General features: G+C 67.1%; 46 protein-coding genes, 1 tRNA gene and 1 pseudogene (1 of these 48 running past the window's edge). 24 read left to right on the forward strand and 24 right to left on the reverse strand.

What is annotated here, in order from left to right; translation table 11 throughout:
* The 4 genes from AC1DIN_RS00005 to AC1DIN_RS00020 all read right to left on the reverse strand — a co-directional run.
* Positions 1–151, reverse strand: a 151-nt coding sequence (locus AC1DIN_RS00005; protein ID WP_476808705.1) for a GTP-binding protein, incomplete at its 3' end; no start/stop codon positions are given.
* Positions 152–297: 146 nt separating this feature from the next.
* On the reverse strand, positions 298–1,083 hold the full coding sequence (locus tag AC1DIN_RS00010) for a DUF1444 domain-containing protein (protein WP_476808229.1): 786 nt from the start codon (positions 1,081–1,083) through the stop codon (positions 298–300).
* Positions 1,084–1,278: 195 nt separating this feature from the next.
* Positions 1,279–2,556 carry a nicotinate phosphoribosyltransferase gene (gene pncB / locus AC1DIN_RS00015; RefSeq protein WP_441471799.1) on the reverse strand — a complete coding sequence of 426 codons (1,278 nt, stop codon included), beginning with the start codon at positions 2,554–2,556 and terminating at the stop codon, positions 1,279–1,281.
* A 74-nt stretch (positions 2,557–2,630) separates the two neighbouring features.
* Positions 2,631–4,478 carry a TRAP transporter large permease gene (locus AC1DIN_RS00020; RefSeq protein ID WP_476808230.1) on the reverse strand — a complete coding sequence of 616 codons (1,848 nt, stop codon included), beginning with the start codon at positions 4,476–4,478 and terminating at the stop codon, positions 2,631–2,633.
* Positions 4,479–4,652: 174 nt separating this feature from the next.
* Between AC1DIN_RS00020 and glpD the strand changes: the two genes are divergently transcribed.
* On the forward strand, positions 4,653–6,203 hold the full coding sequence (gene glpD, locus AC1DIN_RS00025) for a glycerol-3-phosphate dehydrogenase (protein ID WP_476808231.1): 1,551 nt from the start codon (positions 4,653–4,655) through the stop codon (positions 6,201–6,203).
* A 211-nt stretch (positions 6,204–6,414) separates the two neighbouring features.
* Here glpD and AC1DIN_RS00030 read toward each other — a convergent pair whose 3' ends face one another.
* From AC1DIN_RS00030 to AC1DIN_RS00075, 10 genes are all read right to left on the reverse strand, one after another.
* Positions 6,415–7,680, reverse strand: coding sequence for a peptidoglycan-binding domain-containing protein (locus AC1DIN_RS00030; RefSeq protein ID WP_476808232.1), 1,266 nt, complete (start codon positions 7,678–7,680; stop codon positions 6,415–6,417).
* A gap of 58 nt (positions 7,681–7,738) precedes the next feature.
* The gene (gene tssH / locus AC1DIN_RS00035) at positions 7,739–10,474 is read right to left on the reverse strand and encodes a type VI secretion system ATPase TssH (protein ID WP_476808233.1); all 2,736 of its coding nucleotides are present in this window, start codon (positions 10,472–10,474) and stop codon (positions 7,739–7,741) included.
* Positions 10,475–10,496: 22 nt separating this feature from the next.
* Positions 10,497–11,549: a type VI secretion system baseplate subunit TssG gene (gene tssG, locus AC1DIN_RS00040; protein WP_476808234.1), complete on the reverse strand. Its 1,053-nt coding sequence runs from the start codon at positions 11,547–11,549 to the stop codon at positions 10,497–10,499.
* A complete protein-coding gene (gene tssF / locus AC1DIN_RS00045) occupies positions 11,546–13,507 on the reverse strand; it encodes a type VI secretion system baseplate subunit TssF (RefSeq protein WP_476808235.1) in 1,962 nt (653 codons plus the stop codon). The genes tssG and tssF overlap by 4 nt, the downstream gene beginning before the upstream one ends.
* A 4-nt stretch (positions 13,508–13,511) precedes the next feature.
* On the reverse strand, positions 13,512–14,060 hold the full coding sequence (locus AC1DIN_RS00050; RefSeq protein WP_476808236.1) for a GPW/gp25 family protein: 549 nt from the start codon (positions 14,058–14,060) through the stop codon (positions 13,512–13,514).
* 160 nt (positions 14,061–14,220) lie between these two features.
* Positions 14,221–14,703, reverse strand: coding sequence for an Hcp family type VI secretion system effector (locus AC1DIN_RS00055; RefSeq protein ID WP_441471791.1), 483 nt, complete (start codon positions 14,701–14,703; stop codon positions 14,221–14,223).
* A gap of 139 nt (positions 14,704–14,842) precedes the next feature.
* Complete coding sequence (tssC, locus tag AC1DIN_RS00060) at positions 14,843–16,348, reverse strand: type VI secretion system contractile sheath large subunit (protein ID WP_441471790.1); 1,506 nt, start codon at positions 16,346–16,348, stop codon at positions 14,843–14,845.
* 119 nt (positions 16,349–16,467) lie between these two features.
* A complete protein-coding gene (tssB, locus tag AC1DIN_RS00065) occupies positions 16,468–16,998 on the reverse strand; it encodes a type VI secretion system contractile sheath small subunit (RefSeq protein WP_441471789.1) in 531 nt (176 codons plus the stop codon).
* A 119-nt stretch (positions 16,999–17,117) separates the two neighbouring features.
* The gene (locus tag AC1DIN_RS00070; RefSeq protein ID WP_476808237.1) at positions 17,118–18,560 is read right to left on the reverse strand and encodes a type VI secretion system protein TssA; all 1,443 of its coding nucleotides are present in this window, start codon (positions 18,558–18,560) and stop codon (positions 17,118–17,120) included.
* A 70-nt stretch (positions 18,561–18,630) separates the two neighbouring features.
* The gene (locus tag AC1DIN_RS00075) at positions 18,631–19,188 is read right to left on the reverse strand and encodes an OmpA family protein (protein WP_441471787.1); all 558 of its coding nucleotides are present in this window, start codon (positions 19,186–19,188) and stop codon (positions 18,631–18,633) included.
* Between the two features lie 118 nt (positions 19,189–19,306).
* On the opposite strand from AC1DIN_RS00075, the gene AC1DIN_RS00080 reads away from it, so the two are divergent.
* Genes AC1DIN_RS00080 through tagH form a run of 3 tightly spaced genes read left to right on the forward strand, consistent with a single transcriptional unit; the run spans position 19,307 to position 23,121 of the window.
* The gene (locus tag AC1DIN_RS00080; protein ID WP_476808238.1) at positions 19,307–21,166 is read left to right on the forward strand and encodes a type VI secretion system Vgr family protein; all 1,860 of its coding nucleotides are present in this window, start codon (positions 19,307–19,309) and stop codon (positions 21,164–21,166) included.
* Positions 21,167–21,180: 14 nt separating this feature from the next.
* Positions 21,181–21,729 (forward strand): DUF6931 family protein, encoded by a 549-nt coding sequence (locus AC1DIN_RS00085; RefSeq protein ID WP_476808239.1) that lies wholly within the window; start codon positions 21,181–21,183, stop codon positions 21,727–21,729.
* A 15-nt stretch (positions 21,730–21,744) separates the two neighbouring features.
* Positions 21,745–23,121 carry a type VI secretion system-associated FHA domain protein TagH gene (gene tagH, locus AC1DIN_RS00090; RefSeq protein ID WP_476808240.1) on the forward strand — a complete coding sequence of 459 codons (1,377 nt, stop codon included), beginning with the start codon at positions 21,745–21,747 and terminating at the stop codon, positions 23,119–23,121.
* Positions 23,122–23,248: 127 nt separating this feature from the next.
* Here tagH and AC1DIN_RS00095 read toward each other — a convergent pair whose 3' ends face one another.
* From AC1DIN_RS00095 to AC1DIN_RS00105, 3 genes are all read right to left on the reverse strand, one after another.
* Positions 23,249–23,602, reverse strand: coding sequence for a RidA family protein (locus tag AC1DIN_RS00095; RefSeq protein ID WP_476808241.1), 354 nt, complete (start codon positions 23,600–23,602; stop codon positions 23,249–23,251).
* 62 nt (positions 23,603–23,664) lie between these two features.
* On the reverse strand, positions 23,665–24,453 hold the full coding sequence (locus AC1DIN_RS00100; protein ID WP_476808242.1) for a hypothetical protein: 789 nt from the start codon (positions 24,451–24,453) through the stop codon (positions 23,665–23,667).
* A gap of 67 nt (positions 24,454–24,520) precedes the next feature.
* Positions 24,521–25,021, reverse strand: a complete 501-nt coding sequence (locus tag AC1DIN_RS00105; RefSeq protein WP_476808243.1) for a PAAR domain-containing protein — start codon at positions 25,019–25,021, stop codon at positions 24,521–24,523.
* Between the two features lie 193 nt (positions 25,022–25,214).
* On the opposite strand from AC1DIN_RS00105, the gene tssK reads away from it, so the two are divergent.
* From tssK to AC1DIN_RS00135, 6 genes are read left to right on the forward strand one after another with little or no spacing between them, the layout of a single operon-like run.
* Complete coding sequence (gene tssK / locus AC1DIN_RS00110; protein WP_476808244.1) at positions 25,215–26,552, forward strand: type VI secretion system baseplate subunit TssK; 1,338 nt, start codon at positions 25,215–25,217, stop codon at positions 26,550–26,552.
* The gene (tssL, locus tag AC1DIN_RS00115; RefSeq protein ID WP_476808245.1) at positions 26,549–27,994 is read left to right on the forward strand and encodes a type VI secretion system protein TssL, long form; all 1,446 of its coding nucleotides are present in this window, start codon (positions 26,549–26,551) and stop codon (positions 27,992–27,994) included. Before tssK ends, tssL begins: the two co-directional genes overlap by 4 nt.
* 12 nt (positions 27,995–28,006) lie before the next feature.
* The gene (tssM, locus tag AC1DIN_RS00120; protein ID WP_476808246.1) at positions 28,007–31,645 is read left to right on the forward strand and encodes a type VI secretion system membrane subunit TssM; all 3,639 of its coding nucleotides are present in this window, start codon (positions 28,007–28,009) and stop codon (positions 31,643–31,645) included.
* A gap of 3 nt (positions 31,646–31,648) precedes the next feature.
* Positions 31,649–32,356 (forward strand): type VI secretion system-associated protein TagF, encoded by a 708-nt coding sequence (gene tagF, locus AC1DIN_RS00125; protein ID WP_476808247.1) that lies wholly within the window; start codon positions 31,649–31,651, stop codon positions 32,354–32,356.
* 10 nt (positions 32,357–32,366) lie between these two features.
* Complete coding sequence (locus AC1DIN_RS00130) at positions 32,367–33,176, forward strand: PP2C family protein-serine/threonine phosphatase (protein WP_441471776.1); 810 nt, start codon at positions 32,367–32,369, stop codon at positions 33,174–33,176.
* Entirely contained in the window at positions 33,173–35,167 is a 1,995-nt protein-coding gene (locus AC1DIN_RS00135; protein ID WP_476808248.1) for a serine/threonine-protein kinase, read from the forward strand. The genes AC1DIN_RS00130 and AC1DIN_RS00135 overlap by 4 nt, the downstream gene beginning before the upstream one ends.
* Before the next feature lie 104 nt (positions 35,168–35,271).
* On the opposite strand, the gene AC1DIN_RS00140 is transcribed toward AC1DIN_RS00135, so the two are convergent.
* The 3 genes from AC1DIN_RS00140 to AC1DIN_RS00150 form a co-directional block, all read right to left on the reverse strand.
* Positions 35,272–35,550 carry a hypothetical protein gene (locus tag AC1DIN_RS00140; RefSeq protein ID WP_476808249.1) on the reverse strand — a complete coding sequence of 93 codons (279 nt, stop codon included), beginning with the start codon at positions 35,548–35,550 and terminating at the stop codon, positions 35,272–35,274.
* A 73-nt stretch (positions 35,551–35,623) separates the two neighbouring features.
* On the reverse strand, positions 35,624–37,381 hold the full coding sequence (locus AC1DIN_RS00145) for a transglycosylase SLT domain-containing protein (RefSeq protein WP_476808250.1): 1,758 nt from the start codon (positions 37,379–37,381) through the stop codon (positions 35,624–35,626).
* A 65-nt stretch (positions 37,382–37,446) separates the two neighbouring features.
* Positions 37,447–39,003 (reverse strand): methyltransferase regulatory domain-containing protein, encoded by a 1,557-nt coding sequence (locus AC1DIN_RS00150; protein WP_476808251.1) that lies wholly within the window; start codon positions 39,001–39,003, stop codon positions 37,447–37,449.
* A 270-nt stretch (positions 39,004–39,273) separates the two neighbouring features.
* Here AC1DIN_RS00150 and AC1DIN_RS00155 point away from each other — a divergent pair, with 270 nt between their 5' ends.
* The 10 genes from AC1DIN_RS00155 to AC1DIN_RS00200 all read left to right on the forward strand — a co-directional run bounded on the left by AC1DIN_RS00155 (position 39,274) and on the right by AC1DIN_RS00200 (position 49,694).
* Positions 39,274–40,302, forward strand: coding sequence for a trans-3-hydroxy-L-proline dehydratase (locus tag AC1DIN_RS00155; protein WP_476808252.1), 1,029 nt, complete (start codon positions 39,274–39,276; stop codon positions 40,300–40,302).
* A gap of 77 nt (positions 40,303–40,379) precedes the next feature.
* Positions 40,380–40,453: transfer RNA gene (locus AC1DIN_RS00160), tRNA-Gly, on the forward strand.
* Positions 40,454–41,127: 674 nt separating this feature from the next.
* Entirely contained in the window at positions 41,128–41,730 is a 603-nt protein-coding gene (locus tag AC1DIN_RS00165) for a flavin reductase family protein (RefSeq protein ID WP_476808253.1), read from the forward strand.
* Between the two features lie 23 nt (positions 41,731–41,753).
* A complete protein-coding gene (locus AC1DIN_RS00170; protein WP_476808254.1) occupies positions 41,754–42,758 on the forward strand; it encodes an MsnO8 family LLM class oxidoreductase in 1,005 nt (334 codons plus the stop codon).
* A gap of 26 nt (positions 42,759–42,784) precedes the next feature.
* Positions 42,785–44,128, forward strand: a complete 1,344-nt coding sequence (locus AC1DIN_RS00175) for an LLM class flavin-dependent oxidoreductase (RefSeq protein ID WP_476808255.1) — start codon at positions 42,785–42,787, stop codon at positions 44,126–44,128.
* Between the two features lie 36 nt (positions 44,129–44,164).
* Positions 44,165–44,701 carry a GNAT family N-acetyltransferase gene (locus AC1DIN_RS00180; RefSeq protein ID WP_476808256.1) on the forward strand — a complete coding sequence of 179 codons (537 nt, stop codon included), beginning with the start codon at positions 44,165–44,167 and terminating at the stop codon, positions 44,699–44,701.
* Positions 44,702–44,738: 37 nt separating this feature from the next.
* Positions 44,739–46,541 (forward strand): amino acid ABC transporter permease/ATP-binding protein, encoded by a 1,803-nt coding sequence (locus tag AC1DIN_RS00185; RefSeq protein WP_476808257.1) that lies wholly within the window; start codon positions 44,739–44,741, stop codon positions 46,539–46,541.
* Between the two features lie 26 nt (positions 46,542–46,567).
* A complete protein-coding gene (locus tag AC1DIN_RS00190; protein WP_441471765.1) occupies positions 46,568–47,500 on the forward strand; it encodes an ABC transporter substrate-binding protein in 933 nt (310 codons plus the stop codon).
* A gap of 205 nt (positions 47,501–47,705) precedes the next feature.
* Positions 47,706–48,638, forward strand: coding sequence for an ABC transporter substrate-binding protein (locus tag AC1DIN_RS00195; protein WP_441471764.1), 933 nt, complete (start codon positions 47,706–47,708; stop codon positions 48,636–48,638).
* Positions 48,639–48,656: 18 nt separating this feature from the next.
* The gene (locus AC1DIN_RS00200) at positions 48,657–49,694 is read left to right on the forward strand and encodes an LLM class flavin-dependent oxidoreductase (RefSeq protein ID WP_476808258.1); all 1,038 of its coding nucleotides are present in this window, start codon (positions 48,657–48,659) and stop codon (positions 49,692–49,694) included.
* A 4-nt stretch (positions 49,695–49,698) separates the two neighbouring features.
* On the opposite strand, the gene AC1DIN_RS00205 is transcribed toward AC1DIN_RS00200, so the two are convergent.
* A complete protein-coding gene (locus AC1DIN_RS00205; RefSeq protein ID WP_476808259.1) occupies positions 49,699–50,709 on the reverse strand; it encodes a DUF2891 domain-containing protein in 1,011 nt (336 codons plus the stop codon).
* On the opposite strand from AC1DIN_RS00205, the gene AC1DIN_RS00210 reads away from it, so the two are divergent.
* Positions 50,708–51,343 carry a LysR substrate-binding domain-containing protein gene (locus AC1DIN_RS00210; RefSeq protein ID WP_476808260.1) on the forward strand — a complete coding sequence of 212 codons (636 nt, stop codon included), beginning with the start codon at positions 50,708–50,710 and terminating at the stop codon, positions 51,341–51,343. The two genes, AC1DIN_RS00205 and AC1DIN_RS00210, sit on opposite strands and share 2 nt — an antisense overlap.
* 34 nt (positions 51,344–51,377) lie before the next feature.
* Here AC1DIN_RS00210 and AC1DIN_RS00215 read toward each other — a convergent pair whose 3' ends face one another.
* On the reverse strand, positions 51,378–52,352 hold the full coding sequence (locus AC1DIN_RS00215) for a Bug family tripartite tricarboxylate transporter substrate binding protein (RefSeq protein WP_476808261.1): 975 nt from the start codon (positions 52,350–52,352) through the stop codon (positions 51,378–51,380).
* Between the two features lie 200 nt (positions 52,353–52,552).
* Between AC1DIN_RS00215 and AC1DIN_RS00220 the strand changes: the two genes are divergently transcribed.
* The 3 genes from AC1DIN_RS00220 (at position 52,553) to araD (ending at position 56,032) form a co-directional block, all read left to right on the forward strand.
* Positions 52,553–53,254, forward strand: coding sequence for a GntR family transcriptional regulator (locus AC1DIN_RS00220; protein ID WP_441471758.1), 702 nt, complete (start codon positions 52,553–52,555; stop codon positions 53,252–53,254).
* Positions 53,244–54,161, forward strand: a complete 918-nt coding sequence (locus AC1DIN_RS00225) for a dihydrodipicolinate synthase family protein (protein ID WP_476808262.1) — start codon at positions 53,244–53,246, stop codon at positions 54,159–54,161. The genes AC1DIN_RS00220 and AC1DIN_RS00225 overlap by 11 nt, the downstream gene beginning before the upstream one ends.
* A gap of 140 nt (positions 54,162–54,301) precedes the next feature.
* Positions 54,302–56,032, forward strand: coding sequence for an L-arabinonate dehydratase (gene araD / locus AC1DIN_RS00230; protein WP_476808263.1), 1,731 nt, complete (start codon positions 54,302–54,304; stop codon positions 56,030–56,032).
* Between the two features lie 124 nt (positions 56,033–56,156).
* On the opposite strand, the gene AC1DIN_RS00235 is transcribed toward araD, so the two are convergent.
* Together AC1DIN_RS00235 and AC1DIN_RS00240 are read right to left on the reverse strand one after the other, a co-directional pair.
* Complete coding sequence (locus tag AC1DIN_RS00235; RefSeq protein WP_476808264.1) at positions 56,157–57,551, reverse strand: DUF2793 domain-containing protein; 1,395 nt, start codon at positions 57,549–57,551, stop codon at positions 56,157–56,159.
* A gap of 94 nt (positions 57,552–57,645) precedes the next feature.
* Positions 57,646–57,671, reverse strand: a pseudogene (locus tag AC1DIN_RS00240) (aspartate/glutamate racemase family protein) (its annotated part continues 108 nt past the right edge of the window); the annotation flags it as partial.

Raw genomic sequence — 57,671 nt, forward strand, 5'->3', positions numbered from 1 at the left:
ATATCTGGTCATACGCCGTGAACGACGCCCCGCCGGACTCTGCCAGAACCTTCGTGATCGCAGCCGTCAACGACGTCTTGCCATGGTCGACGTGACCAATCGTGCCAATGTTGCAGTGCGGCTTCGTACGAGCGAATTTCTCTTTGGCCATGACACCCTTGTCCTCGAAGGCGGCCCTCCGGGGCCTTGAAACGGGGTCGCATTAGGGGGTTTTGCGCGGGGATGCAAGGTTGTGCTCATTCACTTCCGCCGGTAGGTCACCGCGGCCTTCCGCGCGACTCAAAAATCCCGCTGCGACTAGGGCATGACGCGGAAGCCCTCCGGACCTAGCCTGTAGAGCTGCTTGCTGACAGGAAAGCCGCCATCGGGGGCTTTCGTCAGCGACCGCAGCGCGGCGACCACCTCGGCATCATCGGCGTCTMCGAAGGCGAGGATGTCGCGTGAGGGCACGGCGATCGCGACATTGCGTGGCAGATTCGGAATGTCCTTCCAAGGATTCTCCAGCAGCAAGATCGAGGCGTTGTAGTCGCCCTCGCCGAAATGGAACCTCCGCAGCTTTCCGAAATCATGGATCTCGAACCGGTCGACGCGCCGGACCCAGTTGTCCAGAACCGTGCGCAGCACGTCCTTGTCGCTCATCCCGTACTGGCCGCCCTCCCCAACGGAGACGAAGCGCGTGATCTTTGGAAGATCGAGTGCCGCTGCGACGATGATGTCGCCCTCCAGCGGAACATATAGCAACCGCGCGTTGGGGTCCCCCTTCTTGCGAGCCATGGCGGCGAACTGCTCGACATGGGATCGGTTCTTCATGACAGGGATCAGAGCCGCGATGAACCGTGCGCGCTCCGCTTCCGTCTTAAGGGCCGACTGGCCCGCGACCGCCTCGGTGACGCGCTGCGTCAGCTTGTCGAAAGCGCCCTGTCGGCTCTTCGCGTCTGGTAAAGCATTGAATTGCGCGCTGAGCGGAGCCAACCCCATCCGGACATCGTGACCGGCTGTCCTGAAAACCACATCGCCGGCTTCGACGCGCACGGCGCTGACGCCCGCACGACCTTTGAGCATGGTCGTGATCAGCCCTGCCATCTCGGTCTCGCTGAGAGGCCGAGCCTCGTTCAGCCGTTCACGCCCTATCGTTTGAGCGATTGAAGCCGCCGTAGCGGCAAGCACGGCTATGGCCGCAAACAGCACAACCAGTAAGCGCAGCATGTCGAGTTCCCCAACCCGCGAGCAGTATCGCGCGCCAGGAACATAATGGCAACATATTTTAATGACGCTACGTCATACGCCGCCGAACACCCGCCGATAGCGCTCGATCGCCCTGGGGGCGCCGGAAACCTTCTCCGGGTTGTCGGAGAGCTTCACCGCCGGCCGGCCGTTCGCCTTGGTGACCTTGCAGACCAGCGACATCGGATCGAGCGCGCGCGAACCGTCGGGCGAGCAGCCGACGAGGTCGTTGGTGAGGTCCGTGCCCCAGCCGAAGGCCATGCGGACCCTGCCGTCGAAGTGGTGGTAGACGCGCTCGATCGCGTCGACGTCGAGGCCGTCGGAGAAGACCAGCATCTTGTCGCGCGGATCGCGCCCGCGCTCGCGCCACCAGGCCATGATCGTCTCCCCGGCCGGTATCGGCGGGGCGCTGTCGGGGCGAAAGCCCGTCCAGTCCGCCACCCAGTCCGGCGCATGGTGCAGGAAGCTCTGCGTACCGAAGGCGTCGGGCAGCGCGATCAGCAGGTTGCCGCCATAGACCTGGCGCCATTCGTCGAGCACGCGATAGGGCGCGCGCAGCAGCTCCTCGTCCGAATCGGCGAGCGCGGCCAGCACCATCGGCAGCTCATGCGCGTTGGTGCCGATCGCCTCGAGATCGGCATCCATGGCGAGCAGCACGTTGGAGGTGCCGGTGAAGGCCGACCCCAGCCCTTCCTTCAGTGCCTCGACGCACCAGCGCTGCCAGAGATGGCCGTGGCGCCGGCGCGTGCCGAAATCCGAGAGCTTGAGATTCGGCAGCTTCTGCAGCCGCTCGACCTTGCCCCACATCTTGGCCTTGGCGCGGGCGTAGAGCACGTCGAGCGAGAAGCGCTTCTGGCCGAGCATCACGCGCCGGGCACGCAGTTCGTTGATGATGGCAAGCGCCGGCACCTCCCACATCGTCGTGTGGGTCCAGGGTCCTTCGAAATGCAGCTCGTACTGCCCGTCCACCCGGCGCAGGTCGTATTCGGGCAGCTGGAAATCGGCGAGCCAGCCCATGAAGTCCGGCGAGAACATCTGCGTCTTGCCGTAGAAGCTGTTGCCCGCCAGCCAGATCAGCTCGTTCTTGGTGAAGCGCAGCGAACGGGCGTGGTCGAGCTGCGCCCGGAGCTCGCCCTCGTCGACGATATCCGCGAGGCGGATGTGCTTCGAGCGGTTGATCAGCGAGAAGGTGACCTGCACGTCCGGGTGGAAGGCCCGGATCATCTGCAGCATCAGGAGCTTGTAGAAATCGGTATCGAGCAGGCTGCGGATGATCGGGTCGAGCCGCCAGCCATGGTTATAGGTCCGCGTCGCGATGTCGGTGAAGATCATGACGGCATCAGGTCCGGGGCAGGCTCACGGCGGAGGCAACAGGATGGCGCAGGCGCCGGGCGAAGAACGGCGCATCAGAACAGCGCCTTGAGCGCCGGCGCAAGCGCGGGCCACGCAGCCATGCCCAGCGACAGGACCATGAGTGCCGCCAGCAGCACGCCGAGCAGCGGCAGCACGGCCCGGAATACCGCGGCCGCCGGCACCCGCATGATGCCGCTGACGACATAGACGAGGATGCCGAGCGGCGGCGTCAGCCCGTGGATCATCAGATTGACCACGAGGATCACACCGAACTGGATCGGGTCGAGCCCTGCCGTCACCGCGACGGGCAGGAGGAGGGGCGCCAGCAGCAGGATAGCGGCACCGATATCGAGGAAGAGCCCGGCCACCAGCAGTACGAGGTTCGCGAGCAGCATCACCGCGTACGGGCCCGCCCCGAACACCGTGACGAGGCCGGCCATCTGTTCGGAGATGCGATCCACCGCGAGCAGGAAGGCGAAGGGCGCCGAGGCCCCGATCAGCAGGCCGATCGCTGCCGCCTCCGCCGCGGATTTGCGCAGAGCCGCCAGCACGCCGCGCCAATTCAGGCTGCGCAGCGCCAGACAGGCGATCGCGGCATAGGCGACGGCGAGCGCCGAGGCCTCCGTCACCGTCACCACGCCGAAGCGGATGCCGACCACGACGACGACACCGAGCCCGATGGCGGGAATGGCACTGAGGAGCGCCCTGCTCCGCTCGGCCGCGCTCGCCTTCGGCGCGGCATCGACCACGCCGCGCACGCTGAGATGGATGCCGATGGCAAGCGACAGCGCCAGCACCCCGCCGGCGACGAAGCCACCGAGCAGGAGCGAGCCGACCGAGAGATTCGTCGCGCTCGCCAGGATGAGGAAGGCGATCGAGGGCGGGATGATGTTGTCGAGCATCGAGACGCCGGCGACGATCGCCGCAGCGTTCGCCGGCGGGTAGCCGCGCGCGACCAGCGTCGGCGCCATCACCTTGGCGCCGAAGGCGGCGTTCGCCACCGAGGAACCGGAGGCCCCGGAGAACAGCACGCTGGCGACCAGCGCCGTCTGCGCCAGCCCCGCCTGCCAATGCCCGACCAGCGTCGCCGCGAAGCGGATCAGCCGTTCGGCGAGTCCGCCTTCCGTCAACAATTCGCCAGCGAGCAGGAAGAAGGGAATGGCCAGCAGCAGAAACTTGCCGACGCCGCCGACCATCGTCTGCACGATCGCCGGCTCCGGCAGCAGCCCACCGAAAGGCCCCGTCAGCGAGACGCCGGCCAACAGGGCGAAAGGCAACGGCGCGCCGAGCAGCAGCCCCAGCCCGGCGACAAGCGCGGCAACGAGGCTCGGCGTCGGGAAAAAGTCGAAGGAAAGCTGCGCGAGCCCGTAGAGGCCCAAACCCAGCAGCAGTGAGGCAATCGCGCCGGCCCAGCCCCGTTCGAGCCCGCCGCGCAGGAACAGCGCCAGAATCGTCAGCCCGCCCCCGCAGGCGAAGACGGCGAAGCGCAGCGCCTCCGGCAGGCCGAGCACGGTGGACTGGCCACCGACCAGCAACGCGACGTTGACCCCGCCGCCCGCCAGCACAAGCGCTCCATGGATCGCGATCGCATCGGCGGCAATCGCGGCGGCCTTGCGGAACCCGTCGGGCAGCAGCCGGACCAGCACGTCGAGCCGCATCGCCAGCGTCCCCGTCACCGCGAGCGGAGCGCCGACAGCGATCAGCGCCAGATGCAGCCAGATCGCAAGCTCGTCCGACCAGACGAAGCCGCCGCCGAACAGGTAGCGCCGCAGCACAGCCGCCATGACCACCGCGAACAACAGGGCGAGGATGGCCGCGCCGGTCAGTTCCAGCACATGGCGCAAGGCCGCTTCCGCCCGTGCCGCCGGCCTCCCGCCGCGGTTTCGCTCTGTCTCGGTCATCCTGCCGCCATGCCCAGCCTCGCTGCCCAGTTCCGGCCTCCGACGGCCTGCGTCAAGCCATCCGAATTGACATCGCCCATGATTTGGCGACAGGAGCGGGTTCATCGCATCGATGCGGCAGGGCCCGGATGGCGCCATTGCCGATCAGCGTCCAGGTCTGCCAGAAGACGAGCTATGGCTTCCGAAATCACCTCGCCCGCCGCCGGCTTCGGCACGGACCCCGGCGCCCCCTACGACCTCGCCGTCGTCGGCGGCGGCATCAATGGCTGCGGCATCGCCCGCGATGCGGCCGGGCGCGGCGCCTCGGTCGCGCTGTTCGAGAAGGACGATCTCGCCAGCGCCACCTCCTCGCGCTCGACCAAGCTGATCCATGGTGGGTTGCGCTATCTCGAATATTACGAATTCCGGCTGGTGCGCGAAGCGCTGATGGAGCGCGAGCGGCTCTGGGCCATCGCCCCGCACATCATCCGCCCGCTGCGTTTCGTGCTGCCGCATCACAAGGGGCTTCGCCCGGCCTGGCTGCTGCGCCTGGGCCTGTTCCTCTACGACCATATCGGCGGCCGCAAGCTCCTGCCGGCCACGCGCACGCTCGATCTCGCGCACGACGTCGTCGGCAAGCCGCTCAAGGACAACCAGGCGAAGGCTTTCGAATACTCCGACTGCTGGGTCGAGGACGCCCGGCTCGTCGTATTGAACGCGATGGACGCCGCCGTGCGCGGCACCGCGATCCACACGCGCACGCGCGTGGTCTCGGCGCACCGTCAGAACGGCCTCTGGCAGCTCGAAACCGACGGCCCGGAAGGCAGGCGGACGGTCTGGGCAAAAGCGCTCGTCAACGCCGCCGGGCCCTGGGTCGCCGAGGTGCTGAGCGGCGTGATCCACACCAATGCCCGGGCCGGCGTCCGCATGGTTCAGGGCAGCCATATCGTCGTGCCCAGGCTCTACGATCACGACCGCTGCTACATCTTCCAGAACGCCGATGGCCGCATCGTCTTCGCGATCCCCTACGAGCAGGACTTCACCCTGATCGGCACCACCGATCGCGACTACAAGGGCGATCCGGCCGAAGTGGCCGCCACGCCCGAGGAGATCACCTATCTCTGCGCCGCAGCGAGCGAGTATTTCCGCCAGCCGGTCACGCCGGATTCGGTGGTCTGGACCTATTCCGGCGTGCGCCCGCTCTACGATGACGGCGCCTCGAAGGCGCAGGAGGCGACCCGCGACTATGTGCTGACGCTCGACGCTCCCCAGGGCGAGGCGCCGCTGCTTTCCGTCTTCGGCGGCAAGATCACGACCTATCGCCGCCTGGCGGAAGCCGCGATCGCCAAGCTGGCGCCACATGCGCCTTGGGCGGCCCGCGCCAACTGGACGATGACCGGCGCGCTGCCCGGCGGCGATTTCCCGGTCGGCGGCTTCGACAAGCTGGTCGCCGAGATCGCCGGCGCGTACCCTTGGCTTGAGCGCAAGACCGTGGCGCGGCTCGCCCGCTGCTATGGCACCCGCACCCGCGAAATCCTTGCCAGCGCGAAGAGCCCCGCCGATCTCGGGCGCCATTTCGGCGCTGATCTGTATGCAAGCGAAGTCCGCTATCTCATGCGCGCCGAATGGGCGCGTAGGGCCGCAGACGTGCTCTGGCGCCGCGGCAAGCTGGGGCTGCGGCTCTCCGCCGACGAGCGCGAGGCGCTCGACGACTTCATGCAGCGGGAAGTCACTGCGGCTGCCTGATCCGTTTTCCCTATAAGAGCAATTGCTTGCGAGCCGATGCGGAATCAGTACCGGAAGTTCAGCGTTGGAGCTTGAGTTACTTCCACGGAACCACGTCGTCATCCCGGCTTGAACCGGGATCCATGCCAGAGCGCTTCCGAGGCAGGTTCGGGCATGAACCCCAGCTCTCCGCAGCGCTGCGGCGAGCGTTTCCGTAAAAATCGGCACGGCGTCAGAAGCCGCAGATCTCCACGAGCCTGTCCTGCGTCTTCGAGCCGGGAACGCCGTCAACCTTGAGCGGCGGATAGGTCTTCTGGAAGGCCTTGACCGCTTTCGTCGTCTTCGGCCCCTTGATCCCGTCAACGGGCCCTGCTCCGAAGCCCAGCGCGTTCAGTCGGAACTGGACTCCGGTCAACAACACGGCCTTCGGCGCAGCCTTTTCGCCCGCCTTGATCACCATTTCGGGCAGCTGGATGACGGTCTTGCCCTGCTTGCGTTGCTTGAAGGCATCGAAGCTCGCCTTCACGACCTCGGGCGGCGCGGGGTCGGATTTCGTGGGCGCGGAGGTGGCCGCCACGACCACCGGCGCTGCGAAATCGACTCCCTCGAGCGTCTCGATCGCGGTCATGCCTTCGATGACGAAGGCGACGCCCTTGAACAGCGTGATCCCTTGCTCCATCAGCCCGGTGACGCCCAGCGTTTTGACCGCCCCGATCGCCTGCCCCTCCATGAGATTGATGCCGGCCTTGTTGACCGCCCCGTAGTTCAGGCTTTCGACGAGGCTCTCGAGCGTGGCGTGATACCGACCGCCATAATCGGCGAAACGTACCCGCCCCAGCGCATCGCGCACCGCGATGACGGTATGGTTGATCGGCTCGCCTCGGGTGGTCGTGCAGCGGATTGCGAAGACCGTGACGCCGTCCTGGGACTTGGCGAGCTGGGTGACGCCCTGGATCGACCTCGCCTGCAGCTGCCTGACCTTGACGCCCTGGGCGATCATGAAATCCATCGCCTGCTTCACATGCGCGCCAAGTTCGTCGACACCGAACTGGTCTTTCGTGATCGACTTCAACGGCCTGCCGACGGCCTTGGCCATCTCCTTCAGGGTGACGAAGTAGCTCCTCCCCCGCGCGATCGACATGGCGTTGTTGACCGCCTGGAAGGTGCATGGTCCGGTCACGCCCTGGACCTGCACCGCAAACCGGATCCGTTGCATATGGATCAGCCGCGAGAACATCCCGCCCGCCTTCCCCATCGGGCCGAGCAGGGCAAGCAGGCGCAGGCCGTCCTTGCCGACCCCTGCCAGGCCGCCCTCCGCCATGCCCTGACCGAAGCGCAGCACATCGACATAGCCCGCTCCGAGGTCCATGGAGGTCTGCACGGTGGTGGCAACCGCGACCGCCCACCATTGCGGGTTGTCCTGGACCCATTCGCCCAGTATTTTTTCGGTTTCCCGCTTCTGCTTGTCCCACCAGTCGGCATATTCGGAGAAGGCCATCGTCGCTTCCTTGTCGTGACGGTCTGCTCCTCTTTGTCGATGTCGGACGCCGATCGGTTCACGCCACCTGATAGGCGAAGGCGCCGCCCTCGACGGAAACCCTCGCCTCGGTCAGCGGCTTCTTCTCGAGCTGCAGGTTGAGGATGGCGCGCGAGAGCGCGGGAAGCATCGAGTTGGTGATGATGTTGTCGATCATGCGCCCGCCTGAATCCGGGTCGTTGCACTGGCCGACGATGTGCTCGACCACCGCGCCGTCATAGACGAAGCTCGCCTTGTGGTTCTCCGCCAGCCGCTTGCCGATGCGCCCGAGTTGCAGCCGCACGATGCCGGCCAGCATGTCCGACGACAGCGGATAATAGGGAATGGTCACGAGCCGCCCGATCAGCGCCGGCGGGAAGACCTTGAGCAGCGCGGGCCTGAGGCTCACCGCCATCTGCTCGGGATCGGGCTTGGCCGCGCCGTTCGCCGACATGCTCATGATCTCGTCGGTCCCGACATTCGAGGTCAGGATGATCAGCGTGTTCTTGAAATCGATGCGCCGGCCGGTGCCGTCCTCCATCTGGCCCTTGTCGAAGACCTGGAAGAACAGCTCGTGCACGTCGGGATGTGCCTTCTCGACCTCGTCGAGCAGCACCACCGAATAGGGCTTGCGCCGCACGGCCTCGGTCAGCCGTCCACCCTCGCCATAGCCGACATAGCCGGGAGGCGCGCCCTTCAGCGTCGAGACGGTATGCGCCTCCTGGAACTCGCTCATGTTGATCGTGATGACGTTCTGCTCGCCGCCGTAGAGCGCCTCCGCCAGCGCTAGCGCCGTCTCGGTCTTGCCGACGCCGGAGGGGCCGCAGAGCATGAACACGCCGATCGGCTTGTTCGGGTTGTCGAGCCTGGCGCGATTGGTCTCGATGCGCTTGGCGATCATGCCGATGCCGTGCCCCTGCCCGACCACGCGCTTGTTCAGCGTCTCCGCAAGGTTGAGCACCGTTTCGATCTCGTCCTTGACCATCCGGCCGACCGGGATGCCGGTCCAGTCCGAGACGACCGAGGCGACCGACTGCTCGTCGACATGGGCGTAGATCATGCGCTGCGCCGGATCGATCTCGCCGAGTATGGCGAACTTGGCGTTGAGCGCGGCGCGAGCCTCGGCCGTATCGGCCGCGGGCTCGGCGGCCGGAGCGACTGCCTCAGGCGCGGGTGTGCCGGCATCCTCGCTCGCCTCCTGCTTGGTGGCTTCGGCCTTCGGATCCGCGCCCGGTGCCCTCTCGCCGAGCTTGGCGCGCAGCGCCTTGATCTCCTCGACGATGGCAAGCTCGCTCGCCCAGGCCGCTTCGAGGCCGTTCAGCTTTTCCTGCTTGTCCGCGATCTCCGCCTCGATCTCACCAAGCCGCTTGGCGCTGTCGGTGCCGAGATCGGCATCCGCGGTCAGCGCCGCCTTCTCCTGTTCCAGCGAGGAGATCGCGACGCGCGCATCCTCGATCGCGGCCGGCGTCGCGCTCTGGCTGATGGCGACGCGGGCGCAGGCGGTATCGAGCAGGCTCACCGCCTTGTCGGGGAGCTGGCGCGCCGGGATATAGCGCGAGGAGAGCTGGACAGCTGCGACGATGGCAGCATCGGAAATGCGGACCTTATGGTGCTTCTCCATCGGGCCGATCAGCCCGCGCAGCATCGTGCAGCAGCGCAGCACGTCGGGCTCGTCGACCTGCACGGGCTGGAAGCGCCGGGTCAACGCCGGGTCCTTCTCGAAATACTGGCGGTATTCCGACCATGTCGTCGCCGCGATGGTGCGCAGGGTGCCGCGCGCCAAAGCCGGCTTGAGCAGGTTGGCGGCGTCGCCCGTGCCGGCCTGTCCGCCCGCGCCGATCAGCGTATGCGCCTCGTCGATGAACAGGATCACCGGTGTCGGCGAGGACTGCACCTCGTCGATCACGGAACGCAGCCGCTGCTCGAACTCGCCCTTCATCGAGGCGCCGGCCTGCATCAGGCCGATATCGAGCGCGCAGACCTTGACGCCTCGGAGCGGCGGCGGCACGTCGCCGGCCGCGACGCGCTGCGCGAAGCCCTCGGCGATCGCGGTCTTGCCGACGCCCGCCTCGCCGGTGAGGATCGGGTTGTTCTGGCGTCGGCGCATCAGCACGTCGATGACCTGCCGGATCTCGTCGTCGCGGCCGAGGATCGGGTCCATCGTGCCGGAGCGGGCCTTGGCGGTGAGGTCCTGCGAGAAGCGGTCGAGCGCTGTGGTGCCCTTCGGCCCCTCAGCGGCCTCGGCACCCGCCGTGCCGGCTGCTCGCAGGCCTGAGCCGTCCATCGGCCGCAGGTTCTCTTCCTGCGAGCCTTCCCAGATCTTGCCGTAGCCGGCGGCGAGTTCATCGACCGGAATCTTGCCGAATTCCTTGGATAGCCCCGAAAGCGCCCTGCGCAGATCGTTCGACTTCAGCGCCGCGACGAGCAGATGGCCTGTCCTGATCTGCGTCTCGCCGAAGAACAGCGTCGCGTAGTGCCAACCGCGGTCGAGGATATCGACGACGTGGTTGGCGATGCCGGGCATCTCCGTCTCGTTCCGGCGGAAGCCTTCGACCACGCCGCCCAGATCCATCAGCAGCTTGGCGCGGTCGAGCCTGTAGTGGTCCGCCGTGAGGGTCAGGTCATTGGCGCTGCCCTGCAGGATCTGCAGCAGCCAATGCGCCAGCTCGACATTGCGGTTGCCGGCGCCCTTGGCCTGCCTCAGCGCCTGCAGGAAGGTGTCGTAGCCGACCCGGTTGAGCTTGCCCGTGACGGCTTCGAGGCTGATATCGGCCATGGTCGTCCCCTTGGAGTATCGGTTAGGCGGCGCTGCTGCGCTTCAGGCGCATGCGCTCGGCGGGATGGAAGCGGGCGTCGCGGCGTAGCGCGCCTTCTTCGATGGTCCAGTTCGGCGCCATCCAGCTCGTCCAGCCGAGATGGCCGGACTGGCCGAGCCTGACGGGCTTCACCTCGCCCACCGGCAGCGCCAGCTCGACATCCCATTCGAACTGCTCACCGAGATGCAGGAACACCGCGTCGGCCAGCGGCGCGCAGCGGTCGCCGTTCGGCAGGAAGCGCTGGAACTCGCCGAGGTCACCAGCCACGATCTTCACGCGGAACTTGTCCTCGACACTGTAGACGCTGGCGCCGAGCAGCGCGTCGCCGCCGAGCGTGCAATGCGCCCCGCCGAGCCGCGTCCGGTCGGCCGGATCGAAGATGAGACGCATGCCGACGAACTGCTCGATCTCGACCTCGGCCTTGAACAGACCGGCGAGGAAACGCTGCAAGCGCGAGGCGGATTTCGCCTGCGCGCCGATCAGCCCGGCATGGGCGAGCTTTTCGGCATCGGGCACGCTGTCTCGGGCGAGATAGGGCTTCGAGCCCACGCCGATCATGCTGCCGATATAGGCGGCGAAGCGGTCGAGGTCTGGCCGGTCATGCTGCGCGATCGGCCGTGCATCCGCCCAGGCGCGGTAGAAAAGCTGCAGGAAGCGATGGTTGAAGATGTCGAGGAAGCGCGGGAAGGCGTCGTCGCGCGCGATCTGCCAGTGATAGCTCTCCTCCGTCGTCGCCAGTGGCAACGCGCCCTGCGGGCCGAGCAGGCCGAGGAACTTAACGAAGAGCCTGAGCCGCCCCTGCGCGTCGCGATCCGCCTCTGCGATGCTCGAGGCCGGGAAGTCGAGAAAGGCCTGCTCGCCCAGCGCGACATATTCCTCGCGCCGCGAAGCGACATCGCCGATGCGCGGACGCTCCGGGAAGCTGCGTTCCAGCCGGCGCATCACCGCATAGAAGTCGAAACGCCAGGGCTCGGCTTCAAGCTGCGCCTGATAATTCGGCGCCTTTTCCAGCGGAGTGGGGGCGTCTTCCGTCACAGGATGCGCCTCGAACCGGCACGCGGCGGAAAGCGCATGACTTCGCCGCGCTCCACCGTGCGGATCACCGTCTGGGTGAAATGGTTCATCGCCGCGTATTCGGCGAAGAAGCGATCGAGCACCGCACCGAGCAGGAAGACGCCCGAGCCCTCGAAAGCTTTCTCGTCGAGCAGCACGGTGATCTCGAGCCCGCGCCCCGCGCCTGTCCCAGCCCGCTGCGGAAAGCGGCGCACGACGGGGCGGCTGTCGACGCTCTTGATCCCGCGGATGCGCCGCTCGGTGGCGCTGTCGGCGAGATCGGCGAAGAGCGAGAGCAGCTCGCGCAAGGCCGCGCCATTCTCGCCCGCGCCACGCTGGACCAGGCCGAGCTGGTTCAGGCTGATCAGATTGATTAGCCGCCAGGTCACGACGCCCGTCGAGGCTGTCTCGGCGCGCAGCTTGAGCTGCGAGACGACCGGCTCGCGCGGCGGGGTCGGCCCGGCGAGGCAGGCGACGTCGAGCGAGACATTGTCGATCAGGCGGAAATCGGCGCCGCCGACGCCGGTCGGCAGATGCTCGGTCAAATGCCGGTTGGAGCAGAGCGCGCGCACGCTGAGCTCTGCCACCGAGGCGCTATCGTTCACGCCCGCCGGTTCGACCAACGAGATGAACATCTCCGTGCCGGTGTAATCGGAGGCACGCCCCTGGCGCCGCTCGGCCGAGGAGCGCCGCCGCGGCAGGCGCCTTTGCGTGTAGTGCAGCCCGTGTAGCGGCGACGCGCCCTCCGGCGAGGAATAGAGCGGGTGCACCGGCTGCTTCTCACGCCCGCCAGCGTAGTGGGCGTGGACGGAGAGAATGCTGTGCGGCTCATAGTCGAGCGCGCGGCTGCGATCCGGCACGACATGAAACTCGTGCTGGTTCGTCTTCACCGGAATGCGATCGGCGGTCTTCTCGAACAGGTTGACCGCGGGCGCGGCATAGAGCGCGAACATCTCCTTGCCCACGGCGCCGGGCAGCCGCGTATTGACCTCGTCGAAGACGAAGATCAGCTCGACCGTCTTGGCCGTGAGCCTCGGCATGATCCCGCCCAGCCCTTCCAGCCGGAAGCCGAGGAACTTGCGCGGGAACCAGAACAGCTCGCGCAGCAGCTCGAAGCCGCGGAAGACGCGCGTATCGGCCGGCAGCATCGCCTCGTCCTCATCGAAGCCGATCTGCTCCAGCCCGCAACCTTCGCCCGGCGTCACCACCGGATCGCCGAACGGGTCGAGATGGCGGAAATGGATGCCGATGCAGTTCGCGAAGAGCTGCTCGTAGAGCGCAACCGCATCGCCCTCGCCGCCGAGCAGATGGAAACTCAGCTCCCGCGCGCGGCAGCCGGCAAACCAACTCGCCGGGTTCTTGAGCGCGTCGGCCGCCGAGCGTTCCTGCACGGGGTCGGCCATGACGCGATGCGTCAAGGTCAGGCGCAGGCCGGCCAGCGCGCGCGGCCCGGCCTTGATGCCGAGCGCCTGCAGCGGCCCCGGCGCGGGAATGTACTCCGCCGCCGTGATCTCGAAGGGCCAGAGCGTGATGTCCGCGCCAAGACGGTAACGGCAGGCGACACGCCGCTCGCGTTCGAGATAGGTCGCATCGACATAGGAGCCACGCGGAATCCGGACGCCCTCGCGCAGGCCCGGATCCGAGTAAGGCGGCGTGATACCGGCCAGCAGTGCCGAGGGCGTCGGCGCGAGGTAGTTCGGCAGCAGCTGTTCGAGGAGGTTGTTGGTGAACTCCGGGAATTCGTGTTTCAGCTTGAGCTGCACGCGCGCGGCGAGGAAAGCGGCGCCTTCCAGAAGTCCGGCGACCATCGGGTCCATGCGCTCACCGGCAAGCCCGCCGAGCCGCTCGGCGATGCCGGGATACTCCTCGGCGAACTCCTTGCTGTGCTCCATGAAGAGCCGGAGTTCCTGGTTGTAGAGGTCGAGAAACTCCTGGTTCACCGCGTCAGCGCCCCTTGATCGCGATCTTGCCGGTATCGAGTTCGAGATCCGCGACGAACTCGACGGGTACGTTGAGCGGCTCGCAGTTCAGATCGGCGCGCACGAGGAAACGCACCTTGAGCTCGGCCGGATCCAGCGCGTGGTCGCGCTCGACGGCGATCGACTTGCGGATCAGCCGTGGCTCGTAGCCCATCAGCACACCCGCTAGGTCCTCACGGATCGTGTCGACGCGCTGCTCGTCGATCGACAGCCGTGTCATGTCCGGAAAGCCGTGATTGAGGATGGAGCGGCGCACATCCTCCAGCCCCGAAAGGTCGAGCGCGGATGCGAGGTTGACGGTATTCACCAGCGCATCGAGATCGATAGCGATCTCGCGCCTGAGCTTCTGTTCGGTGATGGCAGCCCGCGGCGCCGCGCGTCGGTTCGCAATCACGCGTTCGCCGCTCTCGTCCCTCAGGTCGAGTGCCGTCTTCGCATCCTTTTCCAGATGCGCTTCCCGAAATGCGAACATCAAAGGCGGCCGCAGCCGCTTCTTCGCAATCGGATCGGTCATGTCGCCTCGCCTGCCACGGAAAGGCGCCGGTTCCGGCCGGACCGCCTGTCGTCCTCGCGGACGCAGAATGGCGATCCAGCCCTTTGCCGAGGCATCGGATGGGTCCGAAAAGCGCGTTCCACTTTTCGGTCCGATGCCGGCGGAACCGGCGCATTGCACTTCACTTCGCGTTGGCCTTGATGTCCCAGGTCATCGTCATCGCCGCATCAAGATCGCCATCGGCCTTCTGCGGCTTGTACTCGAACTTGATCTTGGCGTAGTTCAGCGAGAACTGATCTGTCGGAATGCTGTTGCCGCCGACTGCATCGCCGGACTGATAGCTCGACACCAGCAGGTCCTCCAGCGTCACGACATAATAGTCCTTCTGCTGCTCGCCCTGCTTGCGGACATAGAGCACGGCCTTCTTGATATGCTTGCCGCTGGCGCAGGCCTGCGCAAGGTTGGTCGAGGCCTTGCCGACCTGCGAGGTGAAATGGACGTCCTGGAAGCTCGCCTTGCCGGCTCCGCCGCCGGCATTCGCGGCATGCGAACCGGCGTTCGAGATGCCCCAGGAGAAGGAATCCACCTCGATCGTGTCCTTGTGGGTCTTGTCCTTGCTTTCGCCCTTGATGCCGTCGATCTCGAGCAGGAAGTCGGTAGCCATGTTTACCTCCAGAGTGTGAATGGTTGGATGCTCACTTCCGTGAGCGGACCGGTGGACGCACCTCTCCTGTCGCGCCGCCCGGGCGGGCCGGCGCGCCGAAGATTCTCGTTGCCGCCGTCACCTGACGATCAGGTGGCGGTCACTGCTTGGGAGCTGGCAGTCGCGAGACCAGGCTCAGGCCGATATCCATGCCTTCGAGCTGGAAGTGCGGCCGCAGATAGAACTTGGCCGAGTAGTAGCCAGGGTTCTCCTCGTCCTCGAAGACATCGATGCGCGCATCGGAGAGCGGGCGCCGCGCCTTCGTCTCTTCGCTGGAATTGACCGGATCGCCGTCGACATATTCGGTGATCCACTCCTGCAGCCAGCGGCGCAGAGGCTCCTTTTCCTTGTAGGAGCCGACCTTGTCGCGGACCATGCACTTCAGGTAGTGCGCGAAGCGCGAGACGGCGAACATGTAGGGCAGCCGCGACGACAGGTTGTCGGAGGCGGTCGCCGCCACGCCGTCCGGCCCCGAGAAGGCCTTGGGCTTGTAGAGCGACTGGGCGCCGATGAAGGCGGCCTTGTCGGTGTTCTTGCGATGGATCAGCGGGATCAGGCCGGACTTGGCCAGCTCCGCCTCGCGCCGGTCGCTGATCGCGATCTCGGTCGGGCATTTCAGATCGATGCCGCCATCATCCGTCGGGAAGGTATGCGTCGGCAGGTTCAGCACCTCGCCGCCCGACTGGACGCCGCGGATGCGGGTGCACCAGCCATATTCCTTGAAGGCGCGGTTGACGTTCACTGCCATCGCATAGGCCGCGTTCATCCAGGCGTATTTCTCGCCGCGATGGCCGTCGGTGTCCTCCTCGAAGGCGAACTCCTCGACCGGCTCGGACTTGGCGCCATAGGGCACGCGGGAGAGCACCCGCGGCAGGCACAGGCCGACATAGCGGGAGTCGGCCGCGTCGCGCAGCCCCTTCCAGGCGGCATAGTCCGGCGTATCGAAGACCTTGCCGAGATCGCGCGGGTTCGACAGCTCCGTCCAGCTGTCCATGCCCATCAGGGTCGGATCGGCGCCAGCGAAGAAGGGCGCATGCGCCGCCGCAGCAACCTTCGACAGATCGCGCAGGAGCTGCACGTCGGTCGGGACATGGCTGAAGTGATAATCGCCGACCAGGCAGCCGAAGGGCTGGCCGCCGAGCTGACCGAACTCCTGCTCATAGACCTGCTTGAAGAGGGGGCTCTGGTCCCAGCGCGCGCCGGGATAGGTCTTGAGATTGCGGGCGAGCTCGTTCTTCGAGACGTTCATCACCTTGATCTTCAACTGAGCATCGGTCTCGGAGTTGAAGACGAGGTAGTTGAGGCCGCGCCAGGCGCTTTCGATCTTCTGGTATTCGGGTGCGTGCAGCACCTCGTTCATCTGCTCGGTCAGCTTGGTATCGAGCCGCGCGATCATCTCCTCGATCGTGTCGATGACATCGCCCTTGATCAGGGTCTGGTCCGCCAGAGCCTGGTTGACCAGGGTCGCGACCGCGTTCTCGACCTCGGTCGCCGCCCGCTCGGTCTTGGGTTTGAAACTCTGCTTCAGGATCGCCGAGAAATCATCGATCTCGCGGGTCTCTACAGCCGCGCCACCGGGCTGCTGGGTTTGTGCTTCCGCTGCCATTGCCGCCTCGCTCGCTTAACCGTCTGGCGGACCCTTGATCCACGCGAGAGCATTGCTTCTGCGAAAACCGGTTCCCACGTTTTCGCGCATGCTCACACGGCGGGTCCGTGCACCTGTTCTCAGTTCGCCGTCTTGCCTTCGGAAGGTTCGCTCTTACCGAGCCTGTCCTTCAGCGCCGTCATCAGCTGCGGATCGGCGAGCAGCGCCTTGATCTGGTCGCTCGCTGCCATCTTGCCGTCCATGTAACGCAGCAGGTTGGCGAGCTGCTCGCGCGCTTCCAGGAGCTTGGCCGTCGCCGGGACCTGGCGGGCGATCGCCGCCGGGTTGAAGTCCTCGAACTTCTTGAACTTCAGCGCGACCGAGAGCTTCTCGCTGCTGTCCTCGCCCAGCTTGTTGGGCACGTTGAACGACACGGCGGGCTCGATCGCGGCCATGCGCTGATCGAAATTGTCCATGTCGAAGTCGAGGAACTTGCGCTGCGAAATCTCGGGCTTCTCGATCGCCGAAGCATTGCCGGAAAGGTCGGCGAGAACGCCCATGACAAAGGGCAACTCGATCTTCTGCTCGGCGTTGTACGGGTCCTCATACGTGATGTGGACCCGAGGCGGCCTGTTGCGGCGGATGAACTTCTGTCCTGAATCTCCGGCCATGACGTGCCCTCTGCATCCGTGCCACGCCGACGTAACGTGACATCTTACCCAGTTTCACTCATCATCGATGTAGTCGTGCCATCGCGACGGAAGGTTCAAAGAAAAGGCGAAAAACTGACCTAGCTGTCGCTCTCCGGAATCTGTGCGACATCCGGCAGGATATTGCCGAGAAGCGACATGAAATCCTGCTGTGCCAGCCCGCAGGCCTTGTCCATCAGCAGCGGCGTCGGGTGCGACGGCTCGACCTGGCGATAGAAGGCAGCAACCGCTCTCATCGCGCTGACCGCGTCGGCACGGCTGCCGATCGCGATCGCAGGCACCGCCTCGGCCGGCGGACGCGCGGCCTCTATCGGCTGCACCTCGGTGGCGCCGCCACCAGCTTCCGCGACCTGCGCGTCAGTGGGGCTATGCTCGTCCGCATAGCCGCTATCATCAGCCTCTTCGGCATAGCCCTGCTCTGCGTCGTCCGTTGCCTCGTAGCCATCCGGCGCCGGCAACCGCTCGAGCGGCAGCCGGAATCGGCGCAGCTCGCCGATCTCGATCACCGCCTTGTCGACATGCTCGGGAAACATGATCTGGATGACCTCGATCAGTGACTTTCCGATCAGCTGCTGTGCTTGTCCGATCAGCAGGACGGCCGGGCTGGAAGGCTCGGTTTTGCGAAAGTAGCCGAGGCATGCGGCAAGCGTATCCTTCACTTGAAGGATGTTCGAAAGGCCGCCGGGACCGAAGCTCGCAGGGCTCGCTGCCGGCACTGGCGCGTCGTTCGCCGCTGGCGCCACCCCGGCCGATTGATGGCCCGGAACGCGCCGCGCGACCGCTGCGTCGAGGAAGGCAGCGATCTGGTCGAGAAGCGCCGCCAGGCGCGGAAAGCCGAGCGGATGATCGACACCGACCTTCTCGAGCCAGACCATGCCGATGCGGGCGAGCGCATCCCGCGCCGCGCCGACATGGCCGAGGGTGGCGGTCAGTTGGTCCGGGTCGATCTCCGCCAGCGCGGCATTGATCGCACCCGTGTCGGGATGCTGCTCCCCTTCGACCAGCTTCGTCTCGCCGCTGGCGACGAGCTGGCTGCGGAAGATGAAGGGGCCGAGGCGGCGGCTTACGAAGAGCGGCGCATGCTGCAGCGGCAGCACCACGGTCGGCAGCTCGTCGAGCCCTTGCAACGCGACCTCGCGCATGACGAAGTCGCCGTCCATCGCCCGCGGATGGACCTCCGCCCAATAGCTGCCGAGGAGATCGGCAATGGCTGAAAGGCTGGCCGCGAAACCCGCGACGTCCCGGTTGAGGATCGTCAGCTTGGCCGCGAGCACGAGCAGGCGCAGATCGCGCGAGCGTTGCAGCAGCTTGCCGAGATCGGAAAAGGCGACCGGAAACTCGATGCTGGTGCGATCGAAGGCGACCTGCCGGCCCTCGTCGTCGCGGCGGAAATACGAGGGCGGCAGCGCGACTTCGAGCCGTGCCATGACGTTCATGAAGTCGTTGTCGTCCTCGAGGTCCGGCCCGCAGGGCTCCTCGGCCGAAACGAGCTTCGTCAGTTCGGCAAAATTCAGGCCCGCCATCGCTCTCCCCGCTCACAGGCTGGGCAGTGAGGGCGCAGCCCGCATCGCCCCGTTATTCAGATCCAGCATCTCATTCGGTGCGCAGGCGGGTTTCCACCCGGCGGTTGTCGCCGGAGAGCGGATCGGCGACGAGCGGCCGTTCCTGACCGTAGCCCTTGGCGACGAGCTTGGTCGGACTGACGCCCTGCTGGCCGAGGTAGCGGACGACCGCCTGTGCCCGGCGCTGCGACAGGTTGAGATTGTAGCCGGGGGTGCCGGCGGCATCGGTGTGCCCCTCGACCATGAAGGTCTGCGCGGCGAGCTGCGGCGTCTTCAGAGCCTTCGCGAACTCGTCGAGATTGACCCTCGCCTCCGGCTCCAGCACGTCGGAATTGTATCTGAACTTCACCACGAGATCGAAGGCGCTCGGCGGCCTGGCGACCTCGACGGCATGGCCGGCCTTGGCGCATTCGGCTTCCGTGCCGACGCAAAGACCGCGTGTGAGGCCGGGCTTGGGCGCCGCCGTCGGCCCGAAATGCTTGACGATATCCTCGGCCTTGTAGGTCTGCGCCGCCGCCGGTGCGGCCGCCGTGAGAACCGCAGCGCCGGTCAGTGCGACAAAGGCCATGAAGCCGGACTGCTTGCGCATGGGAACCCTCCCGATAAATGGCGCCATTCGGCGAACGAAGACTTGAGGAGCCGACGATGACTCCCGTTGTTAGTTGCGTCAAGGCGAATTTAAGTTCAATCGGCGAAGGATTTCGTTGATGTCCGCCAATCTAGGGCAAGCTCAAAGAACCGCTTCATTCACGACATCATCTGGTCAAGATAAATTTGCACTTATCAAGTTCGAAGCCAGCGAAGCTTTGAGCGAGTTATTTACCTACAACATCGAAGCAGCAAGCAAAACGGATAATGCCGACCTGCAAAGTATCATGAGCGAAAAATGCTCGATCAAATTCACGCTCAAGAACAAGAGCGAGCGGGTCCTGAACGGCACGCTGGTCGATGCGCAGTGGCTCGGCCGGCAGGATGACCTCCAGATCTACCGCTTCACTCTGAGGCCCTGGCTCTGGCTGCTCTCGCAGCGGGCAGACTGCCGGATCTTCAAGAACAAGACCGCGCTCGACATCATCAAGGAGATCTTCGGCAAGGAAGGCTCGGCCAGCTTCGAGGATCGGACCAGCGAGACACTCCAGCCGATCGACTACTGCGTGCAGTATCGCGAGACAGATCTCGATTTCGTGCTGCGGCTGATGGAGCAGTACGGCGTCTACTACTATTTCAAGCACAGCGACGGCGACCACAAGCTGGTGCTCTGCGACTCCCGCTCCGGCCATGACGAAGTCGCGGCGGCAGCCGAGCCGAGTTTCCAGGGAGCCTCGTCGGCCTACGCTTTCGTCCCGCAGGGCTACCGCTTCCCCCGCTCGCAGGTCGAGCACCTCACGCATTGGTCGACGATGCGCCGCCTGCGGACCGGCAAGTTTGAGCTCAAGGATTACGACTTCGAGAAATCGGAATCCGACCTCACCGCCCGTGCCGAGGAAGGCTTCCCGAAGGCCAAGTCCTACGAGGCGTACGACTATCCCGCCGCCTACACCAGGCGCGACCGCGGCGAGCATTTCGCCCGCGTCATGGCGCAGGCCGAGCAGGCCAAGGACGACCGGCGCCATGCCGGCGGCGACGCGGCCAGCCTCTATCCCGGCGCGCTGATGAAGCTCTCCGACCATCCGACCGGCTCCGAGAACGTCGAGTATCTCGTCGTTCGCGCCAGCCACGCCTACGGCATCCAGAGCTATCGCTCTTCCGGCCGGCAGGACGAGGCGCTCTATCACGGCTCCTACGAGCTGCAGAAGAGCGACCGGCGCTTCCGCGCTCCGCTCGTCACGCCACGCCCAACGGTCTACGGGCCGCATACGGCCAAGGTCGTCGGCGAGCGCAACCGGGGCGAGGAAGGCGATATCGACGTCGACGAGTACGGCCGGGTCTGGCTGCGCTTCCACTGGGACCGCGAGGACGGCTCGACCTCCTGCCGCACGCGCGTCGCGCAGATGTGGGCCGGCAAGAACTGGGGCGGCCAGGTCATCCCCCGCATCGGCCAGGAGGTGATCGTCGAATATATCGAGGGTAACCCCGACCTGCCGATCATCGTCGGCGCCGTCGTCAACGACCAGCACAAGCCGCCCTACGATCTGCCGGCGAACAAGACGCAGTCGGGTCTCAAATCGGAATCGACCGACGGCGTCGGCTTCCCGGATTGCTACAACGAGATCAAGTTCGAGGACCGCAAGGGCCAGGAAGTCTTCGAGATGCACGCCGAGAAGGACCACAAGGTCGTGGTCAACAACATCGAGACGCGTGAGATCGGCGACAACTTCCAGAGCGGCGGCTATTCCCGCAGGACCACGCTGAAGAAGGGCGACGACAAGCTCGACGTCGAGAACGGCAAGCTCGATATCGAGGCACTGACGGAGATCAATCTCAAGGTCGGCGAGAGCCGGATCAAGATGACGCCGGGCAGCATCGAAATCACCTCGCCCAGCATCAAGATCAAGAGCGTCGGCATGACGGAGGTCGGCAGCGACGGCACCGTCGTGATCAAGGCTCCCATGGTGACGATCAACTGAGAGAGCTACCGGACATGTCACGCCTGCGTTTCAGCACCGCCAGCGAGGTGTTCGAGACCTTTCCCTCGGCGCATGAGGCCGTCACCATGCCGCCGACGGCCGAGCCGCCGCTCTCGTTCCTAGCGCGGCTCGCCAAGGGCCCGGCGCCGACGGAGGCGATCGGCTTCTGCGCCTTCCTGCTGCCGCGGCGCGAAGCGATCTGGTGGGGGCTGCAGGCGGTGCGCGCCATGCAGCCGCCCGGCGTGCAGGACCCCGGCCTCGCCGCGGCCGAAGCCTGGGTGCGCGAGCCCGGCGACCGCACACGTTTCGAGGCGCTGAAGCTCGCCCAGGTCGGCGACCGCGCCCGGCCCGGCACCTGGATCGCCTGGGCAGCCGGATATTCCGGCGGCAGCATGGTCGAGAGCCACGGCGTGCCCTGCCCGCCTGACCTTACAGCCAAGATGGTACGCATCGCCGTGCTCAACGCGATCAATCGCCTGCCGTCACGCGAGCGCGAGGTCGCCTTGCATCGCTGCATCGAGGCGTGCATTCGTTTGGCGGAAGACGATGCCGGCAAGCGCTAGCGACGGTTCGAGACCATGGCGCTGACACTGACGATCGAGAACGAGACGTCCCTGCCGGATGGCGGGCCGCTGAGCGTAACCGCTAGCGGCGGCCGTGGCCTCGACATCGGCCGCGATCAGCATCTCGACTGGGCGCTGCCCGATCCCTCGCGTGCCGTCTCCGGCCGCCACTGCGAGATCCGCTTCCGGGACGGCGCCTGGTGGCTGCGCGACATCTCGACCAACGGCACCTATGTCAACGGCGGCGAGCATCGCGTCCAGTCGCCCTATCGGCTCCAGAACGGTGACCGGCTGGAGATCGGCCACTACGTCATCGCTGTCACGATCGACGATGAGGGGAGGCAGGCTCCCCCGGCGTCGTTCTCCTCGCCGCCCTATTCGGCCCGCCCCGAAGCGCTCTGGGAGGCGAACGAGGAAGCTGCCCCGCCCATTGCCCGCCGCGACCTGATGCCGCCCAGCCACGCGAAGCCGGTCCACGCCAGCTTCATCGACTGGGCTGCCGACATCCCAGCGCCGGATGCCGGGCCACTCCCACCCGTATCCGCCCCACCCCGCCCCTCACCGGCCTCGCAGAGTGACGACTTCGCCTGGGCGCCCCTGCAGCCGCCGCCCGTCCCGCCGGCCGAGCCTGTGGCGCCGATCCCGACGCCCCGGCGCCCGCCCGTGAGCCCTGCGTCGGCAAACCCGTGGGATGAGCCCGCGCCCGGCGCCGTACCCGCCGAAGTCTCAAACGCGCCGCCGGAGCCGGCCTTCACGCCCATGCCGACCTTCCCGTCAGAAGCGCCCGTGCGCACCGCAGCACCGCCGCCGATCTCGATGGGCGAGTTCATGCGGCGCTTCGCCAAGGGCGCCGGCGTCTCGCCGCAATCCCTGTCGACGCAGGATCCCGGCGCCTTCGCCGAGCAGCTCGGCGGGCTGATGCGCCTGATCGCGGAGGAACTGAAGGGCCTGCTCGCCGCCCGGGCCGAGACCAAGCGCATCGCCCGCAGCACCAACCAGACCATGATCCAAGCGCAGGACAACAATCCGCTGAAGTTCTCGCCGACCGTCGATGACGCGCTGCAGCTGATTTTCGGCCAGCCGCGTAGCGGCTATCTCGATGCGAAGCGCGCCTTCGACGAGAGCTTCCGCGACCTCAAGGCCCACCAGATCAAGACCTATTCGGCCATGCAGCATGCGCTGAAGATGCTGGTCGAGGACCTCGATCCGCAGGCGATCGCGGAAGCCACGGCGCAGGATGGCGGTCTCGGTGGCCTGATCGGCTCGCGCAAGGCGAAGATGTGGGAGGCCTATGTCGCGCGCTGGGAAGCCAAGACTGCCCCTTACGAGAACGGCCTCGTCGACGCCTTCATGATCTATTTCGCCGAATGCTACGACCGCGGCGGGAAATGACGGCGGCTGACACCGTCATGCTCGCCCTTGTGGTGAGCATCCACGTCTTGGACCCGTCACGCGGCAAGGAAGACGTGGATGGTCGGGACAAGCCCGACCACGACGCCGCCGGAGAGCGCGCAAGAAGCTACCCCTTCGCCGCCACGGCGGTGATCTCGATGCTATAGCCGGGCGACGCCAGCTTCGCCTCGACGGTCGCGCGGGCCGGCGCATGGCCGGGCGCCACCCACTTGTCCCAGACTGCGTTCATCTCGCCGATCTTGGCGATGTCGGTCAGGAAGATCTGGACGCTGAGGATGCGCTCCTTGCTGCTGCCGGCTTGTGCCAATGTGTCCTCCAGCAGCGCCAGAACCTCCTCCGTCTGCTCGGTCAGCGAAGCGCCTTCGGTCTTCTCGGCGACATGGCCGGCGAGGAAGACGATGCCGTTGAAGATGGCGGCGTCGCAGTAGCGGGCGGCCAGTCCGATGCGTTCGATGGTCATAGGCTTGCGTCCTGTCGGCGGAATGGTTGGGGCCGCCGGCTTCGCCCGCCCGCCCCGGCAGGTCAAGCCGCCGGCAGCGCCAATATCTCGCGGATCGCGCGCGGCTGGAGCTGCCGCGGCACCTCGTCCATCGCCGCCTTGTAGTAGCCGAGAATGCTGAGCTGCTCATAGGTCGCCCAGATCGACTCATCCTCAAAGGCCGCGACGCGCTCCTCGAGGTTCAGGATCATGCCGTATTCGAGGCCGCCCGGTTCGCCATAGACAATCGGCGGGGGCGTCGGCTTGCTGCGCTTGCGTGCCTCGGCCGCGGCGAAGGCCGCGAGCGCACCGGGCTGCCAGATCTGATTATAGGCGGCCGTGATGTCACCAACCGGATCGCCCCTCACCGCCAGGATCTGCCGGCAGGCGGCAGCGAAGGCATCGGTGAGGCCGTTCGCTTCGGCGGCGGAATCCGCCTTGTTGTAGTCGGCGCCGAGCGGCTCGACATAGGCAAAGAGGTTCTCGAGCTGCCGCGCCGCCGGCCCAGAGAGGAACAGCCAGGGAAAGGCGCCGTCGATCGAGAGCTGCCCGGGCAGGAGATGCGCCGCCTGTTCGCCGTCATCGGCCCGGAAGAACTGACGTGTCGCCGCCGTGCAGCTCACATGCGGCACCGGCAGCATCGGCCTCTTGCGCCGCGCCGGATCGCGGATCAGCGCCATGAAGCAGAGCGCCTCCGCCACCCGGCCGTTGCGGGCCATGCCGTGGTTCAGCGCCCGGCGCTGATCGGAGGAGAACCGCTGCACGATCTTGTGGCGGAAGCGCTCGCTCTTCGCCTCGCCCCGGTCCGGAACCGTCCGCCTGTTCTTGCCCATCGCGTCACCGGAATAGGAAGCGATTCGCAATCAACGGCTTACGCCGTTTTCTTGAATCAATTCGGGATCAACCGCCGATCATCACCGCCGGCAGGCCCATGGCGATCTTGTTCGGCGGACCCAGCGCCTCGATGATCGTATCGCCCATCCGGCAGGCGGGCAGGTTGTTGATCAGCACCGTCTGCGAGCCGTCGATGACCACGCCAGGGCCGTGCGGCTGCGGGGGCATCGGCGTCAGGCAATTGTGGATGTCCGCTCCGCCCGCGGCGCCGGTAATGGTCGAGCTCATCGCTGAAAGCGCCGCCGTCTTGGCCGCCTCCTCCGCAGCCTTCGCCGCGGGAGCGCCAGGCGTTCCCGCGGCAGCGAGCGTTGCAGCCGCGGCCGCCTGAAGCGTCGCATCCGATGCAGCCTTGGCCGACTGGATCGCGGCCGCCGCCGCTGCAGGCACGCCGCGCCAGGCCGGCAGGCTCCCGATCAGCACGTTGGGGCTGCCCGGCCCCGGCTGCAAGATCGGCGGCAGGGGGTGGATCACCGGGTCGGTGGTGCGAGCTGCAGGCCCTTTCGGCATGATCGCTCCCTTGATGACCGCTCCTTGGCCGGAACGGATTCGTCATCGACAGGACTGCGCCGAATTTCTCCGCCCGGCATCCTTCAAGTCAATGACGGCGGCGCGCGCGCCGGAGGCCTAGTATTCCCTTGGTGACGCTCGGTTATCTCCCGGATAAGCTCACCATGCCTGCCTTCGAGTGAGCGAGACCGGAATGTCGTGGTACAGCAAGGTCGTCTGGTCGGAAGGGCTGTTCCTCAGGCCGCATCACTTCCAGCAGAGCGATCGCTACCTCGAGAATTTGCTGGAAAGCCGCGTCAGGAACGTCACGCCCTATCCATGGGGTTTCTCGGTGCTGGAGATCGACCGCGACCTCGCCCAGCAGAGCCGGATCGGGCTGCGACGCGCGGTTGGCGTGATGCCGGACGGCACGCCCTTCGCCATGCCCGACAACAGCCCGCTGCCGGCCGCGATCGAAGTGCCCGAGAACGCCGCCGGCCAGATCGTCTGGCTCTCGCTGCCCCTTGCCGCTGCCAATACGCGCGAGGTCGAGGACACGCTGAACGGCTCGGCCAGCCGCTATGTCCCCGCCAATGAGATGCTGATCGACTCCACCGCTTCGCTGCGCACCGAGGAAGAGATCGACGTCGCCCATCCGCGCCTGACGCTGGAGCTGCGCAAGACCTCGAAGGCCGGCTATGTCGGACTCGCGCTCGGCCGCATCCTGGAGGTGCGCGACCGCGCCGTGCTCTTCGACGAGAAGTTTGCCCCGCCGGTGCTGGTCTGCTCGGCCTATCCGGTGATCGAGGGCTGGCTCGACCGCGTCATCGGCTGGATCGACAACAAGCTGGAGGAACTCGCCCGCTACGCCGCCGATCCGACGGCCGGCGGCGGCCTGCAGAGCGCCGACTATTTCGTGCTCCAGCTCCTCAATCGCAACATCCCCGTGCTGAAGCACATGCGCCGCTCGCGCTTCGTCCATCCCGAGCGGCTGTTCTCGGCCTTCCTCGCTCTCGCCGGCGAGCTTGCGACCTTCACCACGGCCGAGCGCCGCGCCCGCGACTACCCGGCCTATGACCACGACGACCTGGAGAACTGCTTCGCCCCGGTGGTGCGCGACATCCAGGACTTCCTCTCGGCCAATCTCGGCCGCCGCGCCATCCGGCTGGAGATCGTCGAGCGGGCGCAGAACGCCTTCATGTCGACGATCCGCGACCGCAGCCTCGTGCGCAATGCGACGCTGGTGCTGGAAGTGGCGGCGCGCCGGCCATTGACCGAGATCCAGGCGCAGTTCCCGCATCTCTTCAAGGTCGGCCCCAACACCAAGATGAACGAGATCGTCCATGCCCATCTGCCGGGCATCAATCTCGTCCATCTGCCGACGCCGCCGCCGCAGATCCGCGCGCTGACGGATCATGTATACTTCTACCTCGACCGCACCTCGCCGCTCTGGCCGGAGTTCAGCACGGCGAGCTCGATCGGCATGCATTTTTCCGGTGACTGGCCCGATCTCGAACTCGAGCTCTGGGCCGTTCTGGAGGGCAGGCGATGAGCGATCCGGGTTCGCCGTCCGACCCGTTCGGCCGTTCCGAGCGGACCATCATCCGGCCGAACCCCGGCGGGCGCCGCGCGTCCCTGCCACCCGCTCCCGCCACGCCCTCGCCGAGCGCGCCACAGGCGCCCCAACCCTATCAGCCGCCGCAGGTGCCCTCGCCCGGCGTGCCCGGCGGCGGCGACGAGTGGATGTCGAACCCGGCGCCGATTCCGCAGCGGCAACAGGCCCCGCTGCCTTCGGGCGGCGGCCAGGCGCTGCCGCGCCGCGAGCAACTGCTGACGCCCAACGCCAATCCGCTGCTGCGTGCCGCAGGCCCGCTCCTCCTGTTGCTCGGGCGGATGCGCGCGAACCTCTCCAACGCTCCCTTCGCCCAGCTTCTCGGCCAGGTCGGTGAGTCCATCGAAGCGTTCGAGCACGAAGTACGTGCCGCCGGCGTCTCGGCCGAGACCGCACAGACCGCGAAATATGTGCTGGCCGCCACCGCCGACGACATCGTCCAGAACATCCCCGGCGACGACCGCCATGTGTGGACCCAGTACAGCATGCTTTCGCGCTTCTTCGGCGAGCGCACCGGCGGCGTCCGCTTCTTCGAGGAGCTGGACAAGGCCAAGGCCGACCCATCGGTCAATTACGACCTGCTGGAGCTGATGCATGCCTGCCTGGCGCTCGGCTTCCAGGGCATCCACCGCACCTCCTCAGGAGGCGCCAACAACCTGCAGATGATTCAGCGCAACCTCTTCGAGACGCTGCGCCGGGTGAAGCAGCCCGACCCCGAGCTTTCGCCGCGCTGGCGCGGACAGGCGATCGCGGCAACGGTCGCGGGCTTCAAGGTGCCGGTCTGGTCGGTGGCGGCGATTGCGGCCGTCGCGCTGCTCGGCGTCTATTTCGTCTTCCGCGCGTTGCTCTCGGGTAATGCCGAGGCGGCCTCGACCGCTCTGCTCTCGGTCCATCCCAAGGGCGAGATCGGCATCATGCGCAAGGTCTTCTCGGCCCCGCCGCCGCCCCCGCCTCCTCCACCGCAGTCGCCCAAGGTCTGCGCAGCGGTGCAGCCGCCAATCGTCTGCCTGGTAACGCCAAACGTCGTCATCGTCCGCCTGACCGGCATCACCCTGTTCGAGCCGGGGCAAGCCACAGTGCGCGTGGAGTTCCAGCCGCTGATCGAGCGCATCGCCGCGGTGCTGGAGCAGGAGGGCGGCGCGGTGAAGGTCGTCGGCCACACCGACAATGTGCCGATCCGCACCGCCCGCTTCCCGTCGAATGTCGAGCTGTCGCAGGCCCGCGCCAAGGCAGTCGGTGACCTCCTGAAGACCAAGCTCAGCAAGCCCGATCGCATCGGCTTCGAGGGCAAGGGTGCCGACACGCCGATCGCGCCGAACAATACCCCCGCCGGCCGCGCCCAGAACCGGCGTGTCGAAATCCTGATCCAGCGGCAGGGCTAGGGAGGCGAACCGATGAACCTCGCCACCGGGCTGCGCATCCTCGCCATCCTGATCGGTGCGCTCGCGCTCGCGGCGCTGGTCTGGTTTGGCGGTCCCTTCCTCGCCTTCGGCGAAGTCCGTCCCTTCGAGTCGCTCTGGGTCCGCCTGCCCATCGCCGTGCTGCTGCTCCTTGGCGCGCTCGTCTGGATCGGCTTCATCGTCGTCCACCGCCGCAAGGCCACCGCAGCGCTGACCGAAGCGCTGGAAAAGGAGGTGTCGACCGGCGACGGCGCGGCCCTCTCCAGCGCCATGAAGGACGCGCTCGCGACCCTGAAGAGCGCGCGCGGCAAGGGCGGCGGCGACTATCTCTACGACCTGCCCTGGTATGTCATCATCGGCCCGCCCGGCGCCGGCAAGACCACCGCTCTGGTCAATTCCGGGCTGAAGTTCCCGCTGGCGCGCGGCGCGACGCCGGCCGCCATCGCCGGCTCCGGCGGCACGCGCTATTGCGACTGGTGGTTCGCCGAGGATGCGGTGCTGATCGACACTGCCGGGCGCTACACCACGCAGGACACCGACACCAAGGCCGAGAAAGCGAGCTGGTTTTCCTTCCTCGACCTGCTCAAGACCAACCGCCCGCGCCAGCCGATCAACGGCGTGCTGGTCGCGATCAGCGTCGAGGACCTGCTGACCTCCTCGCCTGAGGAGATCGCCGCCCATGCCGACGCGATCCGCTCGCGCCTGCTCGAATTGCACGAGCGACTGAAGGTCGATTTCCCGGTCTATGCCATCTTCACCAAGGCCGACCTCATCGCCGGCTTCAACGAGTTCTTCGGGGCGCTGACCGAGCCGCAGCGGCGCATGGTCTGGGGCCATACCTTCCAGACCGCCGACAAGACCCGCAACATGATCGGCGACGTGCCGCCGGAATACGATGCGCTGATCGAGCGGCTTAACGAGCGCCTGCCCGACCGACTCCAGGACGAGCACAACCCGACCTCCCGCGCCCAGATCTTCGGCTTCCCCAGCCAGATGGCGACGCTGAAGCGCTCGATCGTCGATTTCCTGACCCGCGTCTTCGAGCCGACGCGCTACCACGCCAATGCGACCCTACGCGGCTTCTACTTCACCTCTGGCACGCAAGAGGGAACGCCGATTGACCAGTTGATCGGCGCGCTCTCGCGCAATTTCGGCTCGGACCACGCCGGCGCAGCCTCCTTCTCCGGCAAAGGCAAGAGCTATTTCCTGAACGAGTTGGTGCAGAAGGTCGTGATCGGCGAATCCGGCTGGGTCTCGACCGATCTCGGCGCCGCCCGTCGCACGACCGCGCTGCGCATCGCCGGTTTTGCGACCGTCGCGCTGCTGTCGCTCGCCGCGCTCGGCCTGTGGTGGACGAGTTTTTCGCGCAACAGCGACCTGATCACCGCGACCAATTACGGCCTCGCCGACTATCGCAGCGCCGCAGCCCCCGTCCTGCAGGAGACCACCGTCTCCGACCGCAATTTCAGTCGCATCCTGCCGCTGCTGCACAAGCTCAGGAACATGCCGGCGGGCTACGCCACCCAGGACGAGCCGACGCCCACGCTCGCAACCTTCGGCCTCAACCAGCGCGAGCGCCTGCAGAACGCGACGGAGATCACCTATCAACAGGCGCTGGAGCGGATGCTGCGCCCCCGCATCATCTTCCGGCTGGAAGAGCAGCTCGAGCAGCAGGCCAACAATCCCGGCTTCGTCTACGAGGCGCTCAAGGTCTACATGATGATCGGCGGCCAGGCGAAGCTGGACCGCGACCTCGTCACCTCCTGGATGCGGCTAGACTGGGCCGAGAACCTCTTCCCCGGCCCGGCCAACGCCAAGGGCCGCGAGGCGCTTGAAGAGCATCTCACCGCCATGCTCGACCTCGACGAGGGCGACACCGAGCCGATGGTCAAGCTCAATCAGTCGCTGATCGAGCAGAGCCAGCGGACGCTGCGCCGCCTCAGCATCGCCGAACGCGCCTATGAACTCCTGAGGACGCAGGCCCGCAGCGAGAGCGCGAAGGACTGGGTCGCCTCGCAGCGCGGCGGCTCTGATGTGCGGCTGGTCTTCGAAGGGATCAGCGGCGAGGACCTCGACCAGATCCGCGTGCCCTATTTCTACACCTATGACGGCTTCCAGACCGCTTTCATCGGCAGGCTCGGCGATATCGGCGACCGCATCGAAAGGGAGCGCTGGGTGCTGGGCGAGAATGTCGACCAGCAGGCGATCACCGCCCAGTACGCCACGCTGTTCCAGGATTTGATGAAGCTTTACAGCCGCGACTATGTCGCGACCTGGCAGAAGACACTGCGGCGACTGAAGCTCCGGCCGCTCAACGCAGACAAGCCGCGCTATGTCGCGCTCAGTGCCATCTCGGCCGCGACCTCGCCGTTCAAGCAGGTGCTGGAATCGCTGCGCGACGAGACGCAACTCACGAAAGAACGCCCGAACGCGAAGAAGGCCGTGGCCCAGGCCGCCGCGAAGAACGTGGCGCAGACGCTGGACGAGCGCGCCAGCCAGGCGCTGGGCCGGCTCGGCACCAATCTGCCGATGGCCTCGGCAGGCGTCGACCGCGTGCTCGCGGGCGGCAACGATGTCTCGCTCGGCGCCGATATCGAGGCGCAGTTCAAACCCTTCCACATTCTCGTCGACGGCGATCTCGGCCGCCGGCCGGTGGACCAGCTCCTCCAGACCTTCTCTGAGATCAACCAGAACCTCGCCATTGCCGCGACCAACCCGGCCCAGTCGGCGGCGGCAAACGCCGCGCTCGTGCCGCTGATCGCGACGTTGCGCGCCAACTCCTCGCGCTATCCCGCCCCCTTCGACGGCATGATCGTCCAGGCAGTCAACGACTTCGAGGGCGATGCGACCGGCGCCACCGTCGCCCTGCTCCGGCAGGCGCTGGCCGAGCAGGTCACCGGCGTCTGCAACGAGATCGTCACCAACCGCTTCCCCTTCACCAAGGCCAGCACCCGCGACGTGCCGCTCGCCGATTTCGCCCGGCTCTTCGCGCCCGGCCAGATCATGGACAAGTTCTACAAGGAGCGTCTGGAGCCCTTCGTCGACACCTCGAAGCCGCAATGGAACTGGCGCGTCGACAGCCGCGTGGCGCGCGCGCTCTCCCCGACGACGCTGCGCGAATTCCAGCGCGCCAGCGAGATCAAGGAGGCCTTCTTCCCGACCGGCGGCAACCTGCCTTCGTTCCAGATGGTGGTGACCCCGACCGCGCTCTCGGCCGATGCGTCCAACGCCAAGCTGGAGATCAACGGCTTCACCGTGACGAGCCAGCAGGGCGTCAACACGCCGGCCCCGGTAATGTGGCCGGGCGGCGGCGTCGGCAAGACGGCGGTGACGCTGACGCTCGGCGGTGGCGGCGGCAACGCTTCCGGCGGCATGTTCAGCGGCGGCTTCTTCTCCTCGGGCTCACAGAGCGGCAGCGCTGCGCAGGGCGAGGCCAAGCTCTTCGAGAAGGACGGCACATGGTCCTTCTTCCGGCTGCTCGATGCCGGCTCGGTGCTGAAACAGGGCGACAATGTCGGCTTCAACCTGAGTGCCGGCGGCCGGCAGGTCGGCTATTCCTTCGGCGTCGGCTCGCTCAAGAACCCCTTGATCCTGCCGGCACTGCGGGAAATCCGCTGCCCATCCGGGATTTGAGCCTTGAGCTGCGGCCTTTTCGGCAAGCTTCCGGCCAAGCGTGACTTCATCGCGCTCAACGCTCCCTCCGGCTTCCTGGCAGTCTACGAGAAATGGCTGCAGGGCGGCTTGACCGCGAGCAGGCTCGAACTCGGGGGCCGTTGGCAGGAGGCATATCTCAATGCGCCGATCTGGCGTTTCTGGCTGGGCGCCGCCCATGGCGGGCAGACGGTCGCGGGCGCCTTCATGCCGTCGGTCGACGGCGTCGGCCGCTATTTCCCGCTCACCGTCTTCGCCGTTGCCGGGCCCGGCAGCGCTATTCCGCCGCCGGAACTCGATCCGCAGGATCAATGGTTCGCGGCGATCGAGGACTTCCTGCTGCAGGCGCTGGAACCCGATGCGCGCTACGAAACCGTCGCCCAGCGCCTCGCCGCCCTGCCCGTCGCCACCGACCATCTCCTCGCCGCCCCGCCGCAGGACATGGTGCGCCTTTCGGACGGCACCATCGTCAGCGCAGCGATCGCTTCCAGTTTTCCGGAGCGGCTTGCGGCGCTACGCGTTGAGGACCATGCCCGTGCCTACGCGCATGCCTGCTACCTCTGGACCGTGGGCGGGCCGAATTTCGAGCCGCTGGCGCTCACCGGCCAGGCCCTGCCGGATCCCTATCTCTTCTCCGGTCTGCTGACCGGCCGTTTCGATACCCATCTCGAATCCAAGCGCGTCAGCTCATGAGGGCGCTGCCATGAACGACACCCCGCGCGAGGCCTCCGACTTCGAGACCGGCTGCATCAGCCACACCGGCAAGGTGCGCAAGGCGAACGAGGACAATTTCATCCTGCGCCCGGAAATCGGCCTCTGGGCGGTGGCGGACGGCATGGGCGGGCACGAGAACGGGGCGCTCGCCAGCGCGACCGTGGTCGCGGCGCTGGAAGCGGTGGGAACGGCGAGTTCGGCGCCCGATCTGCTGGCCATGCTGGAAGACAGCGTGCTCAACGCCAACGAGACGCTGCGCGCGGAGATCCGCCGGCGCGGCGCCACCATGGGCGCGACCCTCGTCGCCTTGCTGATCCATCAACGCCATTTCGCCTGCCTCTGGTCGGGCGACAGCCGCATCTACCTCGTCCGAGGCGGGCACATCGCGCAGGTCTCGCGGGATCATACCGAGGTGCAGGACATGGTCGATCGTGGCCTGCTGACGCCCGACGAGGCCAAGCGCTCGCCGCGCCGGCACATCATCACGCATGCGATCGGCGTCCATGAGCGGCCGGAACTCGATCTGGAAAACGGCGAGATCGCCGATGGCGACGCCTTCATCCTCTGCTCGGACGGATTGACCGAGCATGTCGCCGATGGCGAAATCCTGCAGGCCGTCGAGGCCGGCGGAGCGCAGGCCGCCTGCGACGCCCTGCTCGCGCTGACGCTCGACCGCGGCGCGCGCGACAACGTCACGATCGTCATCGTCCGCTACCGGCAGGGCGCGACGGAGAAGACGCGCTGGATGCCGAACCGGCGCGCGCAGGGCGCCAGCCCGCCAGGGAGCACCACGCCATGAGCGACGACTCCGAGCGCACCGTCCTAGCGCCCCGCGCCAATGCCCGCCTCGGCACGCGGCTCAACGGCATCTACGAGATCGAGAGCCTGATCGCGGTCGGCGGCATGGGCGAGGTCTACCGAGGGCGCGCCATCCAGACTGGCGACGCGGTGGCGATCAAGATGATCCGCCCCGACATGGCACGCGACGAAGCCGTGATCGCCCTGTTCCGACGCGAGGCGGCGGCGCTGCACAACCTCTACAACGAGGCCATCGTCCGCTATTACGTCTTCGCCATCGATCCCGTGACGGAGACGCCCTATCTGGCGATGGAGTTCGTCGACGGCCAGCCACTCTCCGAGCGCATCAAGGAGCGGCCGCTGTCGATCGAGGAAGCCGACATCCTGCGCCAGCGCGTCGCGCCGGGGCTGCACGCGGCCCATCGGCTCGGCATCATCCACCGCGACATCTCGCCGGACAACATCATCCTGCCCGGCGGCGATCCCTCCCGCGCCAAGATCATCGATTTCGGCATAGCTCGTTCGAGCATCCTCGGCGAAGGCACGGTGATCGGCTCCGGCTTTGCCGGCAAGTACAATTATGTCTCGCCCGAGCAGCTCGGCCTCTACGGCGGCGAGGTCACCGGCCGCTCGGACATGTATTCCTTCGCGCTGGTTCTGGCGGAAGCCGTGACCKGCCGCGCCATCGATATGGGCGGCTCCCAGGTCGATATCCTCGACAAGCGCCGCCGCCTGCCCGATCTCTCGGCCGTCGATGCACGGCTGCGCCCCTTGCTCGCCCGCATGCTCGCGCCCGATCCGAAGGACCGCCCGGCCGACATGGCGGAGGTCGCGGCCTGGCAATCATCCGCAGCGGGCCGGAAAGCTGCAGCCTCCTCCGGCACGACCGGGGAGAAACGCTCCCCCGTGGCACTCGTTTCCGGTATCGCGGTGCTGGCAGTGCTGGCCGGCGGCGGCCTCTACGCCTGGAGGACCCTGCAGGCCGACCAGGTAGCCCAGATGGCGCGGCTGCGAAAGGCTGCCCCGCCTTCCCTGTCCGAGCAGCCGTCGGCGGGCGGCAACGCCGCCAGCAATGGCCCGCCGCCTTTGACCGAAGCTCCCGCTGCCTCGCCGGCCGCTGCACCGCCTCCGACGTCGCCACCGCCACAGCAGAACTCCGGAAAGCCGCAGATCGCCACCAACCTCGAACCGGTGCCATCTGCGCAGCCTTCGCGCCCGCCCGTCGCCGAACCGGCCGCCAAGCCGCCGCTACCAGAGGCGAAGCCCGCCGAGAAGCCGCTGGCCGCGGTCATGCAGCCGCCGCCTTCCACGCCACCCGTGACGCCGCCCGCCCCCCAAGCGCCGCCGGCCGCGGCGCAGGAGCCAGAGCCGCGCACGCCCGCCGAACGTATCGAGCGCTATGTCCGCGACTATGATGGCGGGCCCTGCTTCTTCCTCTGGCCGCAGGAGATCGGCGACCGTAAGGCAACGCTGGAGGGCTTCGGCAGCGCCTCGGCCCCCTTCATCGCCTTCGACAACGCCTTCAAGGCCGAGCAGGGTTTCGAGGCCCAGATCAACCTGCGCCCGGTCACCAACGCGCAATGCCCAATGGTCGATTTCCTGCGCCAGCCCGGCATCGGGATCGATCGCAGCCCGCGGCTCCAGATCGGCGCCTTCAACATGAAGAGCGGCGATGTCCTCAACGGCTCGGTCGACGCCGGCGGCGGCCAGAACCTCGATGTCGTTCTGATCGGCGACGACGGGCTGGTCTATAATCTGGAGAGCTTCATGAAGCGCGAGGCCGGCAAGGTCACCTTCAACCTCAAGCTCGAATCGACCGGCGGCGCGGCTCGTCCCCAGACGGTGCTCGCGCTCGTCAGCCAGGAGCCCTTGCCGGCGCTGGCCGGCCCCAATCCTGCGCCGGCCAGCGAATTCTTCGCCAATCTCAAGCTCGATCTCGCCCGCCAGACCGGCAAGCTCGGCCTCGCCATCAAGTATTTCCGGATCGAGTAGGTTTCGGCGGGGGCGTCGTTCTCGGGCGCAGCGAAGCGCAGACCCGAGAATCCCTCCCCGGAGATGCTCGGGTCGCGCCCGATCATGGCGGAGCGTTGCTTCTCTTACTCCTCCCGGTAGAGCACACCCCACTCGTCCTGCCAGACGCCGTCGACATCCGCGACGACGATCGGCGCCCGGAGCTCGTTGGCGAGGCGGATCGCGGTACGAAAGGCGTCCTTCGCCGGGAGCTCGTCGCTGACGAAATCATTGACGAGATGCCCGCTGGCGAGCTCGGCCGGGCAGAGCACACGGCCGAAGGCCTCGCCGCCACGCTCGCTCAGCCTGAGCGTGATCGCATCGGCCTGTGGCTCGTCGACCTGCTCGAAACGGTTCCCCGGCATGAGCTCTCTCCTTTCAATACCTCCCGAAGCGGGAGGAGATGGCCGCAGGCGGAATCGCACGCGGCGAAACACGTCACTTCTTCGGCTGCGGGCGCGCCAGTCCCGGCCCCATTGTCGGCCTCACAGCGCTGTAGCGATCGAGCCTGACCTTGATCATGTCGTTGAATTTCTTGTGGACCTCGGACACCGAGAGCGTCTTGGTCTCGCCGCCGGCGTCGGCATAGAAGATCGGCCGGTTGGCCTGGGCAGGCTTCGGCAGCAACTCCGCCGCCTTGACGCTCGGCGTCTCCTCCATCGTCTCGATGAAGGTCTGCGCCGCATCCGGGCCGAGAAAGTGGATGAGGTAGATCTCGCCGCCGGTGAGATGGCGCCCCATCGCGCGCTCGAGCCGCAAGGTGTCGCGCTTGAGCATCTCTGCCGCCAGCAGCGCCGAAATATAGGGTTCGCGCCGCATGTCGAGGATGCGCTGGCGCTGCCCCCCGTCCAAGATGATGAATTGCCGGCCGGAGCGGCCGATCAGCTTCGCTTCCGAAGCGAGCCCGTGCTTGGCCCCGAATTCGTAGATCACGCCGAGCCAGGTCTGCTCGATGAACTGGTAGAGCCCCGTTGCCGATGACGTCTGCGCCTTCACAGCCGTCGAGAAAGAGGATTCCTTGTCGGCGACCGCCATCAGCAGCGTCGGATCAGCACCGACGATCTTGCTCGCACGCACGATCGTGTCGACCAGATGCCGGCGGATCTTGATCGGCCCGAAGGTCAGGATCTGGTCGGGATCTCCGCCGGAGATCTGCGGCGGCGGTTGCGGGGCGCCGCTGGACGTGGCCGATCCCGTTGGCGCGCCCTGCATCTTCGGCGGCACCAGCAGGATGTTGGATGGCAGCTGCAGCTGATTGACCGGCACCTGCGGGGTCGGCGCATCTTCCTGCGGCCTGATGGCGGCGAGCGACGGATCGTTGTCGAGCGCGAACTGGGCCGCCTGCCGGGCGCCCTCCAGATCCTGCTCGACCGAAGACAGGATGAGCGAGGGGCGAGCCGGGCCGTCCTTGAGCGCGGGGGCGTCCTTTGACGCGACGTCCTCCGTCGCAGCCTGTAAGGGCCGGTCCGGCGGCCGCAGGCGCGCATAGGCGAGACCGAGCACTGCTAGCGCGATACAGGCGATGCCGCCGCCCACGGCAGCGATCGCCACTCCTCTGGAAGGCCCGTGCCTGGGCGCCCGAGCCTGGGCGGGTTCTCCGTCAGGCGACGCTGCCTTCTTCGCCTCAAGTGCCGGAGAACCGACGGCCGAAGCCGGCGCCGAAACCGACGGCTGCGCCTGTGCAGCCGGTCCGGCGGCTCTGGCAGAGCCCACCTTCCCAAGCGGTACAATCGCTTGCGGCGCTGATGGCTGCGCGCGAGCCGGCTGGCTCGTTGGCGAGCCCGCAGCATTGCCGACCGAGTGGCGCAGGCTTGCGAACCAGGCCGCATCGCTCCGTTCACCGAGCGCCGAAAGCTCGTCGACGAGCCGCTGCGCCGTCATGTGCGGGACATTGGCCTCCCGCGCGATCGTCGCCGCCGCTCCCTTGCCGGGCTGCTCGGCGAGCGTTTTCAGGGCAAAGAACCAGAGCTGCAGCGGCGTGCGCCGGCTTTCCATCGGCGTGCCGGCGGCGGGATGGATCATATAGTGGCAGTGATTGCAGGCGAAGCCGCGCAGCTTCGGCCGCATCGCGAACGAGGCGCCGCGCCCACAGGCCGGGCAGGGCATGATCGTGCCGCCATGGCGCAGGCACATCAGCTCGGCGAGGCAGGCCTCCTCGGGAAACAGCGCCTGGAATTGCCGGAAGCGCTCGCTCATCCTGACGGTCCGCGCCTCTTCGTCCCTGACGCGAGGTTACGCCCCGAGCCGCGGGGCAACAATCCTCATGCCCGCAGCAAGGCGAGACGGGCGACATCCTTCAGATGCATCGCCACTTCCGCTGCCGTCGCCCGCTCCGGCAGGTTGGTGACCGCGATGCCCGCCGCCCTCGTCTCGGCCAGGAAGGCGTTMATGTCGTCGAGCAGCGTATCCTGATCGCGCGAGCCATCGAGCAGGCTGACGAATTTCCGGACGACGAGGCTTTCGAGCTGGACGGTGCGGTGGCGCAGGTCCGTCACCTCGAAGGCGCTCGAGGCCTGCCACCGCGCGATCTCGCTGGCGGCTGGCTTCTCGCTGATCTGCGTCGTCAGCGCCGGCGGCTCCAGCCGGATGTCGAGCAGCCCCGCCTTGAAGATCGCGATCAGCGCCTCGTCCAGCCGCTCCACCTCGTGATCGAGATCGGGACCGAGCTCGCCGGCCACTTCGCGGCAGGAGCGCGCGACCAGTTCCCCCCAGGCGATGCTGGCCGGCCAGATCGCGCTCATGATGCCGAGCGCCGCCTTGCACAGTGGCAGATCGACCGAAAGCCGCACGCCCTCGTCGAACTCGAAGCGCTCGACGCCAGGCCTCTCCTCCTCCGTCGCCTGCGCGGCCAGCCTTGCATTGGCCGCGAGGTAGTAAGGCCTCAGCGCATCAGCCCGGATGCCCCGCCGCAAGGGCAGTTCGGCCCGGCAGAGCAGTGTCTCGCGGAAGGCGCGCCCGATCAGCAGGTCGAGCATCTGCTCGCGCCGCGCCGCCGCCTCGACCGGGATTTGCGCCAGGAGCTGCTGCGCGGGGCCCTTGGCGGCGCCGTAGAGATTCGGGAACGACGCTTCCGCCAGGAACTGCAGTCGGTGCCCCTCCGCAGCAGACAGAACCTCATGCAGCGCGAAAGCCCGCGCCCCCGGATTCAGGTCGTCATGGTAGAAGACATTGTCCGGAAGCTCGTCGATCTGCTTCAGGCGCTGGCGCAGCGCCGCACCGTGATAGCTGTCGGGATCGCTGGCTTCGGCGACCTCCTTGAGCGCGGCGCGCGCCGCCCGCACCCGCTCGCACGGCTCGTCGATGTCGCGGACCGCATAGAGCATGACGTCCCGCGCAAGATCGCGCAGGCGGCAGCCCGGCAGCGCGTTGTAGCTGACATAGGCGACGCCCTGCGGCGCCAGCAATTCGCCGAACAGGGCGATGATCCGCTCTCGTACCGGATCAGGCACCCAGGAATAGACGCCGTGGACGATGATGTAATCGAAGCGTCCAAGGTCGGATGTCAGCTCCAGGATATCCTCCTGCCTGAAGGCAACATTCGACAGGCCGAGCTCTGCCGCATTGGCGTTCGCCTGCCGGATCGAATCCCCGCTGAGGTCGATGCCGAGGAAACGGCCCTGCGGATACTGCGCCGCCATCGGGATCAGGTTGCCGCCGCGCCCGCAGCCGAGTTCCAGCACGCGCATCTGCGACGGCAACGCCGGACTCATTCCGTGGAAATGCGCGATGGTCGCCAGCCGCGCCGGATGGGTCTGCGAGAACGAGTGGCCGGGATAGGCCACCGCATCATAGGGGTTGATCGCTGAAGCGCTCGTCATGGCCGCCGCCCGGCTGCGTTCAGCCCATTCGAGCCCAGCCGCCTCTCCGACGCCTCATCCATTTGAAGGAGCGGCCAGGCGATCCCGCTCCAAGCATGTCGAGCGATGGGTCGGCCATGCCGGAAAATCGGCGAGATCAGAAGGGCTCGATCCCGCCCGGCAATTCCCAGGCTCGGACGATATCGTGAAGGCCTGCTTCAACTTCGGCTTCTGAAAGGCGCGTGAACTGGCTAGGCTGCCGGCACACGTCAATCCTGCCGGGTCCCGTCGATGCGCAGCCAAAAGATCATCCATGTCGTCGGCTGCCATGCCGCGGGCGAGGTTGGCGACGTCATCGTGGGCGGCGTCCAGCCACCTCCGGGCGAGACGATTTGGCAGCAGTCGCGCTTCATCGCCGCCGACGAAACCCTGCGGAACTTCGTGCTCAACGAGCCGCGCGGCGGAGTCTTCCGCCACGTCAACCTGCTCGTTCCGCCCAAGGATCCGCGCGCCCAGATGGGCTGGATCATCATGGAGCCGGCCGACACGCCGCCGATGTCGGGCTCAAACACGATCTGCGTCGCGACCGTGCTGCTCGACACCGGCATCCTGCCGATGCAGGAGCCGCACACCGATATCGTGCTGGAGGCGCCGGCCGGGCTGATCGAGATCCGCGCTACCTGCCGCGACGGCAAGGCCGAGGCGATCAGCCTGCGCAACGTCCCCTCCTTCGCAGCCCGGCTCGACGCGACGATCGAGGTCCCCGGCCTCGGCACGCTCACGGTCGATATCGCCTATGGCGGGGACAGCTTCGTCATCGTCGACGCGGCGCGTCTCGGCTTCGCGATCGCGCCCGACGAGGCCCGCGAGATCGCCGAAACCGGCATGAAGATCACCCGCGCGGCGAATGAGCAGCTCGGCTTCGTCCATCCCGGCGATACCGCCTGGGATCACATTTCCTTCTGCCAGTTCGCAGCCCCGGTCGAACGCATCGATGGCGTGCTGACCGGCCGCAATGCGGTGGCGATCCGCCCCGGCAAGATCGACCGCTCGCCGACCGGCACAGGCTGCTCGGCGCGGATGGCCGTGCTGCATGCGCGCGGACAATTGGGCGTCGGCGAGCGCTTCGTCGGCCTGTCGATCATCGGCTCCCGCTTCGACTGCGAGATCGAGGGCCTGACGCGCGTCGGCGATACGCCGTCGATCATCCCGCGAATCACCGGCAGCGCCTGGGTGACCGGCACCTCCCAGCTCATGCTCGATCCCGACGACCCCTGGCCCGCCGGCTACAGGCTCTCCGATACCTGGCCAAAACTCTGAGATGACGCGAGACTGACTGGGAAACGGTACAGCAGCCCTTGACACCTGCCGGTGCGATAGGGAATTTGGCCGCCGATGCGGGTGTAGCTCAATGGTAGAGCAGCAGCCTTCCAAGCTGAATACCCGGGTTCGATTCCCGGTACCCGCTCCAACTCCCTTCCCGACTGCATAAGCTGAGCCGGCCGCCCTCGGCGACGGATTGCTCCCACCACGCCTTCGGGTGTGCGGGCCGCGCGTGCTTCGGCCTTGAGGCGGCCGCCATGCCGGGCGCCGCCCCGGCCGACGAACGGAATTCTCCCGCCGGAGCCCCTGTCGTGGCGCTTTCCACCTCCGGCTCAACTGATCTTTGAAAAGCTGTTTCATTGACCGCGGGTCTCTCCGCAGAAACAATGACAGTATCGAGCGATATTCCTTTCGCTCCTTCGCGGGATTTGCTGGAGCAGCTTGCGCCGCGTCAACAACGCTAAAAGCACCACGATGAAATCGTGGGCTCCGAAGCACGGAGACACGCCGGCGATGCCGACCAACGTCACAGTCAGTTCTGCTGCCCCGCCGCGGAGGCGATGTTCCTGACGGAACGCCGGCGCCGCTGAGCGCCTGACGACTTCCTTTCCGAATTCGTTTTCCCTGCGACGCCGGCCTGCCGGCGAAGGAGACCTCATGTCTCGTGCGAACACCGATGGCAGCCCCGAAGCACGCAACCGGCTCTTCGCCGCAACAGAAGACGGCCGGGTCATCTCCCTTCCGGCTCGCCGCCATCATCCGACAGCGCGTCAGGCTCCCCCGCCCGGCGCCCCCGATCCGCAGTCTCCGTCAGAGGTTTCCATGGCGATCGTCTCGCTGACTCCCCCGGCTTCGCACGCTGCCATCCGACCAGCGGCGAGCGCTTCGCCGCCTGCGGGGGACGTCAGTCGCGAATTCAGGTCGGCGCTGCGCCATCTCGCCGGCGGCGTCTCCGTCATCACGACGGGGCGTGGCGATGACCGGACCGGCCTGACCGTGACCTCGCTGTCCTCGCTTTCGGCCGAGCCGCCAACCGTGATGTTCGGCGTCAACCTGTCGTCCTCCTCCTTCCCCGTGCTCAAGCGTCACCGCAGCTTTGGCGTGAACTTCCTCACCGCCGCGCAGAAGGAGGTCGCCGACCGCTTTGCCGGCCGCGCCGGCGAAAAGGGCCCCGCCCGCTATGCCGAGGCGCGGTGGAGCGAAGGCCGCACCGGCGCGCCCCTGCTCGAAGGCGCGCTGGCCGCACTGGATTGCGAGCTGGAAGAGCTGATCGAGCGGCACTCGCACGCCATCGTCATCGGCCGGGTGCGCGAGATCAGGCTCGGCGCCAACGATGCCGCCCTTCTCTACTGGCGCGGTGACTATGAGCGGCTCGGCTGGATGGCCGAGGAAGCCCGCACCGCGCTCGGCCTGCGCTCCCTCTGACCTTCGCGATACGGCTTTCCGACATGACCTATAGCCTCAGCCTGCTCGACAAGAGCCCGATCCTCGAAGGCGAGACCGCCGCCACGGCGCTGCAGCGCACGACGAGCCTCGTCCAGGCCGCCGAGCGTCTCGGCTATCGCCGCTTCTGGTTGGCGGAGCACCACGATTTCCCCGGTCTCGCCAGCCCGGCCCCCGAGGTGCTGGCGGCCTATTTGCTGGCGCGCACGCAGCGCATCCGCATCGGCACCGGCGGCGTGCTGCTGCCGCATTACAGCCCCTACAAGGTCGCCGAGATCTTCAACCTCCTGGCCTCGCTGGCTCCCGGCCGCGTCGATCTCGGCATTGGCAAGGCTCCCGGCGGCCTGCCCTTCGCGACCGAGGCCTTGCGGGTGCTCCATGATCCGGCGCGCTCGCCCTCGTTCGAGGCTCTGCTGGACGAGCTCGACACTTTCCTTGCCCCGCCAACCGAGGCACCCGGCCCGCAGGAGAAGGCCCGTGCCTTCCCGGTACCGCCCGTGACGCCGGAGCGCTTCCTGCTCGGCGCGAGTCCCGACAGCGCCCGGCAGGCCGGCGAACGCGGCTGGCACTTCGTTTTCGCCGGCCACCACAATGGCGACCCGAAGGCGATCGAGGTCAGCCTGAACGCCTATGCGAAAGCCGGCGGCCCGGCTGCACTGCTGCTCGCGGTTGCCGCCTTCGCCGCCCCGACGGCCGAGGAGGCACTCAGCCTGACGGAGAACCATCGCGTCGTCCGTCTCACGCTCGACAACGGCCAGAACCTCAATCTCGGCAGCGAGGAACAGGCGGCCGAATACGCCCGCCAGGCCGGCGCCGCCTCCTACAGCACAGAGATCCGCAAACCACACATCCTCGCCGGCACACCCGAGCAGGTCCGGCGCGAGCTCGACGCGCTGCATGCCCGCTTCGGCATCGCCGAATTCGTCATCGACACGCCGGTGGCCCTCACCGCCCGGCGCCTCGCCTCCGTGACGCTGCTCGCCGGTGAGACGCCGGCGCTGGCGGCCTGATCCCTCCCTCCCGAAAGGACACATCCATGTCCCGCACCCGCCTCACCTTCGGCCTGATGCTGCAGGGCGCCGGCAGCCACATGAACGCCTGGCGCCACCCGAGCAATCCGGCGGATGCCAGCGTCAATCTCGACTTCTTCATCCGCAACGCCCGCAAGGCCGAGGAGAACGGCATCGCCTTCGCCTTCGTCGCCGACGGGCTCTACATCAACGAAAAGTCGATCCCGCACTTCCTCAACCGCTTCGAGCCGCTGACCATCCTCTCGGCACTGGCGACGACGACCAGCAAGCTCGGCCTCGTCGGCACGGTCTCGACCTCCTACAGCGACCCCTTCACCATCGCCCGGCAATTCGCCTCGCTCGACCTGCTCAGCGGCGGCCGCGCCGGTTGGAACGCAGTGACCTCTCCGCTGGAGGGCTCCGGCCGCAACTACAGCCGCCCGCATCCCGAGCACGCGCTGCGGTACGAGATCGCGCATGAGTATCTCGACATTGCCAAGGGCCTCTGGGATTCGTGGGATGACGATGCCTTCCTGCGCGACCGCGAGAGCGGCCGCTTCTTCGACCGCGAGAAGCTCCACGCGCTCAATCACAAGGGCCGCTTCTTCCAGGTCGAGGGCCCGCTCAACATCCAGCGCTCGCAGCAGGGCCAGCCGGTGATTTTCCAGGCCGGCGCGTCCGATGCCGGGATCGGGCTCGCCGGCCGCCATGCCGATGCGGTCTTCGCCAACCATGTCCCGTTGGAGGAAGCGCAGAGCTTCTACCGCAGCATCAAGACCAGCGCCGTCGCCCATGGCCGGTCGGCCGACGAGGTCAAGGTCTTCCCGAGCGCCGGCCCCATCGTCGGGCGCACGCAGGCCGAGGCCGAAGAGAAATACCGGGCGATCCGTGACCTGATCTCGATCGACGACGCGCTCGCCTATCTCGGCCGCTTCTTCGACCATCACGACTTCAGCGCCTATCCGCTCGACGCGCCCTTCCCCGAGCTCGGCGAGATCGGCAAGAACAGCTTCCGCTCGACCACCGACCGCATCAAGCGCAACGCCGCCCTCAAGGGGCAGACTCTGCGTGAGGCCGCGCTGGAGGCCGCGACGCCGCGCAGCGACTTCATCGGCTCGGCCGAGGAGGTCGCCGACAAGCTGATCGGGCGCGTCGAAACACAGGCAGCCGACGGCTTCATCCTCGGCTTCCCGGTGATCGGCCAGGGCCTCGACGATTTCGTCGAGCTCGTCATCCCCGTGCTGGAGGCGCGCGGCGTCTACGACCGCAACCTGCCCGGCGCGACGCTGCGCGACCACCTTGGCCTGCCCCGCCGCGAGAGCCGCTACGCGGCGATCTCGGACCTCGCGCCGACGCGCCGCACCGGCTGAGCCGCCCCGCAACGATTTCACGGAAAGGCTCACGCCATGGCCGACGCGTTTTTCTACACCACCCCCCTGCATCCCCTCGCCCAGCCGCTGGTCGAGCAGCTCACCTGGGAATACGCCACCCGCTACGGCAGCTATTTCGGCGAGCCGCCGGGCGCCGAGATGAGCCGCTACCCGGCCGAGCTCTTCGCCCCGCCGGACGGCAATTTCGTGCTGCTGCTACGTGACGGCCACGCCATCGCCGGCGGCGCCTTCAAGCGCTACGACGAGCGCACCGCCGAGATGAAGCGCATCTGGACCCATAGCGACTTCCGCCGCCAGGGCCTCGCCCGCCGCATCGTCGTCGAGCTGGAGCTGCAGGCCATACGGCAGGGCTACGGCAAGATCTTCCTGACCACCGGCTTCCGCCAGCCGGAGGCCAAGGGCCTCTATCTGGAGGCGGGCTACACCCCGCTCTTCGACGTCTCGGCCGATCCCGAGACCTATGGCAAGCTGCCTTTCGAGAAGGAGCTTTCCGTCCTGCCGGCCTCGCTGCCGCGCCGGCCGGCCCCCCGCTCCTCGCTCAGCGCTGCCTGACGGGCCGCTCCTCCTTCTCACAAAACAAGAGCCAGCCATGACCCTCGCCAGCGACTTCGCGGGCTTGCCCGCGCACGCCCAGACCCCGGCACCACACCGAGATTTCAGCCGCTATCGCATCGTCCCGGCGCGCTATCCGGCACGCACCATCGGTACCATCTTCGCAGCGGTCGTGCTCTTCGCCGTCCTGAATTCGGTGCTGTCCAATCCGCGCTGGGGCTGGGACGTCTTCGCCGAATGGTTCTTCGCCGAGCCGGTTCTGGCTGGGCTTGGCCGCACGCTGCTGCTCACCCTGCTCGGCACCGTCTTCGGTTTCCTGCTCGGAACCGTGCTGGCGCTGGCGCGGGTCTCGGGCTCGCCGCTGCTCGCCTCGCTGTCCTGGGGCTATGTCTGGCTCTTCCGCTCGATCCCGCTGATCGTGCTGCTGCTGATCCTGAACAATCTCGGATATCTCTACAGCACGATCTGGCTCGGCATTCCCTTCACCGGGATCAGCTTCGGCTCCTGGCAGACGACACAGCTGATCACGCCCTTCCTCGCCGCCGTGCTGGGCCTGACGCTGAATGCCGCCGCCTTCTCCTCGGAAATCGTACGCGGCGGCATCCTCTCCGTCGACCAGGGCCAGTTGGAAGCCGCCGCGGCGCTCGGCCTGCCGCGCCGCCGCCAGGTCTCGCGCATCGTGCTGCCGCAGGCGATGCGGACAATCCTGCCGACCGCCTTCAACGAGGTCATCACCCTCGCGAAGGGCACCTCGCAGGTCTACATCCTCGCCCTGCCGGAGCTGTTCTACACCATCCAAGTCATCTACCGGCGCAATCTGGAGGTGATCCCGCTCCTGATGGTGGCGACGGTCTGGTACCTCGTCATCCTGAGCGTCCTCTCCTTCATTCAGCACCATGTCGAGCGCTATTACTCGCGCGGCGCCCTGCGCAATCCGCCGCCGTCGGTCATCGACCGCGCCCTGCGCTGGCTGGGCGGCAGCCGCATCGCGGCGGCGACGGCCGGTGGCGGCGTCGCGGTTCCGAGCCAGGCTGCGGCCTCGCAGGGCAAGGTCTCGCTCGCCACGCTCTCCCCGCGCAGCGGCGGCGAGATCCGCATCAGCCATGTCTCGAAGAGCTTCGGCCCGCTCAAGGTGCTCGATGACGTCAACTTGTCCCTGCGCCCGGGCAGCGTCACCGCGATCATCGGCCAGTCCGGCTCCGGCAAATCGACCCTGCTGCGCTCGATCAACCATCTGGAGCGCGTCGACGAGGGCTTCATCGCCATCGACGGCGAGCTGATCGGCTACCGGCAGGACGGCGAGACTCTCTACGAGCTGAAGGAGAAGGACATCCTCGTCCGGCGCGTCGACGTCGGCATGGTCTTCCAGAACTTCAACCTCTTCCCGCATCTGACCGCGATCGAGAACATCGTCGAGGCGCCGGTGACGGTGCGCGGTCTCTCCCGCGAGCAGGCTCTGGCCGAGGCGCAGGAACTCCTCGTCCGCGTCGGGCTGGCCGACAAGGCGCAGGCCTATCCGCGCCAGCTCTCGGGCGGCCAGCAGCAGCGCGTCGCCATCGCCCGCGCCCTCGCGCTCAAGCCGAAGGTCCTGCTCTTCGACGAGCCGACCTCGGCGCTCGACCCCGAGCTCGTCGGCGAAGTCCTCGACGTGATCAAGGAGCTCGCCCGCTCCGGCACGACACTGGTCATCGTCACCCATGAGATCGGCTTCGCCCGCGAGGTCGCCGACCAGGTCGTCTTCATGGAGGCCGGAAGAATCGTCGAGACCGGCGCCCCTGCCCAGATCCTCGGCACCCCCGATCACCCCCGCACCCGCGAATTCCTCGCCAAAGTGCTCTGACCTCCCCCCGCACAAGGAAACCGACCATGATCACGCGACGCGATTCATTGAGCCTTCTCGCCGGCGCCGCCTCGGCCGCCATCCTCCCCGCCAGGGCCTTCGCCCAGCAGGCGATCGACCTCTCGCCCGAACAGGCCGGCCGCCCGCGCGCGCAGATTGACGAGGAGGCGATCAAGCTCATCGCCAAGGATGCGAAGTTCGCGAAGGACGGCGTCTTCACCATCGCCAACACCGCCGGGCGCCTCCCCTTCGGCAGCTATGCCAACGACACCCGGACGATCATCGGCTCGGAGCCCGACATCGGCCAGCTCATCGCCGATGCGCTCGGCCGCAAGCTCGAGGTCGTACCGACCGCCTGGGCCGACTGGCCGCTCGGCGTCACCTCCGGCAAATACGACGCGGTGATTTCCAACGTCACGGTCACCGAGCAGCGCAAGGAGAAGTTCGACTTCTCGACCTACCGCAAGGACCTGCTCGGCTTCTACGTGAAGAAGGATAACGAGATCGTCATCCGCGAACCGCGGGACGTCGCCGGCCTCAAGGTCATCGTCTCGGCCGGCACCAATCAGGAGCAGATCCTGCTGCGCTGGAACGAGGCCAACATCAAGGCGGGGCTCAAGCCCGTCGAGCCCCAGTATTACGACGACGACGTCGTGCTCTATCTCGCACTCGAATCCGGCCGCGCGGACGCCTATCTCGGACCCAACGCCCTCCTGAGCTTCAAGGCAGCGCAGGAAGGCAAGACACGGCTCGCCGGCAACTTCAGCGGCGGCTGGCCGGTCCTCGCCGAGATCGCGGTGACGACGCGCAAGGGCGCCGGCCTGGCCGACGCGATCACCCATGCGCTCAACGGCCAGATCAAGAATGGCAACTACGCCAAGGCGCTCGCCCGCTGGAACCTCTCGGCCGAAGCCATCGAGCAGTCCCGCACCAACCCGCCGGGCCTGCCGAAGGCGTGAAAGCCTTCGAAGCCGCTGACCATTCACAGCCCTCGTCCTGAGGAGCGGACGAAGTCCGCGTCTCGAAGGGCGCTCCAGATGCCTCTCGAACCTCCTGGAGCATCCTTCGAGACGCCATTCCAAGGGAATGGCTCCTCGGGATGAGGGCTCGAAAAAGTCATTGGCGTGGCCTGATCGCGCCCCATCTGAAGAATTGGAGACCACCATGATTCCGCGACGGACACTCCTGTCGCTTCTCGTCGGCGCGCTCGGCGCCACGAGCCTGCCCGCCTTCGCCCAGCAGGCGCCCTTCGATCTTGGCCCCGAACAACCCGGTCGTATCCGCGCCGAGAAGGACCCGGCCGCCGTCGCCGCCGTTCCGAGGGGCTTCACTTTCGTCGAGCCCGGCGTGTTCACGGTCGGCATCAGCCCTGGCGGGCCTCCGCTTTCCACCTATGCCACCGATGCCAAAACCGTGGTCGGCGCGGATCCCGACTTCGCTCAGCTCGTCGCCGACAGCCTCGGCCTCAAGCTCAACCTCGTGCCGCTCGCCTGGGCCGACTGGCCGCTCGGACTGGCCTCCGGCAAATACGACGCCGTCATCTCGAATGTCGGCGTCACCGAGCAGCGCAAGGAGAAATTCGACTTCTCGACCTATCGCCAGGGCCTGCACGGTTTCTTCGTCAAGGCCGACAGCAAGGTCACCAGCATCAAGGAACCGAAGGACGCGGCGGGGCTGAGCTTCAGCGTCGGCGGCGGCACCAACCAGGAGCGCATCCTGGTCGAATGGAGCAAGCAGAATGTCGCTGCCGGCCTGAAGCCGCTGGAGCTGCAGCTCTTCGACGATGAGGCAGCGCGGCTCGTCGCGCTGCGCGCCGGCCGGGTCGACGTCGTCGTTCAGCCCCATGCCCAGCTCGTCTTCGTCGCCGCCCGCGACAAGGACATCAAGCGCATCGGCACGCTGAGCGCCGGCTGGCCGCTCAAATCCGATGTCGCGATCACCACCCGCAAGGGCAGCGGCCTCGTCGACGCGCTGACGCTCGCCACCAACAACCTGATCAAGAGCGGGAAATACCGGCAAGCCCTCGCCCGCTGGGGCATCGAGGAGGAAGCCGTGGAGCGCTCCGAGACCAACCCGCCCGGCCTGCCGAAGTACTGACATGACGAAACGACTGACATGACCAAGCTCTCGATCCGGCACATCGCCTTCCTGACACCGGGCAACTACGACGACGCCGATCCCCGCGGCGGACTCGAAGATTCGCTCTCGCTGTTCGAACATGGGGAAGCTGTCGGCTTCGACAGCGCCTGGGTGCGCCAGCGTCATCTCGAACCCGGCGTCTCCTCGGCGGCGACCTTCCTCGCCGCCGCGACCCAGCGCACGCGCCGGATCGGGCTCGGCACGGCGGTCATCCAGATGGGTTACGAGAACCCCTTCCGGCTGGCGGAAGACCTTTCGCTGGTCGATGTGCTCTCGGACGGGCGCTTGAACATCGGCTTGAGCGCTGGCCCGCCGCCCTTCGGCAAGCTGCTGGGCGATCGCCTCTTCGACGGTGATCCGGCGACGATCGATTTCTCGCATGCCCGCGTCGCGCGGCTCGCCGCGAATATCGAAGGCGGCTGGCTCGGCGATCCCGATACGCGCATCACCTCGGCCGCCGGCGAGCATCGGCCGCGGCTGCGCCCGCACGCTCCCGGCCTGCGCCAGCGTCTCTGGTACGGCGGCGGCTCGCTGCGTTCCGCGCGCTGGGCAGCGGAGAACGGCTTCCATCTGCTGGTCGGCAACATCAACATCGGCGAGGAAACCGATGATTTCTTCGAGGCGCAGCGGCGCCATATCGAGACGTTCCGCGAACTTTGGCGCGGCGCAGGCACACCGCGGATCGCAGTCGGCCGCGTCATCGTCCCGATCGACGGAGCAGACGCCGCGACGCGCCAGCGCTATCGCGACTACGCAGCCAGCCGCCACGCCCGCACCCTCGCCCCGCAGGGCGAACGGCGCACGCAATTCGCACCCGATCTCGTCGGATCAGCGGCCGAGCTGATCGAACAGCTTGCGGCGGACCCGATCCTGCCGCTCGTCGATACCTTACGGCTGGAGCTGCCCTACAACTTCCGCATCGACGACTACCGCCAGATCATCCGCGACTTCGCTGCCCTCGTCGCGCCGGCGCTCGGCTGGCGCGGAGGAGCTGAGCTGAAGGGAGCTGCCTGACCGGCTACCGCTCCTCGATAGCGAGCACGGCGAAGGTCGCGAGCCAGTGCTCGCCCATATAGTCGCCGGCGATATGCGGCAGACCGACTTCGAGATGCCGCCGCCCGGCATCGTCGATGACCGTGCGCCGCGCATCGCCCGCCGGCAAGGCCGCGGCGAGCGCGCTCCAGCACCAGGCCCGGCTGAGATTGAGCCCGTCGAGATGCGCGATCTTGCCGTCGGTCCGGTCGCTCACGGTGGCCGGCTTGAACAGAATGGCCGGCTTGCTCTGTGCGACATGCGGCAGGAAGCGCTCGAACCAGGGTATGAACCGTTCCGCCGGAAGCAGCCGGCGCATGCACTCCGCCTCGATCAGGGCGGAGGATTGGAAATCGTCCCCACTCGGCTCGCCCCAGGCCGGGCAGTCGACATCAGCGCCGTACCAGCGCAGCGCCGTCTCGCGCAGCAGCGTCAGGAACGCCCCGTCCTCAGTCGCCGCCGCATAGTCGGCAGCCATCCGCAGGCCGAAGGCGGTATTGAAATGCGTGCCGACGCGGACCGGATAGGTCGCGATCGGCAGGAAGTCGCGGAAGCGCTGCGCGAAGATCTCGGCGAGCGGCGCCAGTGCCCTGCCCCAGCGCCCATCGTCTAACCCGTCCAGCTCGGCGGCAAGCTTCAGCAGCCAACCCCAGCCATAAGGCCGCTTGAAGCCGCGCGCCGTCGGGGCAGCGAGATAGGCACATTCGACCGCGATCTTCTCCGGAACGAGCTGCGCATCGAACAGCGCCACGATATCGGCGGCGGCTTCCATATTTGGATAGCGCCGCAGCAGGCGGGCCAGCATCCAGTAGCTATGCACGCAGGAATGCCAGTCATAGCTGCCGTAGAACACCGGATGCAGCGCGCTTGGCGTGCGCGCATCCTCCGGCCCGGCCAAGGTGTGGTCCGGCTTGTTCGGATACTCCCGGCGGACATGGCCGAGCGCGATCCGGGCGAAGCGCAGCGCAATCTCTTCGGTCAGGGCGGGGGCGATCATGGCTTGGCTGTCTCCGGTTCGGCGCGACGCATCAGGAAGGCGATCAGGCGTGGGGTCATGTAGATGGGAAACTGCGTCGCCGCGAAGAAAAGCGCCATCGTCGGCGAGGTCGCGGCGCCGAGCGCCGACCAGACCAGCTCTGGCGCGGCTGGAGCGGGGCGAACTCGACGCCCTGATCGGCGGCCACCTGCCAGATTCAGCAATCTGCCTGCGCCGGCGCCTGATCGAGGAACGCTTCGTCTGCATCCGGGACGCTGCGCGCGCCGGAGGCGGAGCAGATATGACTCTGAGCGAGTATGCCGCCCTGCCCCACGCCCTGTTCTCGGCGGCCGGGGGCGACGGCCTGCCGAGCGCCATCGATACCGCCCTTGATCAAATGGGGCTGAGGCGCCGCGTCGCCGTCACCCTGCCCCATGTCGTCGCGGTTCCCTTCGCGGTAGCCGGCACCGATCTGGTCGCCACGATGGCCGAGCGGGTTGCCCGCCGCTTTGCAGCAAGCGCCGGCGTCGCAGTCTTGCCGCTCCCCTGCGAAGTGGCCGCCTTCGATATCGACCTGCTGCACGCACGGCGCGCGCTGGCGGACCCCGCGCTGCGCTGGCTCATGAATGCGATCGCCACTGCGGCCGCGGATTGATTCCACGGCTCGCGGCGCCGGAAGCCCGACCGCCTCACTCGATCTTCACATTCGCCTTCTGCGCCACCTCGGCCCAGCGCTTGGTCTCCGAGGAGATATGGGCGGTGAACTGCTCCTGCGACGAGCCGACGGGATCGACGCCGAGCTTCTTGAGCTGGTCGATCACCGCCTGCTCTTTCATGATCGCCTGCGTCTCGGCCGAGAGCTTGGCGACGATCTCTTTCGGCACGCCGGATGGCGCGAAGAAGCCGTGCCAGGAGCTGGCATCATAGCCTGGAATGAACTCGGCCAGCGCCGGCAGGTCCTTGGCGACCTCCAGCCGCTGCGGTGTCGCGGTAGCGAGGGCCCTGATCTTGCCGTCCTGCACATGCGGCCAGGCAATTGTGATGTTGTCGAAGGTGATCTGGATCTGGCCGGAGAGCAGGTCCTGCGTCACCTGCCCGCTCGAACGATAAGGCACGTGCGCCATGTCGGTGCCGGTTGCGACCTTAAACAGCTCCGCCGCCATATGGGTCGAGGTGCCCGCCCCAGACGAGCCGAAGGAGTACTTGCCGGGATTTTTCTTGAGCAGGTCGATCAGTTCGGGAACCGTCTTGGCCGGCAGATCGATATTGACCATCAGGATGTTCGGCACGCTCGCCACCTGTGAAATCGGCGCGAAGTCCTTGGTGTGGTCGAAGGGCAGCCTGGCATAGACAGCCGGGTTGATCGCATGGGTCGAGACAGTGCCCATGGTCAGCGTGTAGCCATCGGCCGGCGCGCGTGCGACGGCAGCAACACCGGTATTCCCGCCGGCGCCCGGCCGATTCTCGACGATGAATTTGCCGCCGAGGCGCTGGCCCAGCCGGTCAGCCAGAATGCGCCCGAGCAGGTCGGTGGTGCCGCCGGCCGCGAAGGGCACGACGATGGTGACGACCTTGCTGCCCGGATAGTCGCCTTGCGCGAAGACAGGCCCAGCCGCAGCCAGGCAAGCGGCGGCGATGATGATCGTTCTGCGGCTGATGCTCACTGGTCTTGTTCCTCCCCGTCACGGACATTCCGCCTTGCGCCTCGTTCTGGGCGCTTGCCCGAGGGATATCACAGGATTGCAGATTTGAAATCTGAAATTTCAGATTGCCGGAACAGGAGGATTGTGCTGTTTGATGCCGGTGTGCGGCGCGGGTCGTTATCCGGCTTTGGTGGATGTCGACTGGCCGCTTCGGAATGATGATGTTGCAGCCTGCCGTAGAACCCGTCGCCCCCGATCTGCTGCGTTCGCTGCGCGAGCACGTGCATGAGCGCCTGCGCCGCGCCATCGTCGCCGGGCGTTTCCGCAATGGCGAGCGGCTGAACGAACGCCAGCTCGCCGAGATGCTCGGCGTCAGCACGACACCGGTGAAAGACGCGATCCGCAAGCTGGAGAGCGAAGGGCTGGTGCGGACGGAGGCGCGGCGCGGCGTCTTCGTCGAGTTCTCGCCGCGGCAGGCGCTGGAGATGGCGCTCGGCCGCGCCGCGCTCGAAAGCGTCATGGCCCATATCGCGGCAAACCATCTGACCGGGAGCGACGAAAGAGAGCTCGCCCGGCTGATCGCCGAGATGGAGCAGGCGACCGAGCATGGCGACCTCGAGGATCTGGTCGCGCTCAACGAGACTTATCACCGCGCGATCCATCGCATTTCGGGCTGCACCTATCTGGAGCGCCGGCTCGACGGCCAGCGTATGTACGATCACGCCCAGCGCATTTCGCTTCATTCGGAGCTGGCCGAACGCCGCCGCGGCTTCGAGGAGCATCGCGGCATCTACGAGGCGCTCCTGGCGCGCGATCCCGCGCTCGCCGAACTCAGGATGCGCCGCCACATCGTCCGCTCGGCGAAGGCCCATGTAAGGCTGGTCTTCGGCGCGGATGCGGAGGGACTGGACTATGACGAATGACAAGGTGCGCAGCGCGCTGCGCGGCATTTCCGGCGTCCATGTCACCGCCTGGAAGGCGGATGGCGAGGCCGACTGGGGCCTGACCGGCAAGATAGTCCGGCGCATCGCCGAGGCCGGCATCCACAATATCGTCTCGGCCGGCAACACCGGTGAGTTCTACCCGATGACGACGGCCGAGGTGGAACGTTCCCACGCCGTCGCAGCCGAGTCTGCCGCCGGCAAGGCGCTGGTCACGGCCGGCATCGGCAGGTCCCTGCGTGAGGCGGTCGCGACCGGCAACCTCGCCGCCAGGGCCGGCTGCGATGCCGCGATGGTGCATCACCCGCTCGACCCCTTCGCCGCGCCGCAATCCCAGGCCGACTACATCCTCGCCATCGCCGAGGCGCTGTCGATCCCGCTCGTCGCCTATATCCGTTCGGACGCGATCGGCGTGAAGGACCTGATCCGCGTCGCGACGCATCCGAACGTCGCCGGCGTCAAGTTCGCTTCCAACAACATGATGCTGCTCGCCGATTGCGTACGCGAGACCGAAGGCTCCTCGGCCAACTGGATCTGCGGCCTCGCCGAGGGCTGGGCCGCACCCTTCTATGCGCTCGGCGCGCGCGGCTTCACCTCCGGTCTTATCAATGTCGTGCCCGAGCGCTCGCTCGCTGTCTGGCGTGCGCTGGAAGCCGGTGACTATGCCGCGGCGCGCCGGGAGGTCGATGCCATCGCCGGCTTCGAGAAGCTGCGCACCAAATACGGCAACGGCGCCAACGTCACCGTGGTGAAGGAGGCGCTCGGCTTGCTCGGCACCGATGTCGGCCCGGTCAGACTGCCCGGCCTGCCGGAGCTGAACGAGGCCGAGCGGGCGGAATTGCGCGGCATCGTGTCGGGCTGGGGCGCTGTGAAGGCCGCGGCTGAGTGACAGGCCGTCATTCTCGGGCGGAGCGAAGCGCAGACCCGAGAATCTCATGACAAGATGGCACTGGTTTCCGGGATGGTCGGGTCAAGCCCGACCATGACGCCAGAACCGACTAGAACGACAAGAATTCCGAGGAAACGCCCATGTCCCGCCCCCGCAAGACGCCCGAGACCCTGCGCAGCTGGCGCTGGTTCGGGGCGAGCGATCTGCGCTCCTTCGGCCATCGCTCGCGGGCGCTGCAGATGGGCTTGGGCCATGAGGAATTCATGGGCAAGCCGGTCATCGGCATCATCAACACCTGGTCCGAGATCAACCCCTGCCACACCCATCTGCGCGACCGCGCCGAGGCGGTGAAGCGCGCGGTCTGGGCGGCCGGCGGCTTCCCGATCGAAATCCCCGTGATGTCGGTCTCGGAGCAATACCAGAAGCCGACGACCATGCTCTATCGCAACTTCCTGGCGATGGAGACGGAGGAGTCGATACGCTCCCACCCGCTGGACGGCGCGGTGCTGCTCGGCGGCTGCGACAAGTCCACGCCGGCCCTGATCATGGGCGCCTGCAGCGCGGGGCTTCCCTTCATCTTCGTCCCGGCCGGGCCGATGCTGCGCGGCAACTGGGCCGGCAAGGTGCTGGGTTCCGGCGCCGACGTGTGGAAGTACTGGGCCGAGAAGGAAGCCGGCAACATCACCGACGATCAGTGGCGCGATATGGAAAGCGGCATCGCCCGCTCCTACGGCACCTGCATGGTGATGGGCACCGCCGCGACGATGATGAGCCATGCCGAGGTACTCGGCCTCACCTTGCCCGGCGCCTCCGCCATCCCTGCCGCCGACGCCGCCCATCCCCGCATGGCCGCCGCCGCAGGCAAGCGCATCGTCGAGATGGTCTGGGAGGATCTGACGCCGGACCAGATCCTGACCCGCAAGAGCTTCGAGAATGCACTGACGGTCCACATGGCCGTCGCCGGCTCGACCAACGCGATCATCCATCTCGTCGCCATGGCCGGTCGCGCCGGAGTGCCGCTGACACCGGACGATTTCGACGCCTTCTCGCGCACGGTCCCGGTCATCGCGAATTTGCGCCCCTCGGGCGACTTCCTGATGGAGGATTTCTTCTATGCCGGCGGCCTCCCCGCTCTGCTGAAGCAGCTCGAAAGCAAGCTCCACACCGATGCGATGACCGTGACCGGCAAGCCGATCGCCGAGACCATCGCGCTCGCCAATGTCTATGACGACAACGTCATCCGCCCGCTCGACCGCCCGGTCTCGACCGCCAACGGCCTCGCCGTGCTCAAGGGCAACCTCGCGCCCGATGGCTGCGTCATAAAGCCCTCGGCCGCCGAACCTCGCCTGCTCAAGCATTCCGGCCCGGCCCTCGTCTTCGAGGATTACGACGCAATGATGCGGGCGGTGAACGACGAGAACCTCGACGTCACCGCCGACCACATCATGGTGCTGAAGAATTGCGGCCCGGTCGGCGGCCCCGGCATGCCGGAATGGGGCATGCTGCCGATCCCGAAGAAGCTGCTGAAGCAGGGCGTGCGCGACATGCTGCGCCTCTCGGATGCCCGCATGTCCGGCACCAGCTACGGCGCCTGCATCCTGCATGTCGCGCCGGAAGCCTATATCAAGGGCCCGCTCGCCGCGGTGCAGACCGGCGACATCATCAGCGTCGATGTCGAGGCCCGCAGCATCTCGGTCAACCTCACCGAAGCAGAGATCGCCGCCCGCCTCGCCGTCTGGACGCCGCCCGACCGCGACTATCCGCGCGGCTGGGGCAAGATGTCCGCGGCCCATATCCGGCAGGCCGACAAGGGCTGCGATTTCGACTATCTCGAAGGCACTGCCAAGGTGGCGGAACCCGAGATTCACTGACGCGAGCAGGAGGCGTCATTCCCGGGCCGCGCCCGGCGCGGAACCGAGAATCTCAAGCCGAGGGAGGCTCCAGAGCCCGCTCTCCCGGAGATGCTCGGGGCAAGCCCGAGCATGACGCGCTGCCCTAAAACTCCGCATCGAAGGCGATGGCGTCGAACGCTGCCCGCACCCGCCCCAGCGCTTGTGCGGTGACATAGGCATAGGCACGCTCGGGTGATTGGGCGACAACGCCGCGATCGCTGCCTTGCACATTGATTTCCGAGGACACGGTGAAGCCGACTGCCGGCGTCGTTCGCATTGGTACGGGCATCCCGATGCTCTGGCGAGCGCCCGCCGCCGCAGCCTGGTAGGCGTCGATCAGGATCTGTCCGTCCGGGCGCCAATGGTAGCGTCGGCACAGCATCTGCTCGATCGCCAGCGCGCGGGCTCCCCATCCAGTGGGGACCGTCCCCCGCTCCAGCTTGATGCGGGCGAAGCTGACCGTCCCGGCGCTCGGGGACAACAGTACCGTCAAGGCCCCCGTGTCGCCCACAGCCGGGGTCAACGTCACCGAACGCCGGTCTGCGCCTGCCGTAATCGTGCCGGTCTGGCTACCGATGGCGACCGAGAGATTGCCGCCGCTCAGGCCTTCGACGGACAGCGTCAGCGACAGACCGGCGAAGGAGGCAAGGCCCCACAGCGCCGGCTCGACGACCTGCACGATTCCACCTGAGTTCAACGTGATAGCGAAACCGCTGCGCGAAAGATTGGCGCCGCCGCTCGCCGCCTTCCAGCGATCGAACCCGTAGTTTCCCGTCGCAAGCGCTCCGCCCGCGAAGCCGCGCTGGTTGATCTGCATGTCGCCATTGATCAGGAGGTCCGTGCCGCAGGCCCAGGCCGAGCCTGGCAGAACCACGCTTCCCGTCCAGCGATCGATCGCGATTGCATCGTGCCACGCCGAGCCGTCCCCGCTGACCTTCACCCGGAATTCGTCGTCTCCGGCCAGGCCGAATTCGGCGCGCCCCGACCAATTGGTCTGGAACAGAACGCTCGCGGTGTTGCCCGCAGCGCCCTTGTTGATCTTGAGGCGATGATCGCCGCCGGCATGGTTGAACAGGCTGGCCTCGGAGGAGACGGCGAGCCGGTTGGTCGCATCCGCTGACGCGTTGATGCCCCAGCGTTCGGCGCCGAGGTTGCTGAGCGGGCTGTCGCGGCGCCAATCCGTCCCGGTCCAGAGATTGTGCTCGGCTTCGTCCGCGACCCAGGCCTGCCAGCCCGCGCGCGGCGTCAGGAAGGTCCAGCCGCCATCCTCGAACAGCGCCAGCTGATCGGCCCGGCCGGCGAAGGCGCCGGTGCCGCCCGGGGGCACGATATAGGCGGAAAGCTCCGTCGGCGAGGCCGGCGGCGCGGTCTGCGTGCGACTGTCGACGACGAGGTGGATCAAGGCATCCAGTCGCGTCAGCGCGTCGTTGTGGGTGACGTGCTTCTGCGCCTGTCCGGCGGCGAGCAGGGGCAGGGAAAGTCGGGGGGTGTCGGTCATGTGGCCTCGCGAAGGGGATGCAGCGCCGGGCTGTCGCGAGGGGGATTATCGGGCGATTGCCGAAGCCGGGGATAAGTCGGCCGGCTCAGCCGAACGTGCCATTGCCCATGTCGCCGGGAA

Source organism: Allobosea sp. 05T438 (genome assembly GCF_056396025.1).

What these genes read in the sequence shown, in the direction of transcription:
- AC1DIN_RS00195 (WP_441471764.1), top strand. Translation starts at nt 47,706, where the DNA reads ATGATTCCGCGACGGACACTCCTGTCGCTTCTCGTCGGCGCGCTCGGC.
- AC1DIN_RS00210 (WP_476808260.1), top strand. Translation starts at nt 50,708, where the DNA reads ATGGCTTGGCTGTCTCCGGTTCGGCGCGACGCATCAGGAAGGCGATCA.
- tssL (WP_476808245.1), top strand. Translation starts at nt 26,549, where the DNA reads ATGAGCGATCCGGGTTCGCCGTCCGACCCGTTCGGCCGTTCCGAGCGG.
- AC1DIN_RS00100 (WP_476808242.1), bottom strand. Translation starts at nt 24,453, where the DNA reads ATGGGCAAGAACAGGCGGACGGTTCCGGACCGGGGCGAGGCGAAGAGC.
- tssK (WP_476808244.1), top strand. Translation starts at nt 25,215, where the DNA reads ATGTCGTGGTACAGCAAGGTCGTCTGGTCGGAAGGGCTGTTCCTCAGG.
- AC1DIN_RS00235 (WP_476808264.1), bottom strand. Translation starts at nt 57,551, where the DNA reads ATGACCGACACCCCCCGACTTTCCCTGCCCCTGCTCGCCGCCGGACAG.
- AC1DIN_RS00190 (WP_441471765.1), top strand. Translation starts at nt 46,568, where the DNA reads ATGATCACGCGACGCGATTCATTGAGCCTTCTCGCCGGCGCCGCCTCG.
- AC1DIN_RS00170 (WP_476808254.1), top strand. Translation starts at nt 41,754, where the DNA reads ATGACCTATAGCCTCAGCCTGCTCGACAAGAGCCCGATCCTCGAAGGC.
- AC1DIN_RS00200 (WP_476808258.1), top strand. Translation starts at nt 48,657, where the DNA reads ATGACCAAGCTCTCGATCCGGCACATCGCCTTCCTGACACCGGGCAAC.
- AC1DIN_RS00030 (WP_476808232.1), bottom strand. Translation starts at nt 7,680, where the DNA reads ATGGCCTTCTCCGAATATGCCGACTGGTGGGACAAGCAGAAGCGGGAA.
- AC1DIN_RS00185 (WP_476808257.1), top strand. Translation starts at nt 44,739, where the DNA reads ATGACCCTCGCCAGCGACTTCGCGGGCTTGCCCGCGCACGCCCAGACC.
- araD (WP_476808263.1), top strand. Translation starts at nt 54,302, where the DNA reads ATGTCCCGCCCCCGCAAGACGCCCGAGACCCTGCGCAGCTGGCGCTGG.
- AC1DIN_RS00085 (WP_476808239.1), top strand. Translation starts at nt 21,181, where the DNA reads ATGTCACGCCTGCGTTTCAGCACCGCCAGCGAGGTGTTCGAGACCTTT.
- tagH (WP_476808240.1), top strand. Translation starts at nt 21,745, where the DNA reads ATGGCGCTGACACTGACGATCGAGAACGAGACGTCCCTGCCGGATGGC.
- AC1DIN_RS00155 (WP_476808252.1), top strand. Translation starts at nt 39,274, where the DNA reads ATGCGCAGCCAAAAGATCATCCATGTCGTCGGCTGCCATGCCGCGGGC.
- AC1DIN_RS00105 (WP_476808243.1), bottom strand. Translation starts at nt 25,021, where the DNA reads ATGCCGAAAGGGCCTGCAGCTCGCACCACCGACCCGGTGATCCACCCC.
- AC1DIN_RS00175 (WP_476808255.1), top strand. Translation starts at nt 42,785, where the DNA reads ATGTCCCGCACCCGCCTCACCTTCGGCCTGATGCTGCAGGGCGCCGGC.
- AC1DIN_RS00075 (WP_441471787.1), bottom strand. Translation starts at nt 19,188, where the DNA reads ATGCGCAAGCAGTCCGGCTTCATGGCCTTTGTCGCACTGACCGGCGCT.
- AC1DIN_RS00095 (WP_476808241.1), bottom strand. Translation starts at nt 23,602, where the DNA reads ATGACCATCGAACGCATCGGACTGGCCGCCCGCTACTGCGACGCCGCC.
- AC1DIN_RS00055 (WP_441471791.1), bottom strand. Translation starts at nt 14,703, where the DNA reads ATGGCTACCGACTTCCTGCTCGAGATCGACGGCATCAAGGGCGAAAGC.
- tssH (WP_476808233.1), bottom strand. Translation starts at nt 10,474, where the DNA reads ATGGCCGATATCAGCCTCGAAGCCGTCACGGGCAAGCTCAACCGGGTC.
- AC1DIN_RS00080 (WP_476808238.1), top strand. Translation starts at nt 19,307, where the DNA reads ATGTCCGCCAATCTAGGGCAAGCTCAAAGAACCGCTTCATTCACGACA.
- AC1DIN_RS00140 (WP_476808249.1), bottom strand. Translation starts at nt 35,550, where the DNA reads ATGCCGGGGAACCGTTTCGAGCAGGTCGACGAGCCACAGGCCGATGCG.
- AC1DIN_RS00020 (WP_476808230.1), bottom strand. Translation starts at nt 4,478, where the DNA reads ATGACCGAGACAGAGCGAAACCGCGGCGGGAGGCCGGCGGCACGGGCG.
- AC1DIN_RS00130 (WP_441471776.1), top strand. Translation starts at nt 32,367, where the DNA reads ATGAACGACACCCCGCGCGAGGCCTCCGACTTCGAGACCGGCTGCATC.
- tssM (WP_476808246.1), top strand. Translation starts at nt 28,007, where the DNA reads ATGAACCTCGCCACCGGGCTGCGCATCCTCGCCATCCTGATCGGTGCG.
- AC1DIN_RS00145 (WP_476808250.1), bottom strand. Translation starts at nt 37,381, where the DNA reads ATGAGCGAGCGCTTCCGGCAATTCCAGGCGCTGTTTCCCGAGGAGGCC.
- AC1DIN_RS00225 (WP_476808262.1), top strand. Translation starts at nt 53,244, where the DNA reads ATGACGAATGACAAGGTGCGCAGCGCGCTGCGCGGCATTTCCGGCGTC.
- AC1DIN_RS00180 (WP_476808256.1), top strand. Translation starts at nt 44,165, where the DNA reads ATGGCCGACGCGTTTTTCTACACCACCCCCCTGCATCCCCTCGCCCAG.
- glpD (WP_476808231.1), top strand. Translation starts at nt 4,653, where the DNA reads ATGGCTTCCGAAATCACCTCGCCCGCCGCCGGCTTCGGCACGGACCCC.
- AC1DIN_RS00165 (WP_476808253.1), top strand. Translation starts at nt 41,128, where the DNA reads ATGGCGATCGTCTCGCTGACTCCCCCGGCTTCGCACGCTGCCATCCGA.
- tssC (WP_441471790.1), bottom strand. Translation starts at nt 16,348, where the DNA reads ATGGCAGCGGAAGCACAAACCCAGCAGCCCGGTGGCGCGGCTGTAGAG.
- pncB (WP_441471799.1), bottom strand. Translation starts at nt 2,556, where the DNA reads ATGATCTTCACCGACATCGCGACGCGGACCTATAACCATGGCTGGCGG.
- AC1DIN_RS00070 (WP_476808237.1), bottom strand. Translation starts at nt 18,560, where the DNA reads ATGGCGGGCCTGAATTTTGCCGAACTGACGAAGCTCGTTTCGGCCGAG.
- AC1DIN_RS00050 (WP_476808236.1), bottom strand. Translation starts at nt 14,060, where the DNA reads ATGACCGATCCGATTGCGAAGAAGCGGCTGCGGCCGCCTTTGATGTTC.
- AC1DIN_RS00220 (WP_441471758.1), top strand. Translation starts at nt 52,553, where the DNA reads ATGTTGCAGCCTGCCGTAGAACCCGTCGCCCCCGATCTGCTGCGTTCG.
- tssB (WP_441471789.1), bottom strand. Translation starts at nt 16,998, where the DNA reads ATGGCCGGAGATTCAGGACAGAAGTTCATCCGCCGCAACAGGCCGCCT.
- AC1DIN_RS00205 (WP_476808259.1), bottom strand. Translation starts at nt 50,709, where the DNA reads ATGATCGCCCCCGCCCTGACCGAAGAGATTGCGCTGCGCTTCGCCCGG.